Source organism: Rhizobium sp. BR 314 (assembly GCF_047445805.1).
GTDB lineage: Bacteria > Pseudomonadota > Alphaproteobacteria > Rhizobiales > Rhizobiaceae > Rhizobium > Rhizobium lusitanum_B.
The window spans coordinates 1-47566 of record NZ_JARWLA010000045.1 but is presented as its reverse complement, the minus strand read 5'-3'; the positions used below and the strand labels follow the sequence as shown (position 1 = coordinate 47566).

The following is a 47566-nucleotide window of genomic DNA, read 5'->3' as shown; positions in this document are numbered from 1 at the left end:
CATTCTTCTCGCCATAGGCCGCGCCGGTCTTCGTGCCGACCTCCAGCGCCATCAGCTTCTCGGCAGCAAAGCCGATCATCTCCCGCAGCAAATCGGCATCAGCGCTCTTCTCAACGAGTGAGCGCAGGTTCATCATGTCGTCGGTCATCGGTGGTGTCCCTCAGGTTGGCTCTAAGCAACCCGACCCTACCGGAAATCACCGATGGCTATGAAATCAAGCTACACCACTCCATGGGACACGATCTTAGCCTCCTGGCATTTCCCCAATTTCCACAGACCCGCCCACAAGATATTGTGGTTAACAATCCCTATCAAACCAGCCCTTGACGAAATCGGGTCTTTCAAAGTTAATGGACGACGTTGCGGCGGCGACTGAACCAGGCGGGTTAGCGAGGGCTGGTTCTCAATTCGAAATCGGATTTTGGTTCAAGGCGATGCACTTTCATCGGTGGCCGCCGTGAGTGTTTTTGTGCCGGTATCGATGCTGCCAAAAAAGACATGCGGGGACTGGCGGCAATAAGCTGTTAATACTATATTTAGTGTTTGCAGCCACCATCACCACAAGATACAGGAGCGCATCTCCGGATGACATCTCCTGTCAGAAAGCGGATCGGAAGCTGGCTGCGCGCTGAAATCGCCATGCCGGAATGAGAATTTCTGCGCCCTGTTTTCACGCAGGCGCATCAACGAATAAGGATCGGGACCATGCGCATCGAACGCCGTTTTACGAAGGCCGGCCAGTCACCCTATGCGGACATAGAATTCCGTAAGGCGACGAGCGAGATCAAGAACCCAGACGGTTCGATCGTATTCCGCCTCGAAAACATCGACGTTCCCGCGCAGTTCTCGCAGGTCGCAGCCGACATTCTCGCGCAGAAGTACTTCCGCAAGGCCGGCGTGCCTGCCAAGCTCAAGAGAGTTGAAGAAAACGACGTTCCCTCCTTCCTGTGGCGCTCCGTTCCCGACGATGCTGCCCTGAAGGATCTGCCCAAGGAAAAGCAGAGCGGCTCGGAAACCGATGCCCGCCAGGTTTTCGATCGCCTCGCCGGCACTTGGACCTACTGGGGCTGGAAGGGCGGCTATTTCTCCTCCGAGGAAGATGCGTCCGCCTTCTGCGACGAGCTCGCTTACATGCTCGCTACCCAGCGCGTCGCCCCGAACTCGCCGCAGTGGTTCAACACCGGTATGCACTGGGCCTACGGCATCGATGGCCCCGGCCAGGGCCATTATTACGTTGACCCATTCACCGGCAAGCTTACCAAGTCCAAGTCGGCCTATGAGCATCCGCAACCGCATGCCTGCTTCATCCAGTCGGTAGAGGACGACCTCGTCAATGAAGGCGGCATCATGGACCTCTGGGTTCGCGAAGCTCGCCTGTTCAAATACGGCTCGGGCACCGGATCGAATTTCTCGATGCTCCGCGCTGAAGGCGAAAAGCTTTCCGGCGGCGGTCGCTCCTCCGGCCTGATGAGCTTCCTCAAGATCGGCGACCGCGCCGCCGGCGCCATCAAGTCGGGCGGCACCACCCGCCGCGCCGCCAAGATGGTGGTCGTTGATATCGACCATCCTGACATCGAGGACTACATCAACTGGAAGGTCAAGGAAGAGCAGAAGGTTGCGGCCCTCGTCACCGGCTCGAAGATCGTCGCCAAGCATCTGAAGGCGATCATGAAGGCGACCGTCAATTGCGAAGGCGATAATGACGATTGCTTCGACCCGGCCAAGAACCCTGCCCTGAAGCGCGAAATCCGCGCCGCCAAGAAGGAGCAGGTTCCGGAAAACTACGTTCAGCGCGTCATCCAGTTCGCTCGCCAGGGCTACAAGGATCTCGAATTCAAGACCTACGACACGGACTGGGATTCGGAAGCCTACCTCACCGTATCCGGCCAGAATTCCAACAACTCCGTTTCCATCAAGGACGACTTCCTGCGCGCCGTCGAGAACGATGGCGACTGGGACCTGACCGCCCGCAAGGACGGCAAGGTCATCAAGACGCTGAAGGCCCGTGACCTGTGGGAATCCATTTCCTACGCCGCCTGGGCATCGGCCGATCCGGGCCTGCACTTCAACACGACGATGAACGACTGGCATACCAGCCCGGCTGCCGGCGCGATCCGCGCCTCCAACCCGTGCTCGGAATACATGTTCCTCGACGACACGGCCTGCAACCTCGCCTCGCTGAACCTGATGACCTTCAAGGACGCAGCGACGAAGCGCATCAATATTGCCGACTACGAACACGCCGTCCGCCTCTGGACCGTTGTTCTCGAAGTCTCCGTGATGATGGCACAGTTCCCCTCGCGCCGTATCGCTGAACTCTCCTATGAATACCGCACGCTCGGCCTCGGCTACGCCAATATCGGCGGCCTGCTGATGTCCTCGGGCATCCCCTATGACAGCGACGAAGCCCGCGCCATTGCCGGCTCGCTGACCGCGATCATGACCGGCATCGCTTATGCGACCTCGGCGGAAATGGCTTCCGAACTCGGAACCTTCCCGATGTTCGAACCGAACCGCGAGAGCATGCTGCGAGTCATCCGCAACCATCGCCGCGCCGCTTACGGTGAGATCTCAGGCTATGAAGGCCTTTCGGTCGACCCGGTGGCGCTCATCCATTCCGACAATCCGGACCAGGATCTCGTCGCTCATGCCAAGGCGGCCTGGGACAAGGCGCTGAAACTCGGCGAAAAGCACGGCTACCGCAACGCACAGGCAACCGTGATCGCACCGACCGGCACGATCGGCCTCGTGATGGATTGCGACACGACCGGCATCGAGCCGGACTTCGCTCTGGTGAAGTTCAAGAAGCTCGCCGGCGGCGGCTACTTCAAGATTATCAACCGAGCCGTTCCGGAAGCGCTGCGCACGCTCGGGTATTCCGAAAGCCAGATCGCCGAGATCGAAGCTTACGCCGTCGGCCATGGCAATCTGAACCAGGCTCCGGCCATCAACCCTGCCTCGTTGAAGGCCAAGGGCTTCACCTCCGAGAAGGTCGATGCCGTCAACGCCGCACTCAAGAGCGCCTTCGACATCAAGTTCGTCTTCAACCAGTGGACGCTCGGCGCAGACTTCCTGAAGGGCACGCTGAAGGTTTCCGACGAGCAGATGGCCGATATGAGCTTCAACCTGCTCGACCATCTCGGCTTCTCGAAGAAGGACATCGAGGCCGCCAATATCCACGTTTGCGGTGCGATGACGCTGGAAGGCGCGCCGTTCCTAAAGAACGAACATCTCGCCGTCTTCGATTGTGCCAATCCCTGCGGCAAGATCGGCAAGCGCTACCTCTCGGTCGAAAGCCACATCCGCATGATGGCGGCTGCCCAGCCGTTCATCTCGGGCGCCATCTCCAAGACGATCAACATGCCGAACGAGGCGACCGTCGAGGATTGCAAGAACGCCTACATGCTGTCGTGGAAGCTCGGCCTCAAGGCCAACGCGCTTTATCGCGACGGCTCCAAGCTCAGCCAGCCGCTGAATGCTTCGCTGATCGAGGACGAAAGCGACGAGGACGCGCTGGAGGAATTCCTGCAGGCTCCGGCTGCTGCACAGGCCGTCACCATCACTGAGAAGATTGTCGAGCGCGTGATCGAAAAGGTTATCCGCACGCAGGAGAAACTGCCGGGCCGCCGCAAGGGTTACACCCAGAAGGCCAAGATCGGCGGACACACGATCTTCCTGCGCACCGGCGAATATGACGACGGCCGTCTCGGCGAAATCTTCCTTGACATGAACAAGGAAGGCTCGGCCCTGCGCGCCTTCATCAACAACTTCGCGATCTCCGTCTCGCTCGGCCTGCAATATGGCGTGCCGCTCGAAGAATATGTCGACGCCTTCACCTTCACCAAGTTCGAGCCGGCCGGCATCGTCACGGGCAATGACGCCATCAAGAACGCGACGTCGATCCTCGACTATGTGTTCCGTGAACTGGCGATCTCCTATCTCGGCCGTCACGACCTCGCTCATGTCGACACTTCGGATTTCAACAATACGGCGCTCGGCCGGGGCGTTTCCGAAGGCAAGGCAGATGTCGTCTCCAAGGGCCTGACCCGCGGCTACAAGCCGACGCTGGTGCCGACATCCGGCGAACGTCCGGCAGCCGAAGTCAAGGGTTCGGCAACGGCAGCCCCGGCACGCGCGGCATCACTTGCGACCGTCACCGCCTTTGCCGGAAACACGGTCCGCAAGCTGGAGCCGACCAGCGCCGCCTCGACCTCAGAAGTCGTCGCCTTCAAGCGCGATTATGAGGAGCGCGCAAAGGAACTGGCGGAAGAGATCGCCGAGGAGCAGGCAAGCGAAGCCGCCGAATCCACCGGCCTCTTTACCGACAAGGCCGCAAGCGACGCCGCAGCGGCCAAGACGGATGCCAAGAAACTGGAATCGGAACGCCGCGCCCGCTCCATCATGCAGGGCTACACCGGCAACATGTGCACCGAGTGCCAGAACTTCACGATGGTACGCAACGGCACCTGCGAGAAGTGCGACACTTGCGGCGCCACGAGCGGCTGCAGCTGAATACGGAAGTTCTCAGCCCGATTAAAAACTCTAAATCCCAGGCGTTTCGACGCCTGGGATTTATCTTTTAGAGCAAACGGTGAAACATATCCTGTTCGATAGATAGATGCTCTGATGTATGCCAAAGCGCGTATGACCTGGACGGTGTCGGTCCACGCATTGTGCCCTCGGTTGATTGGTAAAAGAAGCTGATAATATCCGACCTGGGTTTATGTTCATGGCTCACCGAACGACCGCAGCCAGCATTATCCCCAAGCCTGAAAAATAAACTTATTGCGCGATAAATTTATTGACGGTTATCGTCTTGCGCGCGCAGTGTTTTCCCAGGGCTGAGGGAAAATTCAATGAATTTCAAATATATACTGGTTGCCACGATGGCAGCCGGATTATCGTCGTGCACGACAAACTACGCGTATGAACCGATCATTCCCAATCCACCGAACATGGAGATGACGCAAGCGCGATGTCAAATGATGGCCAGCAGTGTCGACCAGGGATATTTTGCCTAAGGGAGCACAAGCTATGTGGCAGGCGCGGCAATCGGAAATGCGCTCGGCAATGCCATCCGCGAAGATCAGTTCATGCGGCAATGCATGACCATGAGCGGCTGGCGACGCGTTCCCGGCCCGGGACAGGGCAAGGTCACCAAAGCTCACTCGGCAACTCCCAAATGGACGCCGCCAAAGCCAAGACCAGCCGCGCTGGGTGGCAAGTTTCCATCTGCACCCAAATAATCAGGAGATGCCGTTGTACTTTCCGCCATCGACGGCACATGAGGCGGCATGAGGTGCAACGACTGCTCCGAATTGCCAGTGGGGCCACTCAATCGGAAATGCCCGATTTCAGCCATGAAACCGGCGGGAAATGATCCATTTTCATTGAAATTGTTGCCGCAGCAACATTCAGCCTGCTTCGCCCGCTAAGCCGTTGTGTAGGGCGCGGCTCATCAATGCATTCTATCGCTAAACCCGGCCGGCAGGCGCTGACGATTGGATTCCATTCGCGTGAGGCACCGTCTTGAAAATCGGCAGTGATATTGCAAGCGTTCAGTATCTGCGGGCCATCGCCGCGATCTCCGTTCTTTGCTTCCATGTCAGCGAGACCTATGGCCTGGAATTCAAGGTCGGCGCCGCAGGTGTCGATGTATTCTTCGTCATCAGCGGCTTCATCATGTGGATCACGACGGCTGGCAAACCGATCGGCCCACGAACATTCATGTGGCGGCGGCTGGCAAGAATAGTGCCGCTCTACTGGATTGCGACCGCGGCGACCTTTTCCGCGGCCGCGTTGAAACCGCAATTCTTCTTCAACACGGATGCAAGCGTCGACAATCTGATCGCCTCGCTGTTTTTCTTGCCCGTCATCAAGGACGAAGTGCTGCATCCCGTCGTCGAACAGGGCTGGACCCTGTCCTATGAGATGTTCTTCTACCTCATCTTCTCCATCTCATTGCTTTTGCCGGAATTCCGGCGACTTTGGTTCCTGATCACCGCACTGGTTGCCGCCTCCATCTCACATTACCTGCTGCCCGCCGGCTATATCGGTGTGTTCACGCAGCCGGTCATTCTGGAATTTTCGGCAGGCGTCATTGTCGGCTACCTGTGGAAGCAGGGGGTTCGGCTGTCTTTGGGTGCCTCCATCGGCCTGATGGTCGTCGGTATCCTGTTGCTGACAAGCGACCCTCTGTCTCATCTCGACCGCGCAGTCCGCTGGGGCGTGCCGGCCGCGCTGCTATTGTCGGGCGCTGTTTTCGCGGAGCGCGAGCGAGCCGCTCCCAAATTGCCATTCCTGCATTTTCTGGGAGATGCGTCCTATTCCATCTACGTTTGGCACGTGCTTACGGGCATCCTGACGACCGCGTTGCTTCTGCGTGTCGGGGTGCCGCATGCAGCGCAACCTGCCCTTATTGCGGCGGGATCTCTGGCATTTGCCATCATCTGCTATCTGTTCATAGAGCGCCCGATCCTTCGCAGGATGCGGCCTGTTCGACCGCAGCCGGCATAGCGGGGTCAAAGTCGAGGCGATCATGAGAGGATCCGACCGGTATCTCCACTCCCACGCAACACCTTCTCCTGGGGTGTTCCGGCCGTCTCCGGGCACTAGGCAAATGACAGAACGCTATGGTCACACACATTCGTGTAGCGCTAGCGTCCAGAGTGAATTTCGGCCGGCAACGTTCTATCCAGAAAGCGCCGGAGCCTCGTCAGGGTCGCAGGCTGTTCGGAAAAAGTGGTCAGGAACAGCTTGTTCTGAAAAATCAGAAACGGAGCGAGCCGACGATTGGCGATCTGCATATATTTGTAAAAGCCTTCCGTCACCGTCGGCCAATGGACTCCGAGGAAATCGTCAAGCAGGACGACGCCACCCGAGACGAGAAGCTCCTGTGCTATCTCCATATCATTGATGACGTGTGCGACCGTGTGCCCGCCATCGACCGACATCAATCGCACGTTTTTCACACCTAGCCGCTCGCGCGCCGTGGCGGGGGTCAGTGACATGCTGTCCGTTGAGATCGTCGTAACCCTCGAAGCAAAATCCGGAAAGAGTTCCAGCAGATGGCGATTGAATGTGGCGAGCGATCCCTTGCCGCTATGATCGATGTTCTTCTGCTGGTCCTCGAAAAGATCGATGGCAACACAACGTTCGCTGGCCCGCGACGCAGCGGAAAGCAGGAAGAACAGTTTGCCATGGTGGACGCCGATCTCCAGGATATCACCTTCCACCTTATCGGCCTCGTGCAATTCCCGAACGAACTTGAGAATATGTGGAATTCTGTCGCCGACCCAACCTTGAATGGCGCTCCATGACCGATTGTGCGCTTCGTCCAGGACGTCGACTTCATTTGCGCTTGCGACCATTTGCATGCGTACTCCCTCCCCGCGCATAGTCCAAAGCTCGATGCAGACGACCTCATCGAAGCGTCGCCGTCGTCTTTCCCAACGCGTCTCGCTCCCATGGAACATGGCATCCATGCGCACACTATCCCCAGCGCCAGAGGGCTGCGCCAGCCGGAAACTGCCCGCATTATACGGATTGAGACGTGCGAGAAGCATCTCCAGCGGGAGTCCAATCCGCGACGATCATTCGCGTCTGGGATCGAGACCTGCCGATCTTACGGCTTCCCGCCTCCAAAAACCTGCGACAGACCCGGAAACCCGTGGCATAAGGCCCCAACAATTTCTACCTAGGCCTCCCGTAACCATGATTCGTATCGAGAATATCAGCAAGCAGAACAGCCACCGCATCCTCTTCATTGAGGCATCTGCGGCGCTCAACAGAGGCGAAAGCGTCGGGCTCGTTGGCCCGAACGGAGCGGGCAAGACAACGCTCTTCCGCATGATCACCGGCCAGGAACTGCCCGACGAAGGCCAGGTCTCCGTCGATAAAGGCATTTCCATCGGCTACTTCAATCAGGATGTCGGCGAGATGGAGGGCCGCAGCGCCGTCGCGGAAGTGATGGAAGGCGCTGGCCCCGTCAGCGCCGTTGCCGCAGAACTGCGCGAGCTGGAAGCCGCCATGATCGACCCGGATCAGGCCGACAGGATGGATGAGATCATCGAGCGTTACGGCGAAGTTCAAGCGCGCTACGAGGAGCTTGACGGCTACGCGCTCGAGGGGCGCGCCCGCGAAGTGCTGGCGGGCCTGAGCTTCAGCCAGGAGATGATGGACGGCGATGTCGGCGCGCTCTCGGGCGGCTGGAAGATGCGCGTGGCGCTGGCCCGCATCCTGCTGATGCGCCCCGATGTCATGCTGCTCGACGAGCCGAGCAACCATCTCGACCTCGAGAGCCTGATCTGGCTGGAAGCCTTCCTGAAGGGTTATGAAGGCGCGCTTCTGATGACCTCGCACGACCGCGAGTTCATGAACCGCATCGTCACCAAGATCATCGAGATCGACGCCGGCAACCTGACCAGCTATTCGGGCGATTATGAGTTCTACGAGCAGCAGCGCGCGCAGAACGAAAAGCAGCAGCAGGCGCAGTTCGAACGCCAGCAGGCCATGCTTGCCAAGGAAATCAAGTTCATCGAGCGCTTCAAGGCGCGCGCATCGCATGCTTCTCAGGTGCAGAGCCGCGTGAAGAAGCTGGAAAAGATCGATCGCGTTGAGCCGCCGAAGCGCCGACAGACGGTTGCCTTCGAATTCCAACCGGCACCGCGTTCCGGCGAAGACGTGGCCGTGCTGAAGAACGTTCATAAGAAATACGGCAGCCGCAGCATTTATGAAGGTCTGGACTTCATGGTGCGCCGTCGCGAGCGCTGGTGCATCATGGGCATCAACGGCGCCGGCAAGTCCACCCTGCTCAAGCTGGTGGCAGGTACGGCAGAGCCGGATGAAGGTAGCGTCAACCTCGGTGCCAGCGTGAAACTGGGATATTTCGCCCAGCATGCCATGGACCTGCTCGACGGAGAGCGCACTGTGTTTCAGCAGCTCGAACACGATTTCCCGCAGGCAGGCCAGGGTTCTCTCCGCGCACTCGCCGGCTGCTTCGGCTTTTCCGGTGACGATGTGGAAAAGAAGTGCCGCGTGCTGTCGGGTGGCGAGAAGGCGCGGCTCGTCATGGCGATCATGCTTTTCGACCCGCCGAACCTGCTGGTGCTGGACGAGCCGACCAACCACCTCGATCTCGACACCAAGGAAATGCTCATCCAGGCGCTGTCGCAATATGAGGGCACGATGCTGTTCGTCTCGCACGACCGGCATTTTCTGGCGGCGCTCTCCAACCGCGTTCTGGAGCTGACGCCCGAGGGTATCCACCAATATCCCGGCGGCTACACGGAGTATGTCGAGCGCACCGGCTACGAGGCCCCCGGCCTGAAGAGCTAATAGCCGATTGGGCAACGCTACTGCGTGTCGACCGAAGCTGCGGCGCCGGCATTGATGACGGCAACGGGCGCCGCCCTGCCCCGCACGCGGATTTCGATGCGGCGTCGTGACTCGACGGCGCCGCGCTGGCCGGAGGTGATGGTGTCGCCCGGCAGGATCAGCTGAGCGGCCGACATCGGCAGGATCGTGGCGTCCTTGAGCTTGGGATTGGCCTTGAGCACGTTGGCGACGGCGATGGCACGAGCAAGGCCAAGCCCGACGTTATCGGCCGGCTGAAGTGCCGATACCGGAAGTTTGCCTGATATCGCGCTGATCAGCGTATCATCGAGATTGGATTTTTCGCGCGATACCGGCTGCTCGTCCGTGTGGCCGATCACTTCGACGATATTGGCGCCATAAAGGTTCAGATTGCTGGCAATCTCATCCGTAATGGTGCCGTCGAGCAATTGCGCAAAGGTGCCGGTGAGTTCGGCGCTTCCGGATTGGAAATAGTTCTTCTTGGCATCGTCGAGATTGATGATGGGCGGCCAGTCGTGCATGCCGTTGCCGCCGCCATTGCCGGCCAGGAGCTTGCTGATCTCATCGGGCGCTGACGCCAGCGCGACGTCATGCCCCTTTAAAACCGCGGCCACCTTGGCAAGAGACTTCAGATCGTCCGGTGTCGCGCCCTGGTCTGCCATGTTGTCCAGTGTCTCTTTCGCCAGCACCAGCTCCCGCCATTGCTTATCCACGACGGCCTTGTCCTCGGCAGAGAGATCGCCGGAAACGACCTTGGATTGGAGAAGCACGAGCTCAGCGGCCTGTTCCGCCCGCTTCTTTTCGAGCACGGCAACCTGTTGTTCAGCTTTTTCAAGCTTCCGCTCGACTTCGTAGCGCTTGCTGCGCTCCGCAGAGATCAAGGCGGCCGCGACGAGCAGCAGGCAGAAGACGAGGAGCAGCATGGATTCGGCCATCGTCAGGCCAAGGATCAGGCCGCGATTGTAGCCCTTATGCTCCAGTTTCGGCGTGCTGTCCGAGCCTCCTGCTACCATAGATGCCACCAGCGTTTTCGCGGCACCGCTTCCCCTGTCGGAGCGACACCGCGATCATCGCCGGCGGCTCGCGACGGCGTCTGTCCCATCGCTTCCGCCATACGTCCGAGCGCCATCTCAATATTTCGCAAAGGCTGCAACTGCGCCTCAGACATCTCCTTGATCGCAGTGATCGCCGGCGCCAGTTCGGCCCGCACGACGTCCTCCGGCGAACGGATTTCCTCCAGCTTCTTGCCGACATTTTCGACGGCCGCACCGAAGGTGCCGATGATCTCTGAAAGCCGCGATGTCGTCGTCGTCAGCTGGGCGGCCGCGTCGTTGATGGGTGTCACCGCCTGCTTTGCCAGCATTTCGAGGATCTTGTTGATCTCCTGGCCGTTGCGCTCGGCCTGGCGCGCGATTTCTTCGAACCCCTCCGACAGCATCTGGTTGCTGACGCGACGGTAGTGCGAGAATTCGCGTGAAGAAGAATCGAGTTCGGTCCGCACGCGCCGCGTCATCTCCGCAAGCTCGTGGCGTACGCTGCGCTCGATGTCGATCGGGTCGCGCCGCATCTGGTTGAAGAGGATGCGCAGCGTCACGCCGGCAATAGTCGAGGTGACGGCGATGCCGAAATTGCGGACGATGGTCTCGATCGAGGTTTCGCCGGCAAAGAGATAGAGCGATACACCGAGGCTCGACAGGGTGAAGAGGAAGCCCATGTAGTAGAGATTGTCGCCTGCCTGCTCATTGTGCAGCCGGAACCCGGCGAAGGCGAGCGACACGATGAAGTAGATCGCCATCAGCACGAGCGGAATGCCCGTCACGATGGGTAGCGACCACTCCATGAGCTTCGACGACCAGATGAAGATCATGCCGCCGATGGTGATGGTGGCGAAGAGCACCATCGGCCCATAGTCGCGGATAAGGTATCTCGCCTCGCTGTCGGCCATCAGCGTATCCCCTCCAACCGCACGAAGCCGTCGAAATAACCGTTGTTGTTCTTGATCCACTGCGCCCAGAAGTTCGCCAGATCCTCCATGCTGAACTTCATGTTCGGCCTTTGAAAGGCGAGGATCTTGACCGTGACACCATCCAGTGATGTGCGGAAACGGTCGTTTGCCGGGCTGCGCTGGTACTTCTGATAGGAGGCGCCGTCGCGATAATTCGAGAAGGCGGCGGTGTGCTCGATCATGTCGGAGGCGATGTAGAGGCGCTTCGGTAGCCCATGCGGAGCGCTGGCGAAGACTTCCAGATTGATCTTCTGGATGGCAGCCATGATCGGCGACAGCCGGCCGGATTCGCCCTCGGTCAACTTGCCGGCGATATCGGCGAGCGGCTTCTGGAACCCCTTCTCCCATCGCGCCTGCGCCAGACGCGGGTTGCTGGTCCATTCGTTAACGCTCGCGCCGCTGCCCGGATTGCAGCCGTGGAAGGTCTGGATCAGCTCGCCTTCCTTCTCGGTCAGCGCATAGATATCGATGGCGCCGCCGATCGGCACCTCCGTCACGATCTTCTGGAACTGGTTGCGCATGTCGAGCGCCGTCGTGTCGGCGATCGGGTCGGTCACATCGAGCAGGATGGCCGTTTCCGCCTTCGGGCCGTCCACAGGGCAAAGCGATGCCTGATCGATGGCGACATTGCCGTTCGCCTTGTAGCGCAGCCAGCCATAGGCGCCGACGATCCCGAGCGACAGGACGGCGAGGCAAACCGTTGCGATGATGAGACCGGCGGATCCGCCGCGCCGGCTACGCCGCTTGCGTCGCGCCAAGGATGCTCTCCGGGAAAAGATTATCGAGCTGATGGTACTTCTCGATGGCGCGCTCGAATTCGTCGCCGATCCGCTTGATCTGCTCCGACAATTCCGTCTGGGCACCCTGGATGCGCGAGCCCAAAACCTTGTCGTCCCACTCCTCTTCGGTGCGGATCACAGGCGTCAAACGTTCCATCCTATAGGCCGAATTGAAATAGGATGGTTCTGGCTCGGTGCGTGCGGCCCGGTCGGCGTCGCGGTAGGAAGTGAGCAGCACATTGGCGGCGCGCTCGAGGTGGTTTTGATGCTCGGCAAAAAGGCCTGCAGTCCTCGCTCGATGGGCGATGATGGCCGATGTCTCCTGCCGGCGCAGCGAGAGGTCGCGGATGATCTCTTCGATCTTGCCGTTGTGGTCGTCGCGGATCTCGCGAAGATCTTCGATCAGGTCGAGCTTGCGATCGATATAATTGTCTCTCGCCACATCGAGACGCTTCTGCACGCCGGCAAAGCCCGGATAGGGATCGGTGAGGTAGCAGCCGTCAATGAAGGCGACGAGCGAGAACATCAGGCCGATGGCAAAAAGCATCCAGGAGTTCAGCTCCGTCAGCCCGAGCGGTGCGGCCTTCAAGCGCTGGATCACTTCGGCACCGGCTCCGCTCAAAATCGTTGCCGAGACCTCGCGGTAGTGCGCGAGCGCGATATTGATGCCCAGCGCAACGGCAACATAGGCGACGAGCCCGAGAAGGCCGAGCAGCTTCAGCGCATACGACCGATGCACCAGGAAACGGACGCAAAAGAAGGAAAATATCAGCGCCATGCCAATATTCAGGAAGGCGAAGGCAGCAGCCTCCGTCACCCCGCCGACCAGGCCCTGCTCGCTGCCTTTGGCGAGGAAGCTGCCGTTCATCACCATTTCGATGAGGACGAGGAAGACGATAAGCGAGACCTTGAAACCCCAGGCCGCTCTACTGGAAACCTTCGCGGCGCGCTGCAGCTTGTGCGTAGCCTTAAAGCCTACCATCTCATCCTCGGCGGTTTTCAGCTTGCGGCGCAGGCCGTGAAGCTCATCCACGCCGCTTGCCACTTCCGCTTTGAAATCCGAGACGCTGGAGGCATTCGCCTGGCGGATGAGACCAAACTGCCCTTCGAAATCGAGGTTGCGCAGCCGGCTGTCGAAGGTCTGAAACTGGTCTTCGAGAACCTGGTAGGAACTCTTCTTTTCCGCCTCCACCCAGGCGACTATGCGCTGTTCCGTTTCGTCGAAGGATTGCGCGTCCGGAGCCGGCCGGTTCTGCCGTCCTGCAGCAGCACCCTTCTCTTTAAGGTCGAGAGTGGAGCCGAGCTTCTCGATATCGACGACCGGAAAGACGTCCGTCGAGGCGCGGAAGTCATGGCTGGTCTCCCGAACGCTGTCCCAGAGACGGTTGAGGGCTTCAAAACGCAATGATCTTCCCCGGTGATTTCATCAACTTAGAAAGGATGAGCGACAAACCGATACCGCACCGGTTGTTCTCGGTCCAGAGCGATATCGCCGAGGTTAGGATGTGATTGTGGTAAAGAATAGCCCGAGCGCCCGACGATCGGAAAACATCTGCTCGAATGTCGGCTGTCACGACACATGCCGCATGTCGTTGCGAAACGGCGTTCTAGTTTGCGCTATCTCTCCAGAAGCCTGCTCGATGAAGCCCCTCTCGGTAGATGTCGCGCTGCCATTGCTCCTTGAACGGTACCACGGACACCCAGCGATCGACGTCGAAATCCGGTGTGGTTTTGTGCACACGCCGAACGAAGAACCCGGCCCTTTCCTCCTCTCCGAGCATCGCCCAGCTTGCGGCAGAGATCCGGTCCGCCAGACGAGCGTCGGCCATTCGGTCGATGTAGTCCAAAGCAGCTTCAAAACGGCCAAGCGTGTAGCTCGCCACGGACGCCGTCCAGAGATAGGTGTCGGGGCTTACCGGATTGAGCGCGATGGCACTTTCGATTTTCTCCAGCGCCAGGTCCGGCCGTGACGAATGAAGCAGCACCTCGGCATGGTCGGCAATGATGCCGGCATGGCCGGGATTGAGGGCCTCGGCCAGCTTCAGAGCCTCTATGCTCTCGTCATTTGCTCGCTGAAAGCTCTTCGTCAGGCCAAGCTCGCGATAGCCGTCGGCGATATCGTGCCGAGCGGCGATCGCCCGCATCGCATAGTTCTCGGCTTCATCCAGCAGTGCCTTGTCACCACCTGATGTCAGCACCCATTCCTTGGAAAAGGTTCGAGCTACCGAGCTCAAGCCCGGCGCGAAATCGCCACCTCCCCGTAGCGCCGCAACCAGCTCAGATCGCGCCCTCTGCAGGTTCGGGACCGAGAGGCGCTCCAGATAGCGCTTGCCGGCAAGGTAGCGTTGATAGGCCATCGGGCTTTTATCGAAATGAGATCGCACCATTTCCCGGCGTTCGATCTGCCCCGCAACGGAAAGGACGATGTGACGCGTGATCGCCTCCCTTTCCCGCTTCTGCGAGAATTGCCCGACATCAATGCGCTCGGCCCAAAGAACTTCATCCGTGCCGGCATCGACCAGTTGCAAAAACAGCCGAGGCTCATCGGCCCCGCTGCTCGGGCGCATATCCAGAATGTAGGAGGCGTCCCCTTCGTTGAAGGTTGCGGCCGCATTCTGTTCGACCCTGCTGACCTGGACAGAGGTGCAACGATCTCCCATGTCCAGGCTTTCCAATGCGTACAAGCCGACGGTGATACCCTGCAGCAAGGATGAAGAATCGTGGCCTGCGACCGGCCTGTCCCAGGAGGAAAGAAGCAAAAGCGGAATCTGCAGTTTCCGGGGCGCAGACGCAACCTCCTGCGCTGGCCGGATAGCGCTCCTGCCATTCGGTTTCAGTATTTTGTCCTGCCGACCCAACCATGACGTCAAAAGTGCGTTTCGCCTTTCGAAAACCTGCCGAAAATGCTCGACCTCACCCGCCGCGTCGAATATCCGCAACAGAATTCGATGCATATCCGGATCTTCCGGATTGCTGCCGAGAAGCAAGGTCGCCACGTCTTTCACCAGAGCGATCTCGTCCCTGCTGTTTGCCTGCTCCGCCGCAACCTTCAGCGCTTCCTTCAACCTCAAGCTCTGCCGGTGCTTCTGCGCGTCCCGCCACTGGGAAAAAGTCGCGCTCTGGCAATCGACCCCTTTCAGAAACTCGGCCTTCTGCGCCTCCGCCAGCAACTTCAGCTTCGCAAGCGCCGATCCGGCATCGACGCTCTTGGTAAGCGAGCAATCGACCAACGAAGGCGGTGACACGAGTTCGACGGTGCTTTCACTGAAGTGGAGAAACGATCTGCCCAGTGCGGCTTGGCGACCCCTTATCCGCGAAACGAGTTTGCGCAGGTTGACTTGCGCGCCGCCATTGTCATCACGCCCCCACAAAAGCCAGGCAATCGTGCTGCGCGGCGCATGCAGATTGGGGGCCATCATCAGATAGGCCAGGATCAGCAGGCCCTTCTCAGGAAAGGCAAGTTCTCGCCCGTCACCATCCAGAAGCTTCAAACCACCAAAGACATGCAGTGAAAACATGATCTTGTTCGCGACCCGCATCAACCGATGTCGGCGGAACAAACCGAGGCCGACTTTCGCTTACCGCATTGATTTCATTCCAGTACGAACGAGCATGGCTCAATCTTCATACGATTGCAATGTGCAAGAAAGCTCGGCGATTTTCAAAGTCGCTCGCAGCGCGGTCGAAAAACCTCTCGCCAAATTGTCGCCATGGCATATTTTGCAGCGCATGCGATCTGACCCGGAGCATCATTCCATGACGCCTTTCCCCTTCAAGAACATCTGCATCTACGGCGCCGGCGCACTTGGCGGTGCAATTGCGGCAAAGCTTGCTTCATCGCTTGAGCAGGCACAGGTTTCCGTCGTTGCGCGCGGGGCACATCTGGCGGCAATCCGCTCGAGCGGCATCCATCTTTGGGAAGCGGAGGCGGAACAACCGCTCGTGGCGCGGATGACGGCGACGGACGATGCAGGCGAATTGCCGCCGCAGGATCTGGTCATCACCGGGCTCAAGGGGCACCAGCTTGCAGCAGCCGTACCCGGAATTGCCACGCTCCTGCATGCCCGCACCCGCGTCGTGATGATCCTCAACGGTGTACCCTGGTGGTATTTCCACAGGGACCGAAAGAGCGGCCATGCCGAATATCAGATGGAGGAGCTGGATCCGAACGGCGATCTCTGGCGGCTGATCGGCCCGGAACGGGTGATCGGCTGCGTCGCCTATCAGGGCTCGGAAGTCATCGGCCCTGGCGAGATCAAGCTTGCCAACAACGGCTATTTCATCCTGGGCGAACCATCCGGCGAGACGACGACGGATATCGAAGCGATCGCGGCATTGCTGCATAAGGCCAAGGTCAAGATCTCGGTGTCCGCGAACATTCGCGACGATATCTGGAGCAAGCTGATGGGCAACGCGTCGTTCAATCCGATCAGCGCACTGACCAGAGCCTTGATGTCGGAGATCATGAACGATCCTGCGCTCGCATCCATGGTCGGCCAGGTCATGAGTGAGGTTAAGGCAGTTGCCGAGGCTTTGGGGGCGCATGTGGCAATGTCGGTCGAGGAGCGGCTGGATCGCTCGCGGCAGATTGGGCCGGTACGCACCTCGATGCTGCAAGATCTACTGGCCGGCAAGGCGCTGGAAATCACGCCGCTCGTCGGCGTTGTCGTTTCTCTTGGCAGGCTGACAGGCGTGGCGACACCCGTTTCCGCAACGATCCTCGCCTTGGTGACGCAGCTCGACCGCACGAACCAGCAGGCGGTCGGCTAGCCCCACCTCCCGTCCTTATCGGTACAGCAAGCGCCGATACGCACGCAGTTCCCGGCCGCTCCGCTCTTTATATCGCACTTACTTTCTCGCCTTCCGCGGGGAATGGATTTCCTATGCCACCAGGAATTACGCTTGCGTGGACATATGGAGACCATTGCCATGATTGAGACGCACGCAACCAACCTGGCCGAATCCGTTCGGATCCTGGTTCATAGCAGCGACGAGAAACACCATCGCAGAGCCGCATCGGCGAAGGTCGCAAAGATCCAACCAAAGCGACAGTTTCCTGATCGCGAGATTCGCGAGAAGCGCACATTCTGGGCGATGCTCGCCTTCGGACTGCTGCTCGGCGGTCTCGAGCTCTTCATCGTGCTGCACTATCTCTGAGCGTCGAGAACATGGGCAGGCAAGGCTTGCAGAAGCGTATCGGCGGCGCGATTACCGCCCTCGTTACGCCTTTTCGTGACGGTGCACTCGACACCGTCGATCTCATGGCACATGTGGAATGGCAGTTGCTGAGCGGCATAGATGGGCTGCTGGCCTGCTCGCTGACCGGCGAAGGGCCGACGCTGACCGATGCAGAGCGAATGCGGATCATTGAAATCTGCGTCGAACTTTCCGAAGGCAAGACGCCGGTCATCGTTGCAACCGGCACGAATGACACGGCAACGACGATCGAAGAGACGCTACAGGCGCAGCAGCTCGGTGCCGACGCCGCCTTCGTGACCGTGCCCTATTACTCGAAGCCGACGCAGAAGGGTGTTCTTCATCACTTCGAGCAAATAGCCGCGCAGACCGACATGGCGCTCATCATCCATAGTCAGCCATCGCACACGGCAATCGATCTCGCTCCCGCAACAGTCGAACGACTTGCCGAAATTCCCGGCATTGTCGGGATCGCGGATGGAAGCGGCGAAATCTCGCGCATAGACCTCTGGCGCGCCTTTCTGCCGCAACAGGTCGGCCTCTACACGTCAAGCGACGCAGGCGCGCTCGGCTTCACAGCGGCGGGCGGGAATGGCTGCTTTTCCACTGCAGCCAATGTCGCTCCTCGTCTCTTTCATTCGATGCAACACTCTGCCGCCTGCGGCAACCTCGACGTAGCACATTCGATCGACAGGCGCTTGCGACCGCTCTTCAAAGCGCTCGCGCGCGAGAGCGAGCCCGCCACCGTAAAGCACGCCCTCGCCGCCATGAGAGACATGGAACCGGACGTGCGTCTGCCGCTGGTCGGCATCGCGCCCGAGACTGCAACGGAGATCCAGACCGTCATTGCTCCTTTTCAGGTCGACGGCAGCGGTCGGCTAGCTTCCCGTCAAGCTTTCCGGCTCGGCTTGTAAAAATCGGATCTATCCCTATGAGATTTTTATATTTTCTCGATTTCTGACAAATGGAAATCCTAGCAACTCACCTATAGATTCAACAGCGTAGCACCGGAAGACGTCTCTCGGACCGCGGTGCTGGTGACACTGGAAAGGAACTATGATGTCACGCCATACGCATGCCGGCCTATCCGCCGATCCCCTCCAACGTCCTCGCGCCATCACTTTTGCCAGGGGTGAGCGGCACCTCTCTTCGGACACGCTGTTGCATGGCCTTGCCGCCATCGCCCCACGTCTCGGACTTGTCTTTCTCATCGCCGGCGCTCTGCAGCTCGTGCTGCATCTGGCCGGACGTTGAGCAGAATTAAAGAGATCCAAGAGGAAAAACACGATGGCAAACGCCCTGCACAGTCAACGCCGCACATTTCATAATCGCCTTGCCCCTACTCCGGCCCGCTTCATGATCGGCCGTGACCGTCGCGGCAGCTGGATCGTCCAGGACCGAGAGGGACTGGTCGGCGGTCTCTTCCGCAACGAGGCAGCCGCCCTGCGCTTCGCTGCGGAAGAATGCAACCACAACCCGGCCGACATCTGCCATGCGCCCGAAGGCGCAGTCCTCGATCTGGATGGCTTCGCCCCCACCTCGTCAAATCTGCACTGAATCGCCCTTGGCAGGTTTCGACACCAGAGCGTGATGTCGTCCGAGAACTGCCTACACTTTCGGCATCACGCTTTATCCGACCGAACGCTTCCTTAACCCGCTTTCGAGTAAGCTTTCGGGCGAGATACGCAAAGAACAGAAGCACAATGTCGAAGCCTGCCTTCCGCTACAGCCACTACGATCTCAAGGAACAGCGCGCTGGAACGGTGATCGAAATCACGCTCTCGGCAATCGCCAATGTCAGGCTGATGAACGGCTCGAACTTCGAGCGTTTCACCGAAACCCTCAAGCACCAATTCCTCGGCGGCGTCGCCAAGAAGTCACCGATCCGGCTGTCCATTCCGGAATCGGGCCATTGGCATCTGGTCGTCGATATGGAGGGGCACAAGAGCCTGGCGGAATCGAGCGTGAAGATGGTCAATCAGACATCTGCGCCGCGCATGCAGAAAGCACCACAGGACGTCACCGCCGAGTGACGTAGAGATCAGCGCTCGCCGCGCTCCTTGCGCAGTTTCGCCCACCAATCCAACCGCTTGCGGATATCGCGCTCGAAGCCACGTTCCGGCGGATCATAAAAGGTCTGGCGACCCATCTTTTCCGGGAAATAGTTCTGGCCTGAAAACGCATCCGGCTCGTCGTGATCGTAGCGATAGCCGTCACCATATCCCTCGGTGCGCATCAGCTTCGTCGGCGCATTGAGGATGTGCTTGGGCGGTAGGAGCGAACCATTCTGCTTGGCGGCCTGCGTCGCTGCCTTGAACGCGGTGTAGACCGCATTGGACTTCGGTGCGGTGGCGAGATAGACGCAGGCTTGCGCCAGCGCCAGTTCTCCCTCGGGCGAGCCCAGATAATCATAGGCATCCTTGGCTGCGTTGCAGATCACAAGCGCCTGCGGATCGGCGAGCCCGATATCCTCCACCGCCATACGCACCAGCCGGCGTCCGAGATAAAGCGGGTCCTCACCGGCATCGAACATGCGAGCGAGATAATAGAGCGCGGCGTCCGGGTCGGAACCGCGAACCGACTTATGCAGCGCCGAAATCAGATTGTAGTGCCCGTCCTGCGCCTTGTCGTAGACCGGAGCGCGGCGTTGCACGATCTTGACCAGCATGTCGGGATCGAAACGCTCATCCCTGCGTGCGGCACGCCAGACTTCTTCCGCAAGCGTCAGCACCGAACGGCCATCACCATCGGCCATGCGGATCAGGCTTGCACGGGCATCGTCCGTCAGCGGCAGCGGCTTTGCCTCTACCGCCTCTGCGCGGCGCAACAACTCCTCCAGACTTTCCTCATCATGCGAGCGGAACGTCAGGACACGAGCGCGGGAGAGAAGAGCGGCGTTGAGCTCGAAAGACGGATTTTCCGTCGTCGCTCCCACCAGAATGACGGTGCCGTCTTCCATCACAGGCAGAAAGCTATCCTGCTGAGCGCGATTGAAACGATGGATCTCGTCGACGAAGAGCAGGGTCTGGCGGCCGTCCATGCGGCGCAGCCGCGCCGCTTCGAACACCTTCTTCAAGTCGGCGACGCCGGAAAAGATCGCCGAAATCTGCTCGAAGGCGAGACCCGCCTCGCCCGACAGCAGCCGAGCGACCGTGGTCTTTCCCGTGCCGGGAGGTCCCCAGAAGATCATCGACCCGAGCGAGCCCGCCTCTATCATCCGGCGCAGAACACCATCCTCGCCAGTCAGATGTTCCTGGCCGGTGACTTCAGCCAGGGTTTGCGGCCGCAAGCGATCGGCCAGAGGCCGCTTGTTGGCGACCTCCTCCGGTATTCGCGGTGCAAACAGGTCGTTGCTCATCGGAAGAACTGCCGGATGCGCTGGCCGTCACGTTCGATCTCGACGCGCCAGAAGCTCGGCTTCGAAGTGACCGTCTTCTCAAGAACATCCGTCGTGTTGATGGCGACGCCATTGATGGAAATGACGATGTCGCGCGCCGCAAACCCGAGGCGATCAGCCGGCGAGTTCGGCTTCAAGCTCTCGATTACCACACCGCTCGAATCGGGCGGCATATGGAGATCATCGGCGACGCGCGGCGAGAGATTGGCAACGGTCGCGCCGGCGAAGGGATTGTTGCCCTCGATCACCCTTTCGTCGCGTGGGGTCGATTCCGGCGCCGCCGCAAGCGTCATGGTGGCCTGATGTTCCTTGCCGCTATCAAGCACCGTCAATGTAACGGTGGCGCCGAGCCCTGCCGTTGTCAGACGGTAGCCGAGTGCATCCGGATGTTCGACCGGAATATTATTGAGCGCGGTGATGACCTCGCCCGGCTTCAGGCCGGCCTTGGCTGCCGGACCGCCGTCGACGACCTTGGTCACCAATGCGCCACGAACCTTGTCCAGGCCAAGCGCCTCGGCGACATCCGATGTCACCGGCTCGAACGAGGCCCCGATATAGGGGCGCTCAAAGGCTTTGTCACCGCGATCGGCAGCGGCGAGGAAAACTTTGACCAGATTGGCGGGAATAGCGAAGCCGATGCCGTTCGAGCCGCCGCCCTGCGAGAAGATGGCCGTGTTGAGGGCGATCAGCTCGCCACCCATGTTGACCAGCGCGCCGCCGGAATTGCCAGGGTTGATCGACGCATCGGTCTGGATGAAGAAACCGACCTCGTTCTTCACCTGGTTTCGCGCGAGAGCCGAAACGATGCCGCTCGTCACAGTCTGCCCGACGCCGAATGGGTTACCGATCGCAAGCACCAGATCGCCGACCTCGACCGCATCGGAATTGGCAAGCGGCAGAATCGGGAAGCTCTCGTTCTTCGACTGGATCTTCAGAACGGCCAGATCGACGCGATCGTCCTTCAAGACGACCTTACAGGGAAACTCCCGGCCATCGGAAAGCGCAATCTTGATATCGTCCGCGCCGTCGATGACGTGGTTGTTGGTAATGACGGTGCCATTGGCTTCGACGATGACGCCCGATCCCAGCGACGACTGTTTCTCAGTGCGATTCGGCATGCGCTGGCCGAAAAACTGCTCGAAGAAGGGATCACCGGCGAAAGGCGACTGACGCTGCACCACGCGCTCGGCATAGACGTTCACCACGGCACCGGACGTCTGCTTGACCAGCGGCGCAAAGGAAAGCTGCATCTGTACCTGGCTCTGCGGCAGCGTTTTCGCCGTCTGCGCCTCGGCGGAAAGCGGCATCGCCATGATGAGGGCAATCATCGAAACGGCAGTGCGCTTCAGGAGGACTTGCATGGAAACTTCCTTCTTTAATGCTCTTGAAACAACGTTGTAGCGCCCGACGCTAGAAAGAAAAGAGGGCGGAAGCATGAAGCATAAATGGACGTTTGCAGCGATAAAAAACAGGCTCGCTGAACAAAAACATGCTGTCATGCATTTCGCGTTGGGAATCGTCAAAAGGGAAGCAGATATGCAATTGAACAATCTTGCCGCCACCGCCCTCCTGATCACTCTCGGCATGGCCGGCACCTCACAGGCCGCCAGCTTTGATTGCGAGGCGCAGAACCTGAAACCCGACGAAAAGACGATATGCGACGTCAGGGCGCTCAACGATGCCGACGTGAAGATGGTGACGACGTTCGACCTGCTCTCCGGCCTTCTCGCCATGGGCTCGCGCGGCACACTGCAGGATCAGCAGACGGAATGGTTGAAGAAGCGGCAGTCCTGCGGCGCTGACGTGGGTTGTCTCAAATCTTCCTACGAGGAACGCCTGAAGCAGCTGAATGAGGCCTATAAGCAGATCAACCGACCGCTGTAAGGGTTTGGTTTGCCATGGCTTGAAGACCTTCACCGGAGATATCCCCTCTCCCCGCCTGCGGGGAGAGGGCTAGGGTGAGGGGCGAGTGCGCCTAGGCCAATTCTGCCGTCGCGGCAAATCTCCAAGAGGCCCCTCATCCGTCCTCTCACGGCCGAGCTCCGCTCGATCGTTCGAGTCCACCTTCTCCCCGCTTCGCAGGGCGAAGGGGCTTAGTTATTTGCCACCAAGATCTCTGACTGCGCCGCGGTCGGCACTCGTGGCGAAGGCCGCATAGGCCTTGAGCGCCGTGGTCACGTTACGCTTGCGCGGTTCGGCCGGATGCCAGCCCGTGGCATTCTGTGCTTCGCGACGCGCGGCAAGTTCCTTGTCATCGACACGCAGGCTGATGGTGCGGTTCGGGATGTCGATGTCGATCATGTCGCCTTCGCGGACCAAGCCGATCGTGCCGCCGTTTGCAGCTTCCGGCGAAGCGTGGCCGATCGACAGACCTGAAGTGCCGCCTGAGAAGCGACCGTCGGTGATGAGCGCGCAAGCCTTGCCGAGGCCCTTAGACTTCAGATAGCTCGTCGGATAGAGCATTTCCTGCATGCCGGGGCCGCCCTTCGGGCCTTCATAGCGGATGACGACGACGTCGCCAGCCACAACCTCGTTGCCGAGGATGCCCTTGACGGCAGCGTCCTGGCTTTCGAAAACCTTGGCCGGACCGGAGAACTTCAGGATCGATTCATCGACGCCTGCCGTCTTTACGATGCAACCGTCGAGCGCCAGATTGCCCTTGAGGACGGCGAGGCCGCCATCCTTGGAGAAGGGATGCTGGGCATCGCGGATGACGCCATTTTCACGATCGAGATCAAGCTCTTCCCAGCGTGCGCTCTGGCTGAAGGCAACCTGTGTCGGAACACCGCCGGGAGCGGCGCTGAAGAGTTCCAGAGCTGCCTTGTTGTCAGTAACGGCGATATCCCATTGCGCCAGCGCTTCGCCCAGCGTCGGGGCGTGGACGGTCGGCAGATCGGCATTCAATAGTCCGGCACGGTTCAGCTCACCGAGGATCGCCATGATGCCGCCGGCGCGATGCACGTCTTCCATATGAACGTCGGCCTTGGCAGGCGCCACCTTCGAAAGGCAGGGGACGCGCCGCGACAGGCGATCGATGTCATCCATGGTGAAATCGACTTCGCCCTCATGGGCGGCCGCGAGAATATGCAACACGGTATTGGTCGAGCCGCCCATGGCGATATCGAGCGCCATGGCATTCTCGAACGCACCCTTGCTGGCGATCGTCCGCGGCAGAGCCGTCACATCGTCCTGTTCGTAATAGCGTCTTGCCAAAGCGACGATCCGGCGGCCAGCCTCCAGGAAGAGTTCCTTGCGGTCCGAGTGAGTGGCAAGCGTCGAGCCGTTGCCCGGCAGCGACATACCGAGGGCTTCGGTCAGGCAGTTCATCGAATTGGCCGTGAACATGCCCGAGCAGGAGCCGCAGGTCGGACAGGCGGAGCGCTCGATGACCTGAACGTCTTCATCGCTGATCTTGTCGTCGGCAGCGGCAACCATGGCGTCGACGAGGTCGAGCGCGACCTTCTTGCCATGCAGCACGACCTTGCCGGCCTCCATCGGCCCGCCGGATACGAAGATCGTCGGGATGTTGAGGCGCAGCGAGGCCATCAGCATGCCGGGAGTGATCTTGTCGCAATTCGAAATGCAGACCATGGCGTCGGCGCAATGGGCGTTGACCATGTATTCGACGCTATCGGCGATGAGTTCGCGCGACGGCAGCGAATAGAGCATGCCGTCGTGGCCCATGGCGATGCCGTCGTCGACGGCGATAGTGTTGAATTCCTTGGCGACGCCGCCGGCCGCTTCGATTTCGCGCGCAACGAGCTGGCCGAGATCCTTGAGGTGGACGTGACCGGGCACGAACTGCGTAAAGGAGTTGACTACCGCAATAATGGGCTTGCCGAAATCGCTGTCCTTCATGCCCGTCGCGCGCCAAAGGCCGCGCGCACCGGCCATGTTGCGGCCGTGGGTGGTGGTTCTGGAACGATAAGCTGGCATGGTGTCTTCCTCGTCATCCTGGAATTTGTGCGGCGTCGGCAGGAGCCCAAGGTTTCGGGCCGAAGGGGACGCCGGCAACTCCGCTTTTTGGAATTGTCCTAATCCAATCGTGCAATACTGTCACTATCAACTCGAGCGAATCCGGTACGCCGCCGGGCAAGGGCTTCGTCCTATCAAACAAATCGCTCGACTAGACTTGGGACGGAAACGGCCCGATCACAAGCGCACACAAAAAGTTGCTTTCACTTCCAAAGAAATGCCAGCCTAAGAGTGTAACAAAATCCGTGCCTGCCGCGTATCGCTGATATCGAAGCCGCTACCGCATAGAGGAATTGTTCCATGGCCTTCTATCGTCCGCCGAAAATCACCTCAGCCGAGATCACCCCCCGCTCCGTCTACCTGAAGCGCCGCGAGTTCCTGACGGCCGCGGCGGCCGGTATCGGCATGGCAGCGATTGGCGATAAGGCGGCGATGGCTGAAGCGCTGACGGCGACCAAGAGCAATTATACGGTCAATGAGAAACTGACTCCGATCAAGGATGTCACTACCTACAACAACTTCTATGAATTCGGCCTCGACAAGGCCGACCCGGCCAACCTCTCCGGCAAGTTCAAGCCGCGGCCATGGACGATCAAGGTCGACGGCATGGTCAACAAGCCCGGCACGTTCGACATCGATGCGCTGATCAAGGAGTTTCCGCCGGAAGAGCGCGTCTATCGCATGCGCTGCGTCGAAGCCTGGTCGATGGTCATTCCCTGGGACGGCTTCCAGCTTTCGGCTCTGCTCGACAAGGTGGAGCCGCAGGGCAGTGCCAAATACGTGGCTTTCGAGACCGTGGTACGGCCGGAGGAGATGCCGGGCCAATCCGGCTTGCTGCAATCGCTCGACTGGCCCTATGTCGAGGGCTTGCGGCTGGATGAGGCACGCAACCCGCTGACTCTGCTGGCCGTCGGCCTCTATGGCGAAACCCTGCCAAACCAGAATGGCGCGCCGATCCGGCTCGTCGTGCCGTGGAAATACGGTTTCAAAGGCATCAAGTCGATCGTTCGTATTACCCTCACCGACAAGCAGCCGTTGAACACATGGCAGGTGACCAACAGCCAGGAATACGGCTTCTATGCCAACGTCAATCCGGCCGTCGATCATCCACGCTGGAGCCAGGCGACCGAGCGTCGCATCGGCGAAGGCGGGTTCTTCAGCTCCAACCGCCACCCCACCCTGCCCTTCAACGGCTATGCCGATCAAGTGGCCAGCCTCTATAGCGGCATGGACCTCAGGGTGAATTTCTGATGACCCTCTCCTTCGCTCTCCCCAAGCGTTGGCAATCTGCCTCCGTCTGGGCGCTCTACGTCGTCGGACTTTTGCCGGCCGCCTGGGAATTCTATCTCGGCGCGACGGACCAGCTCGGCGCCGATGCGGTGAAAACCTTCGAGCTTTTTCTTGGATTATGGGCGATCCGTTTCCTGCTGTTGACGCTTGCAGTTACGCCGCTTCGCGACCTCTTCGGCTGGAACTATCTGCGCTATCGCCGCGCGCTCGGCCTGCTCTGTTTCTACTACGCGCTGATGCATCTGACCGTCTATATGGTCCTCGATCAGGCGCTGGACGTGAAGGCGGTCATCGACGATGTGCTGAAGCGGCCCTTCATCATGTTCGGCATGGCGGGGCTCGTCATGCTGCTGGCGCTTGCCGTGACCTCGAACAACTTCTCGATCCGGCAACTCGGCAAGACATGGATCTGGCTGCACCGTCTGGTCTATATCATCGCCGCCTGTGGCGCCCTGCACTTCGCCCTGTCGACCAAGGTACTGTCGCTCGAGCAGTTCATCTATATCGGCCTGCTGATCGCGATGATCCTCTACCGGTCTTATCGGCCGATCATGATGGAGAGGCGGCGAGCTGCCCGCAGGCCAGTTGCAGCCTCAAGTTCCAGAGCGGCCTAAAGGCGACCGCCCTGATCTTTTCAAACCTTCAGGTCAGTCAGCCGCGCTGGCGATTTTCGGCTGCCCCTTCTCCTGCACCTCGGCTGTCACCGTCAAGCCGGCGATCAGCTTCGTGCCGTCGGGCACCTTGTCGAGCGCGATGCGCACCGGCACGCGCTGAGCCAACCGCACCCAGCTGAAGGTCGGCGTGATGTTGGCGAGCAGGCTGCCGGAGGTTCGTTCGCGATCCTCAATGCCGTAAGCGATGCTTTCGACGTGGCCGGTCAGTTTCTCGGCCTGCCCCATCAGATGAATGGCAACCTCATCGCCGACGTGGATGCGCGGCAGCTTGGTTTCTTCAAAATAGCCTTCGACTCGGAGGGAATCGGTATCGATCAGCGCGACCTTGGCGGTGCCGGCCGCGACGTAATCACCCGGACGCAGGCTGAGGTTCGAGATCGTGCCGTTGACCGTGGCGCGAACCTCTGAACGATTGAGGTTCAACTGGGCAAGCTCACGATTGGCCGTTGCCTGGCGCAGAGAGGCTTCAGCCTGCTCCTCGGCGGTCTGCGCCTGTTCCTTCTTCTGCATGGAGGCAGCGTCGCCAAGGCGTCCTTGCCGGTCGTTCTCACGGTGAGCCTGTTCGAGGGCGGCCTTGCTGCTTGCAAGTGCCGCATCCGCCTGCTCGAGCGCAATGGCGAAGCGATCGCGATCGACGCGAAAGAGAACTTCGCCCTTCTTGACGGTCTGGTTGTCCTTGACGAGGACGTCGCTGACGAGGCCAGAGACATCAGGTGCAATGCCGACGACATCGGCCCTGAGGCGTGCGTCGCGTGTCCAGGGCTCATCCATGTAATGCCCCCAGAGCTGACGACCAACATAGACGGCAGCGACGACGAAGATAAGAGTGACGGCCACACGGCCGATGAGTTTGAACGCGTTCATGTGAAGTACCAACGAGAGACAGAGGAAATGGCGCCGAGCAAAAGGACGTAAAGCGCGAGATCGAAAAGACCGCGATGCCAGACCAGAGTGTAGGCTCCGAGCCATGCGAGCAGGCGTCGAAGGATGATGACGGCAAACAGCGTCACGAGCATGAGAACGAGAAGGCGTGGGATGTAGACGCCATAAAGATCGAATTCTGCGGGCATGGTATTACTCGGCGGCAATGGGAAGTGGTTGAGCGGTGTCGGATACGGGCGGTCGCCAGCTCGCCGGCGGCTCGGCATGAGGGAAAAGTGCGCGGCGAAGGCCAACGAGAGCATCGAGGCTCGCGCGGCCGGCGTGCCGCTTTTCCTGCGCCACCGCCTCCAGGCTGCGGTCGATCGAGACGCGCAATTCGTCGGACGGGTCGATGGCGCTCTTGGCCTTCAGCCGTGAGCGATAGAAATCCGAAACGCCGATCAGGACTTCGCTTACGGATGCGGCAGCCGCTGATTTCAACTGGCCACGCTCCTTCTGCAGCATCAGAACGTTGAAGCCGAGGCGGACGTCGGCATAGCCGTCGACTTTCTTCAGCTCGCGGTCCTCAATGCTTGCGAGGCGCGGCACGAGCTGGCCCAGGCGATCGAGGATGCGGCCGGACAGGCGTTCATGATCGGCGCGGCGAATACCGGCGGCGGTGTCGGCAAGATCGGTCCAGCCGGCCCGCACCAGCCGCCGGGCGGCAAGTTCGGCGCCGAACGGACGCGTCAGCAGGGTCCAGACCAAGGCGAAACCGACGCCCGCCAGAGCTGCGACCGCACTATTGGCGAAAGCGCCAAAGTCAGCGGTATAGCGATCCTGCAGCGCGATGAAGGTCGCACCGTTCACCGCTAGCAGCATGGCGAGCATGTTGGTCTGCGGCCGCGGGATCAGCAGGCCCATCAACAGGAAGGGCGGAGCGAAGACCAGCACCAGCATCTCGAAGCCGGAGATCGATGGCAATATGCCGAAGATGTAGATGCTAGCGATGACAAGGCTCACTGCGCACCAGACGAACATCGAGGTGATGAATGGCGCCGGCCGATCGAGCGCGGCGAAAAACGAGCAGGCGACGGCGGCCATGGTGACGAAACCGGCGCCATCCTGCCATCCGGAATAGATCCAGAAGAGGCAGGCAACGGCGATGCCGACGACGACCGCGCTGGCCGAGAAGGCCAACAGCGCATAGTCATAGTGTCTGATGTGACCCACGACATTGCGGTGCCGGAAAGCGGGTCGCCATGTGCCGACCTGCTGCCCAGACGCGATCTGGTCGCGCAGCGTCAGGCAATCCTGCCAGAGATCGACGATCTCCTTCAGGCGATCCAGCGCGCTCGACCGGACAAGATCGTCCCAGCCGAGATCAATGTCGTTCTGCTGCAATTCCTCGATCTTTTTCGACAGGGTATTGGCGGTATCGTCAGCCTTGCCGCGACCGCCCTGCCCGAGCCAATCGGCAACATCGTTCAGGACTGCAACCAGTTCCTGCGGCAAAGGCTTTTCGCCGGCCTTCAGCGCATGCAGACGATCGGCGAGAGACGAGAAGAGCGGCAGCAGCATTAAGAGACGGCCGCGCAGCTCGCGGGAATGCCTGACGATGTCACGGCTGCCCGCATCATATTTGAGCTGGCTGATGACGAGATCGAGACCCGTGACATCGGAAGCCAGCTTCTGGCGCTTCAGCGGCGTAGCGGGAGACGCGCCCTCGCCGCGCAGGATTTCATCGGCCCAGGTGCCGGCATCATCCAGCCAGGAACCGATACGCTGACCGAGGGTCGTGCCGACGCTGCTCGGAAAGACGATGGCGCTGACGATGCTGGCGCTGACGATACCGATGATGATCTCCTCGGAACGGGAAAGCGCGACATCGAATACCGTTTCAGGCGCGCCGACGGTCGGAAGCGCAATCAACGGCAGCGAATAACCGGCGAGCATGAAGACATAGCTGCGCGAGGTACGATCCAGCATGGAGATGAAAAGCAACGTGCCGGTCCAGAGAGCGACGACGACGGAGAGCAGCTCCGGCGCATTGACGAAGAGCGGCACGAGGATCACCGATGCGGTAGCACCAATCAGCGTGCCGAGCGCACGATAAAGTCCCTTGGAGCTGGTCGCGCCGGCGAGTGGGTTGGCGACGACATAAACGGCAGCCATCGCCCAATAAGGGCGCGGCAGATCCAGCGACAGCGCGATGAACAGCGCCATGATCGCCGCGATGAAGGCCTTGATCGAAAACAGCCAATCGCGCCAGGACGGAATGCTCATTGGACCTTCTCCGGCTCCTGTTCTGCGGCGACGGCCTTCCACGTCTCGAATTCTTCGAAGGCCTTCAGAACGCGGACGGCAGCTTCAAGATCAGCCGGATCGACTTTGCCAAGGATATTTCCACGCAATTCGTCGAGGGCGTCTTCCATGCGAGCGGCCAGCACCTCGCCTTCCGGCGTCAGCCACAGGCCCTTCGCACGCCGATCCGTCGGATCATCCTTGCGAATGACCAGATCCATGCTTTCGAGCTGATCGAGCAGCCGGACCAGAGACGGGCCTTCGATACCGACATAGTTGGCAAGAGCCACCTGCCGCACACCGCCTCCCAATCGGCCAATCCAAAGCAGCGGCGCAGCCGCGGCCTCCGATATGCCATAGGAGCTCAGCGCGAGATCAACGACACGACGCCATTGGCGGCCAGTCGTCAGCAGATTGGCGGTGAAGATGCGTTGCAGGGCGATTAACTGTTTCATAGGAATTTATTAGCACTAAACTAATTAGCATTCAAATTATTATGATACGAAGCGCCATCTGAAACGGGAAAGGCAGCTATGCGCAAAATGATTGGCGGCAAGCCAAATTTGGCGCGATCACAGGTGCTCTGCGGCCGCGCGCCCGTCGGCGGCAGAGCCTCCCGTCATTCGACGGCGCCGAAGTAGGAGCAGATCATCCTGACCAGTTCCTGTTTCAACTCAGGCGAATGCAACGTATCTCTTCGCGCGCCGTTGTGGATCACGCCCTCAACGACACCGGATAGAAGCTGCGCGAGGACATCGTCCGATGCGCTCGAAACGTCTCCGCGATTGACCGCGACGAAACGCTTGTAATGGCGCTGATACTCCTCGAGGAACGCTTCATGCGCGGATCTCGACCCCTCCGTTCCCGGGACCTCATCCAGAAGCACCCTGTGCAGTTGTGGGTTCACGCCGTGAGCATCGATCATGCCCTGAACGAGAGTCTCGACATTATATCGTAACGGCATGCCAACCACCGTCGCCCGCCGCAGAACGGCTAGGACATCAGCGAAATGCCTCCTCCTTATGCCTTCGACCAAAGAAAGCTTGTCCGGAAAATACTGATAGAGCGAACCAATGCTGATCCCGGCGACAACAGCAACGGTGTTCGTCGTAAATCCTGCCCATCCGCGAGCGGCCAAAACGCGAGCACCCGATTCGATGATCGCCTCCACCGTTGCCCTCGACCGCGCTTGGCTCGGCTCTTTGCGCATCAGCGAACGCGGCTTTCTAATGCGAGTAGACATGCATCCCCCACTTCCGGAAAATATGAACAGATTACTCGCATTTCTCCGGCCAAAGAAAGGGCAAAGGTCCATGAGTGAAATGTCTGTGCTGCGAACGCTTTTCCGTTATCAAGCCTGGGCGAATGAGGAATTGCTCGACGCCATCGACCGCCTCGATCCTGAACAGCATGGCAAGGAGCGTCTCGCCTGCATGCGTCTAATGAATCACTCGCTGATCGTCGCCCGGATATTCGCCGCACATCTTGCTGGGCGCGAGCACGGATACCAAGATGACAATTCACCTGAACCACCCACCCTGCCCGACCTTCTTGCAACGCTTACGGCATCAGACCAATTGTATCTGCGATATATCGAAACGATCAGCGCGCCACTTCTTTCAGAAGCTCTGCCGTTCACGTTCACCGATGGAGACCGGGGCTGCATGACGCGTGAGGAGATGCTTCTCCATGTCGCCACGCATGGAGGTTACCACAGAGGCGAGATCGGCCGCATCCTGGCGCAGCTTTCCGTGACGCCACCCTGGGACACGCTTGCGGTTCATCTTCACCGCACCGATCCGTCACGTCGGCTCGCGGCGGCTGCGGAATGACGCGCAGCCGACTTCAGGCGAAGCGTCACCGCTTCGACAGCGCCCAATCCAGCGCGAAAGCTGCCGCGATACCGATTGCATATGCCAGAATGTTCCAGGGCGAGAATACTCGCCCCAGCAACAAGGCTCCGGCCGTGGTCAATCGAAATGCATCCAACGCGGGCGTGTGCCAAAGCCTGGAAAATTCGATAAGCGCGGCGACGATCATCGCCGCTGAGGTGGTCGTGATACGGCGCGCGCCGGGCAAGGCCGTGACCAGCAGCCAGTAGACCATGGCTCCCCACAATATCGAACCACCATTTTTGACGATCTCGAACGGCAAATGAACGGCATATCCGAACCGCCTGAGCACGAGGCCAAAAGCGATGGTCAGCAGGCACGCCAGAAACGGTGATATTCTTCTGCGTATCATGTCCCGCCTCACACCTAGAGCGTCGTGCTCCCTTTCGGAAGCACAAAGACGCTCTATCTCTTTGAATCTACGCATCAAGCTTTCCGAAAATCGATGCCGATTTTCGGACCGATGCTGTAGTACCACCCTCTACAGACAATCGGCGTATCACCCCAGCGTGCAATGCTGCCTCTCTCGCAACAGCGGGAACGAGCCACCGCTTCTACGCTGCAAACAAAAAAGGCCGGACGATCACTCATCCGGCCTTCATATCTTATCCGAAGCTGGCCTTACGCGGCGGCAGCTTCTTCCTCAGCGGCAACGCGAGCCTTGTCGGCTGCGCCCTTGGCAGAGGTATCGCGATCGACGAACTCGACAACTGCGAGAGCGGCATTGTCGCCCTGGCGGAAACCGGCCTTCATGATGCGCAGGTAGCCGCCGTTGCGGGTAGCGTAGCGCGTTGCAATCGCGTCGAACAGCTTGGCGACGACAACAGCGTCGCGGATCTGCGAGATGGCTTGACGACGAGCGTGCAGGTCGCCGCGCTTGCCGAGGGTAACCAGCTTCTCGACGATCGGACGAATTTCCTTCGCCTTCGGGAGTGTGGTGACGATCTGCTCATGGGTGATGAGCGAAGCTGCCATGTTGGCGAACATCGCCTTACGGTGGCTAGCGGTTCTATTCAGCTTGCGGCCGGCTTTACCGTGGCGCATTGCTATTCTCCTTCACTTGCAGGCACTTACTCGCCTGCCGTTTGAAACGAGCGCATGTCCCGCTCGGCCGAGCGAAAAGGTACATGCGCAATTCAAAATCCTAAGGCCAGCTTTAAGCGCTCCTTGGAGCGCTTGCGGCCTTAGTATTGGTCTTCGTAGCGCTTTGCGAGATCTTCGATGTTCTCGGGCGGCCATGCCGGCACTTCCATGCCGAGGTGCAGGCCCATGGAAGCGAGAACTTCCTTGATTTCGTTCAGCGACTTGCGACCAAAATTCGGCGTGCGGAGCATTTCTGCTTCGGTCTTCTGAATGAGGTCGCCGATGTAGACGATGTTGTCGTTCTTCAGGCAGTTTGCCGAACGAACTGACAGTTCGAGCTCGTCCACCTTCTTGAGGAGCGCCGGGTTGAAAGCCAGTTCGGTAACTGCTTCCTCTTCGGTTTCCTTCTGCGGCTCGTCGAAGTTGACGAACACGCCAAGCTGATCCTGAAGGATGCGGGCCGCGAAAGCGACTGCATCTTCACCGCTGATCGAACCGTCGGTTTCGATCGACATGCTCAGCTTGTCGTAGTCGAGAACCTGTCCTTCGCGGGTATTTTCAACCTTGTAGGACACCTTCTTGACCGGCGAATAAAGGCTGTCGACCGGGATGAGACCGATCGGAGCATCTTCCGCACGATTACGCTCGGCCGGGACATAGCCCTTGCCGTTATTGACGGTGAATTCCATGCGGATTTCGGCACCCTCGTCGAGCGTGCAGATGACATGCTCGGGGTTGAGGATTTCGATATCGCCGACCGTCTGGATGTCGCCAGCCGTTACAACGCCTGGGCCCTGCTTGCGCACGACCATGCGCTTGCTGTCATCGCCGTCCATCTTGATGGCGATTTCCTTGATGTTCAGCACGATGTCCGTCACGTCTTCCCGGACGCCCGGGATAGAGGAGAACTCATGCAGCACGCCGTCGATCTGCACGGCCGTTACAGCGGCACCGCGCAGAGAAGACAGCAGAACGCGGCGCAGCGCGTTGCCGAGGGTAAGACCGAAGCCACGCTCCAGCGGTTCGGCCACGAGCGTTGCCTTGGTGCGGCCGCTCGAGGTGAACTCGACCTTGTTGGGCTTGATCAGTTCCTGCCAGTTTTTCTGAATCATATTTTTGCCTTCCGTTCGTTGTCACCATCCAATCGTGACAACCGAGCTTGAGTAACACCAAGCCGGGCGCATCTACCCCGGCCGGTGTCGTGAGTGGCGATGATCAGACGCGACGCTTCTTGCGCGGGCGGCAACCATTGTGCGGGATCGGGGTCACATCGCGGATCGACGTGATCATGAAACCAGCAGCCTGGAGCGCGCGCAGAGCGGATTCACGACCGGAGCCCGGACCGCAAACTTCAACTTCCAACGACTTCATGCCGTGCTCCTGTGCCTTCTTGGCGCAGTCTTCAGCGGCGATCTGGGCAGCGAACGGGGTCGACTTGCGCGAACCCTTGAAGCCCTTGGCACCAGCGGACGACCAGGCAATGGCGTTGCCCTGTGCGTCGGTGATGGTGATCATCGTGTTGTTGAAGGTCGAGTTGACGTGTGCGACGCCCGACGTGATATTTTTACGCTCGCGACGACGAACGCGTACGGCTTCCTTGGCCATGTTAGTCCTTTCTTGGATCTCTGCACCGCCGTAATGCCAGCGGCTACACCGAAACGACACTCATTGAGCGCCGCTTCAAACTCAAAAGAGGCCGGCGGACCGCCAGCCTCCCACCTCCGGCTTCCCGGAAATTACTTCTTCTTACCAGCGATCGCCTTTGCCGGACCCTTGCGGGTACGAGCATTGGTGTGGGTGCGCTGACCGCGAACCGGCAGGCCGCGACGATGACGCAGGCCACGGTAAGACCCCAAGTCCATCAGACGCTTGATGTTCATCGCGGTTTCGCGACGCAGATCACCTTCGACCTGATAGTCACGGTCGATGGTTTCGCGGATCTGCAGAACCTCAGCATCCGTCAACTGGTTGACGCGACGCTCGGCCGGGATACCGACCTTCTCGCAGATTTCCTGTGCAAACTTCGGTCCGATCCCGTGAATGTAACGAAGCGCAATAACTACGCGCTTTGCAGTCGGGATGTTGACGCCAGCGATACGAGCCACGCCTGTTCTCCTTGCATTCCTTTTGCCTTAGCAAAGGGTCTTGTTATGCAGCCCGGGAGCTGCTTGTTCGATGTGAGTCCGTAACATGTCAAAACGACCGTGCCGGACCTCCCCGTTGGAAATCCGCGCCGATCGCATAGCATGTCGCGAGTTGGCGCGGTGTTTAGCGGAATCAGTGCAAAAAAGCAACCGCTCCAGCCAGTTTATTTTAGGCTACTCAAAGCTTAGCCAGGATAGCTTCGATACTATCAGTCACATGCTCGATATCGGCCATGCCGTCGATGCTCTGCAACTTGCCCTTGGCATAATAGTATCCGATCAGCGGCGAGGTCTCCTTGTAGTAGACTTGGAGGCGCGTCGCCATCGTCTCGGCATTGTCGTCAGGCCGACGCTTGAAATGCGTCGAACCGCATTTGTCGCAGACACCCGCCGTTGCCGGAACCTTGTCAGTGTCGTGATAGACGCTGCCGCAGTTCGAGCAGGAATAACGGCCGGAGACGCGGCGAATCAGCTCGGCGTCATCAACCTTCAGCTCGATGACGACGGAAAGCTCCAACCCCTTTGCGTCGAGCATCTGCTCGGTGGCATCAGCCTGTACCAAAGTACGCGGAAAGCCGTCCAGGATGAAACCCCTGGCGCAATCCGGCTGATCAATGCGCTCAGAAACGATCGCATTGACGATCTCGTCGGAGACGAGCTTGCCAGCATCCATGACGGCCTTGGCGCGCTTGCCAACTTCCGTACCAGCCTGAACGGCCGCACGCAGCATATCACCTGTGGAGAGCTGAGGAATGCCGTGCTTCTCCACGATACGCTGGGCCTGGGTCCCCTTACCTGCACCCGGTGGCCCTAAAAGTATGAGTCTCATCGCCCCCTCTTTCCTCCACGCAACTTCGATTTCTTGATCAGGCCTTCATATTGCTGTGCGATCAGGTGACCCTGAATCTGCGCCACCGTATCCAGCGTTACGCTAACCACGATCAGAAGCGAAGTGCCACCCAGAGACAAGGGAATACCGGTCTGAGACACGAGAATTTCGGGCAGGATGCAGACGAAGACGAGATAGATCGCGCCGATGACCGTAATGCGGGTCAGCACATAATCAATATATTCGGCGGTGCGCTCACCCGGACGGATGCCTGGAATGAAGCCGCCATGCTTCTTCAGATTGTCGGCCGTGTCCTTCGGATTGAAGACCAGCGCAGTGTAGAAGAAGGCGAAGAAAGCAATCAGCGCCGCGTAGAACACCATGTAGACGGGTTGGCCATGACCCAACGCCGCGACGATCGAGGTGACCCAGGTCGGAAGCGCGGTGTTGTTGCCGAGACCGGCGACCGTTGCCGGCAGCAGGAGCAGCGACGATGCGAAGATCGCCGGGATAACGCCCGAGGTGTTGAGCTTCAGCGGCAGGTGCGACGTGTCGCCCTGGAACATGCGGGTGCCTACCTGACGCTTCGGATACTGGATCAGAAGGCGACGTTGGGCGCGCTCTACGAAGACGATGAGAGCGATGACCAGAACGGCGACCACCAGAACGGCAAGAATCAGACCCGTCGACAGAGCACCGGTACGGCCGAGTTCGAGCGTGCCGGCAAGAGCGGTCGGAAGACCGGCGGCAATGCCGGCGAAGATGATCAACGAGATACCGTTGCCGATACCGCGCGAGGTCACCTGCTCGCCGAGCCACATCAGGAACATCGTGCCGCCGAGCAGCGTAATGACGGTGGAAATGCGGAAGAACCAGCCCGGATCGACCACAACGCCGTTGCCATGCTCAAGGCCGATCGCAATGCCGTAGGCCTGCAACGCGCCGAGCAAAACGGTGCCGTAGCGGGTGTACTGATTGATGATCTTACGGCCCTGCTCGCCTTCCTTCTTCAGGTTTTCGAGCGACGGGACGACCGACGTCATCAGCTGAACGATGATCGAGGCCGAAATATAAGGCATGATACCGAGCGCGAAAATTGCCATGCGCTGTACAGCGCCGCCCGAGAACATGTTGAAGAGGCCGAGAATGCCGCCCGACTGGTTATGGAAAGCCTGGGCGTAGGCAGCAGGATTCAAACCTGGAAGCGGAATATGTGTACCGAGCCGATAAACGAGGAGAGCGCCGAGCGTAAACCACAGGCGCTTCTTGAGATCCTCGGCCTTGGCAAAGGTCGAAAAATTGAGATTGGACGCCAATTGTTCCGCTGCAGAAGCCATGCAAATCTCCGCATTACCAATTCCGGCATAATCGGCCGGGGCCGGAATCAGTAAATAAATTGTTCAAAAGCCGGGCTTTGGACGGATTGCGATGCAATCGGACGCCTCACCCTTGGTTCCCGTTATAGACCGGAAAGACACTGCCGCATCGTTCAGGTTCGTGAGGCTCACATATGGGAGCAAAATCGCCCGAAGTGAAGCACCTCGGGCGATTATTGATCATATTATTCTGCGACAGATGCGAGCAGCTTGACGGAACCGCCGGCCTTCTCGATCTTTTCAACAGCAGACTTGGAAGCGCCTGCAACTTCAAGCGTTACCTTCGCCTTCAGTTCGCCGTCCGAGAGAACTCGAACGCCGTCCTTGACGCGGCGAATCACGCCAGCAGCCTTGAGGGCAGCAGCATCGATGGTGTTCTTGGCATCGAGCTTGCCGGCATCGACGGCAGCCTGGATGCGCTCCAGCGATACGACAACGTAGTCAGCAGCGAAGATGTTGGTGAAGCCGCGCTTCGGCAGGCGACGGTAGATGGGCATCTGACCGCCTTCAAAGCCGTTGATCGCAACGCCCGAACGGGACTTCTGACCCTTTACACCACGGCCACCGGTCTTACCGGAGCCGGAGCCGATGCCGCGGCCGAGGCGCTTGCGGCTGTGGGTCGAGCCTTCGTTATCCTTGATCTCATTCAGTTTCATAGCGAATTACCTCCGGCTCACTTCTCGTCGACGATGCGAACGAGATGCTGGACAGCACGGATCATGCCACGAACAGCCGGGGTATCTTCCAGCGTGCGGCGACGGTGCATCTTGTTCAGTCCGAGACCGATCAGCGTCTTCTGCTGAACATCCGGACGGCGGATCGGGCTGCCAACCTGCTCGACCGTAACGGTCGCCTTAGCTTCAGCCTTCTTGGTCGTCTTGGCCATAGGTCAAACTCCCTTATTCTTCGGAGGCGTTGCCCGAAGCGGCGCGACGAGCCTGCAGGGTAGCATACTTGATGCCACGCTGAGCTGCGATGTCCTTCGGGTGAACCTGGTGCTTCAGGGCGTCGAACGTGGCGCGAACCATGTTGTATGGGTTCGACGAACCGGTCGACTTGGCAACGACGTCATGAACGCCGAGCGTTTCGAAAACGGCGCGCATCGGACCGCCGGCGATGATACCGGTACCGACCTTTGCCGAGCGCAGCAGAACCTTGCCGGCGCCATGACGGCCGTGGACGTCGTGATGCAGCGTACGGCCGTCACGCAGCGGTACGAAGATCATGTCGCGCTTGGCGCTTTCGGTTGCCTTGCGGATCGCTTCCGGCACTTCGCGTGCCTTGCCGTGACCAAAGCCGACGCGGCCCTTCTGATCGCCGACGACGACGAGAGCGGCGAAACCGAAACGGCGACCACCCTTCACAACCTTGGCGACGCGGTTAATCGCGACCAGCTTGTCGACGAATTCGCTATCGCGCTCTTCACGGCTCTGGCGGTCTTCCCGCGGAGCCCTCTTTTCCTGTGCCATTGTCCTCTTCCTTTTTCTTTTCCGGGTGCAACGGGCAAACAAAACGAAGACCGCATCAACCTCCGAAGGGAGATTTGCGGTCCGGTGAAATCCGGCCGGCGCCTGTTGGCTACCGGCCGGAAACTTGATCAGAAGGTCAGGCCGCCTTCGCGAGCCGCTTCGGCGAGAGCCTTGATGCGGCCGTGATAGATGAAGGCGCCGCGATCGAACACGACTTCCTTCACGCCTGCCTTGGATGCGCGCTCAGCAACGAGCTTGCCAACCAGAGCTGCGGCAGCGGTATCGGCACCGGTCTTCAGAGAACCGCGCAGATCCTTGTCGAGCGTGGAGGCAGCCGCGAGGGTCTTGCCAGCCACGTCATCGATGACCTGGGCGTAGATGTTCTTCGACGAGCGATGAACCGACAGGCGCGGACGGCCGTTGGCCACCGACTTGATTTGACGGCGCACGCGGTTGGCGCGACGCGCAAGTGCTTCTTTCCTGCTAGCCATTTCGCGTGATCCTTACTTCTTCTTGCCTTCTTTGCGGATGATCCGCTCTTCGGCATACTTAACACCCTTGCCCTTGTAAGGCTCGGGACCGCGGTATTCGCGGATTTCAGCTGCAACCTGGCCGACCTGCTGCTTGTTGATGCCGGTGACGACGATTTCCGTCGGCTTCGGCACAGCGATCGTGATGCCCTGCGGCGGCTCATAAACCACGTCGTGGCTGAAGCCGAGCGCCAGCTGCAGGTTCTTGCCCTGCATGGTCGCACGATAGCCGACGCCGTTGATTTCGAGCTTACGCTCGTAGCCGTCCTTAACACCCTTCAGGATGTTCTCGATCATCGTGCGGGACATGCCCCACTTTGAACGAGCGCCCTTGGAGTCGTTAAGCGGCGTTACGACAATTGCATTGTTTTCCAGCTTGAGACCGATTTCGTCGTTAGCGACGAAAAACAGCTCGCCCTTGGGGCCCTTGGCAGTCACTTTTTGGCCATCAACCGTGGCCGTGATCCCTGCAGGCACCTGAACGGGCTTTTTACCGATACGAGACATTTTTCAAACCTGTCTGTTTCGAAGGAGATCTCTATTCGATCTTAGAAGACCGAGCAGAGAACCTCGCCACCAACATTCTGTTCACGAGCCTGGTGATCAGCCATCACACCCTTCGGAGTCGAAAGGATAGTAATGCCGAGACCGTTCGCGACCTGCGGAATGGACTTAACCGAGACATAAACTCGGCGGCCCGGCTTAGACACGCGGCCGATCTCACGGATCACCGACGAGCCTTCGTAGTACTTCAGCTCGATGTTGAGCTCAGACTTGCCGTTGCCGAAATCGACGACGGAGTAGCCACGGATGTAGCCTTCAGCCTGCAGAACATCGAGAACGCGCGCACGGAGCTTGGACGCAGGCGTCGAAACCGACGACTTGCGGCGCGAAGCACCATTGCGGATGCGGGTGAGCATATCGCCCAAAGGATCAGTCATGGTCATCTAATCTGCTCCTTACCAGCTCGACTTGACAATGCCCGGCACCTTGCCGAGGTTGCCCAGTTCACGCAGCGCGATACGCGACATGCGCAGCTTGCGGTAATAGGCGCGCGGACGGCCCGATACTTCGCAACGGTTGCGAATGCGGGTCTTCGATCCATCGCGCGGGAGCGATGCCAGCTTCAGGGTAGCCTTGAACCGGTCTTCGATCGAAAGAGACTGGTTCATGATGATTGCCTTCAGGGCAGCGCGCTTCGCAGCCTGGTTAGCAACCGTACTGCGGCGGCGCTTGTTCTTTTCAACTGCGCTTGTCTTCGCCATATCAGGTTTCCTTTTCTACGCTCGTCGTTACGGTTACTGACGGAACGGGAAGTTGAACTCTTTCAGAAGAGCCCGTGCTTCGTCGTCCGTGTTTGCCGTCGTGCAAACGATGATGTCCATGCCCCACATCTGATCAACCTTATCGTAGTTGATCTCAGGGAACACAATGTGCTCCTTGATGCCCATGGCGAAATTGCCACGACCGTCAAAGCTCTTCGGGTTCAGGCCGCGGAAGTCGCGAACGCGCGGAAGCGCGATGTTGACCAGGCGATCCAGGAACTCGTACATGCGGGCGCCGCGCAGGGTGACCTTCGCGCCGATCGGCATGTTTTCGCGGACCTTGAAGCCAGCGATGGAGTTGCGTGCGCGCGTGATGACCGGCTTCTGACCAGCGATCGCCGCGAGATCGGCAGCAGCAACAGTCGGCTTCTTCGAATCAGCCGTTGCTTCGCCGACGCCCATGTTGATCACGATCTTGTCCAGCTTCGGAATCTGCATCTCGTTGGCGTAGGAGAACTTCTCCAGCATGGCCGCACGGATGCGAGCGACGTATTCCTTCTTGAGCCGCGGCTCGTACTTTGCCTCAGCCATCGATCACTTCTCCAGAGGTCTTGGCCACACGGACCTTCTTACCATCCACAACCTTGAAACCGACGCGGGTCGGCTTGCCGTCCTTGTCGACGACAGCAATGTTGGACAGGTGAAGCGGGGCTTCCTTGCTGATGATGCCGGCTTCCTGGCTCTGCGTCTGGCGCTGATGGCGCTTTACGACGTTGACGCCACGAACGACCGCACGGTCTTCCTTCGGCAGCACTTGAATAACTTCGCCGGTGCGGCCCTTGTCCTTACCGGTCAATACGACGACCTTGTCGCCTTTACGGATCTTCTGCATCGCTCCGCTCCTTACAGTACTTCTGGAGCCAGCGAGATGATCTTCATGTGGTTCTTGGCGCGAAGTTCGCGCGGAACCGGTCCGAAGATACGGGTGCCGATCGGCTCTTTCTTGTTGTCGATGAGGACTGCTGCGTTGGTATCGAAGCGGATGACGCTGCCATCCGGACGACGGATGTCCTTGGCGGTACGAACGACAACCGCCTTCATCACATCACCCTTCTTCACACGGCCGCGCGGAATAGCTTCCTTGATCGAAACGACGATGACGTCGCCGATAGAAGCGTACTTGCGCTTCGAGCCGCCCAGCACCTTGATGCACATGACACGACGTGCGCCGGAATTATCCGCCACGTCGAGGTTTGTTTGCATCTGAATCATGTCAGGTCGCCTTCTTGTTGTTACCGGAATGGTTGGGTCAACCGACCCCCTACCCCGGCTTATGAACTAGTGTCTTGTCTGATTTTAAAGCTTCGGGAACCGCATGCGGTCGCCGTCGCCGGTCATCAATAAAGCAAAAGAACGCCCGTACGCGAGCGTCCTGCTTCCAAGCTCGTGCTTCATACAGATATTTCGCCCAAGCGCAAGGGCCTGAGCGAAATTCTGTTACTTGGACTGGGCGGAAATGACCGTCCAGCTCTTGTCCTTGGAAATCGGCGCGCATTCCTCGATGGAAACGACGTCGCCGACCTTGTACTGATTGTTCTCGTCGTGAGCCTTGTACTTCTTGGAACGACGAACAGTCTTCTGGAGCAGCGGGTGAGCGAATCGACGCTCAACGCGAACTACTACAGTCTTCTCGTTCTTGTCGCTGACCACGACGCCCTGCAGAATGCGCTTCGGCATGTTATTTTTCCTTTAGGCCTTTGCTTCTGCCGCCTTCTGGCGGGCAATGGTTTTTACGCGAGCGATGTCCTTACGGACTTCGTTGATGCGCGAGGACTTTTCAAGCTGGCCGGTCGCCTTCTGAAAGCGCAGGTTGAACTGCTCCTTCTTCAGCTTGGCAAGCTCGTCCTTGAGTTGGTCGGCGCTCAGGGCGCGAACATCTGCGGCTTTCATGAGCTTCTTCCTTACTCTGCAATGCGCTGAACGAAGCGCGTCTTGACCGAGAGCTTGGCAGCGCCGAGGCGAAGAGCCTCACGAGCGATTTCTTCGCTCACACCGTCGATCTCGAACATCATGCGGCCGGGCTTGACCTTGCATGCCCAGTATTCCACGGAACCCTTACCTTTACCCATACGGACTTCGGTAGGCTTTGCGGTTACCGGAACATCCGGGAACACGCGGATCCACACACGGCCGGCACGCTTCATGTGGCGCGTGATCGCGCGACGAGCTGCTTCGATCTCACGAGCGTTAACGCGGTTAGGCTCCTGCGACTTCAAACCGAATTCGCCGAACGCCAGGTCAGAACCACCCTTGGCAACGCCCTTGATGCGGCCCTTAAATTGCTTGCGGTACTTCGTACGCTTTGGCTGCAACATTTTCTTATTCTCCGAACTTATCTGCCACGTACGCTATCAAGCGTTGTCGCGGCGACGGTCTCTATCGCGATCGCGGCTAGCCGGACCCTGGGCGTCGCCCTCGAGCGCACGGCGTTCGGAGGCCATCGGATCGTGCTCAAGGATTTCGCCCTTGAAGATCCAAACCTTGATGCCGCAGATGCCGAAAGCGGTTTCTGCTTCAGCCGTACCGTAATCGATGTCGGCGCGCAGCGTATGCAGCGGCACACGGCCTTCGCGGTACCATTCCGTACGAGCGATTTCCGCACCGCCAAGACGGCCGGCGCAGGTGATCTTGATGCCTTCGGCGCCAAGACGCATCGCGGACTGAACGGCGCGCTTCATGGCGCGACGGAAAGCAACGCGGCGCTCGAGCTGCTGAGCGATCGACTGGGCAACCAGCGTCGCGTCGATTTCCGGCTTGCGAACTTCAACGATGTTGAGGTGCGTTTCGGAATTCGTCATGTCCGACAGCTTCTTGCGGAGCTTATCGATGTCTGCACCCTTTTTGCCGATGATCAGACCCGGGCGAGCCGAGTGGATCGTGACGCGGCACTTCTTGTGCGGACGTTCGATGACGACCTTCGAGATACCAGCCTGCTTCAGTTCGTTCATGACGAACTTACGCATCTTAAGATCTTCGTGAAGAAGCTGACCGTACTCGGCATTGTCCGCAAACCAGCGGCTATCCCAAGTGCGGTTGATGCCAAGACGAAAACCGATTGGATTGATTTTCTGACCCATTATGCGGCCTCCTCTTGAGCTTCAACTTCACGAACGACGATCGTCAAGTGGGCGAACGGACGCTCGATACGAGACGCACGGCCACGGCCACGAGCGTGGAAACGCTTCATGACGATCGACTTGCCAACGTAAGCTTCCGCTACGACCAGCGAGTCAACGTCGAGATCGTGGTTGTTTTCTGCGTTGGCGATCGCAGATTCGAGCGTCTTCTTCACAGCGCCAGCAATGCGCTTGCGCGAGAATTCCAGCTCTGCGAGCGCGCGGTCAACCTTCTTGCCGCGGATCTGTGCCGCAACCAGGTTGAGCTTCTGCGGGCTGACACGGAGCGTGCGCGCAACTGCCTGCGCCTCATTGTCCTTCAGCCGGCGTTCGGTTTTTGCCTTGCCCATTGTTACTTCCTCTTCGCCTTCTTGTCCGCACCGTGACCATAATAGGTACGGGTCGGGGCGAACTCGCCGAACTTGTGTCCGACCATGTCTTCATTGACGCTGACCGGAATATGCTTGCTGCCGTTGTAAACACCAAAGGTGAGACCAACGAACTGCGGCATGATGGTGGAGCGACGGCTCCACATCTTGATTACTTCGTTACGTCCGCCTTCACGCACCTTCTCAGCCTTCTTGAGAAGATAGCCGTCAACAAACGGACCTTTCCATACTGAACGAGCCACTTGAGACTTCCTCTCTTACTTCTTGCGCTGATGGCGCGAGCGCATGATCATCTTGTCGGTCGACTTGTTCGACCGCGTACGCTTGCCCTTGGTCGGCTTGCCCCATGGGGTCACCGGATGGCGACCACCAGAGGTGCGGCCTTCACCACCGCCGTGCGGATGGTCGACCGGGTTCATGACGACGCCGCGGTTATGCGGCTTCTTGCCACGCCAACGCGAACGACCGGCCTTACCGTCGTTGATGTTGGCATGATCCGGGTTCGAAACCGCACCGATCGTTGCAAGGCAGGTGCCGTGTACGAGGCGCTGTTCGCCGGAGTTGAGGCGAAGGATCGCCATACCCTGGTCGCGACCAACGAGCTGCGCGTAGGAACCGGCGGAGCGAGCGATCTGACCGCCCTTGCCCGGCTTCATTTCCACGTTATGGATGATGGAGCCGACCGGGATGAATTGCAGCGGCATGGTGTTGCCGGGCTTTACGTCGACAGCCTTTTCCGAAGCAATGACCTTGTCGCCGGAAGCGAGGCGCTGCGGAGCGAGGATGTAGGCCAATTCGCCGTCCGCGTACTTCACCAGAGCGATGTAAGCGGTACGGTTCGGGTCGTATTCGATACGCTCGACGGTTGCTTCAACGTCGAACTTGCGACGCTTGAAGTCGACCAGACGATAGCTGCGCTTATGACCGCCACCCTGGAAACGCACGGTGATGCGACCGGTGTTGTTACGGCCGCCCTTGGAGGTCAGGCCTTCCGTCAGCGTCTTGACCGGCTTGCCCTTGTAGAGCGAGGAGCGATCGACGATGACCAGCTGACGCTGGCTCGGGGTCGTCGGATTGAATGTTTTCAATGCCATTTTCTTATTCCTCAGAGACCGGTGGAGACGTCGATCGACTGGCCTTCGGCGAGTGTCACGATAGCCTTCTTCACGTCCTTCTGCTTGCCGACGAGACCTTTGAACCGCTTGGTCTTGCCCAGGCGCAGCAGGGTGTTAACGGCCGTAACCTTGACGCCGAACAGCGCTTCGACGGCAGCCTTGATTTCAGGCTTCGTCGCGGTCTTGGCAACGTTGAAAACAACCTGGTTGTTGTCCGAAAGCAGGGTGGACTTTTCGGTGATCGCAGGAGAAACGATCACATCGTAATGGCGAAGATCCGTCACTTGAATCGCTCCTCTAGAGCTTCAACTGCGGCCTTGGACAGGACGAGCTTGCCACGGCGCAGGATGTCGTAAACGTTGATGCCCTGAACCGGCAGAACATCGATGTTCGGGATGTTCTGGGCTGCGAGCTTGAAGTTGTTGTCCAATTCGGCACCGCCGATGAACAGCGCGTTGGTCAGGCCAAGCGTCTCGAAAGTGCTGGCCAGAGCCTTGGTCTTCGCATCAGCTGCAATCAGGCTGTCGATGACGATAACGTCTTCAGACTTCAGCTTGGCAGACAGAGCGTGACGCAGGCCGAGGGCGCGAACCTTCTTCGGCAGATCGTGCTCGTGGCTGCGCGTAACCGGGCCGTGAGCCTTACCACCGCCGCGGAACTGCGGAGCGCGAGCCGAATGGTGACGAGCGCGGCCCGTACCCTTCTGCTTGTACATCTTGGCGCCGGTGCGGGCTACGTCCGCGCGGCCCTTTGCCTGATGCGTGCCCTGCTGCTTCTTGGCAAGCTGCCAGCGAATGACGCGGGCGAGAATGTCTTCACGCGGCTCCAGGCCGAAAATCGCGTCAGAAAGGGAAACCTTCCCAGCGTCTTTGCCCTCGAGGGTCTTGACGTTCAATTCCATTGGTTTGGCTCCCTTACTTCGCTGCCGACTTGACGGCATCGCGCACGATGATCCAGGCGCCCTTGGAGCCGGGAACCGCACCCTTGACGAGGATCAGACCGCGATCTTCATCGGTCGAAACCACTTCAAGGTTCTGCGTCGTCACGCGCGTCTGGCCCATGTGACCAGCCATCTTCTTGTTCTTGAACACCTTGCCGGGGTCCTGGCGCGAGCCGGTCGAACCGTGCGAGCGGTGCGAAACCGACACACCGTGCGTAGCACGCAGACCGCCGAAGCCGTGACGCTTCATAGCGCCGGCAAAACCCTTACCGATCGTCGTGCCGGTCACGTCGACGAGCTGACCCGCCGTGAAGTGAGCAGCCTTAAGCTCGGTGCCGACTTCAAGCAGGTTGTCGTCCGTAACACGGAATTCAACGAGCTTGGCCTTCGGCTCAACGCTTGCGACGGCGAAATGACCGCGCAGGGCCTTCGTCGTGTTCTTAACTTTAGCCTGGCCGGCACCCAGCTGAACTGCGGTGTAGCCATTCTTTTCAACTGTGCGCTGGGCTACGACCTGGCAGCCATCCAAACGCAATACGGTTACCGGGACATGCTCGCCGGCGTCGTTATAGACCCGGGTCATTCCCACCTTCTGTGCAATCACACCTGAACGCATCGGTTCAATCCTTCTCACTCAGCTCGAGAACCAGGTCTCAGAGCTTGATCTCAACATCGACACCGGCGGCGAGATCGAGCTTCATCAGCGCGTCTACCGTCTGCGGGGTCGGGTCAACGATGTCGAGGAGGCGCTTATGCGTGCGCATCTCGAACTGCTCGCGGCTCTTCTTGTCGATGTGTGGGGACCGGTTAACCGTGAACTTCTCGATACGGGTCGGAAGCGGAACGGGGCCCCGGACGCTAGCACCGGTGCGCTTCGCCGTCGACACGATCTCGCGCGTGGAAGCATCGAGAATCCGGTGATCGAACGCCTTCAGGCGAATGCGGATATTTTGGCCGTTCATTCGACGTTATCCTTGTGTTTTGTTATCTCGCGTGCCGTTCAAAAAACAGGCACGGATTGTTCTTTTTCCTAAGGCGGACCACCGGTTTCAAAGATCGAGAGGGACGCCGGCTGCGGCATCCCCATCCACTCTGCTAGACCTTTCGGTCCACCTTATTGTTAATTTCACTGCCCGCTTCGTCATCCGAAGCAGAGCGCAAATCACGCTCGCGCGCCATTTGCAACATTTCCATGTCATAAGCAAGCGGCTACTGCCGCTTGCATCATAATATTGTCATCAAATCGGCCACTCCGGTGGAGTGACCGGCTTCGAATTACTCGACGATGGATGCAACGATGCCAGCGCCGACGGTACGGCCGCCTTCGCGGATAGCGAAGCGAAGCTTTTCTTCCATCGCGATCGGAACGATCAGCTCAACGGCAACCGTGACGTTGTCGCCTGGCATAACCATTTCCGTGCCTTCCGGAAGCGTCACGATGCCCGTCACGTCCGTCGTGCGGAAGTAGAACTGCGGACGGTAGTTCGTGAAGAACGGCGTATGACGGCCGCCTTCTTCCTTCG

At 59.3% G+C, this 47566-nt stretch carries 56 protein-coding genes and 2 pseudogenes; 14 read left to right on the top strand and 44 right to left on the bottom strand.

Annotated features, from left to right (window positions below; translation table 11 throughout):
• Positions 1-148: pseudogene (locus QD461_RS32635) on the bottom strand (IS256 family transposase); the annotation flags it as partial.
• Between the two features lie 557 nt (positions 149-705).
• Here QD461_RS32635 and QD461_RS32630 point away from each other — a divergent pair.
• The 3 genes from QD461_RS32630 (at position 706) to QD461_RS32620 (ending at position 6516) form a co-directional block, all read left to right on the top strand.
• Complete coding sequence (locus QD461_RS32630) at positions 706-4512, top strand: vitamin B12-dependent ribonucleotide reductase (protein WP_414091189.1); 3807 nt, start codon at positions 706-708, stop codon at positions 4510-4512.
• Positions 4513-5036: 524 nt separating this feature from the next.
• Positions 5037-5246, top strand: a complete 210-nt coding sequence (locus tag QD461_RS32625) for a hypothetical protein (RefSeq protein WP_414091188.1) — start codon at positions 5037-5039, stop codon at positions 5244-5246.
• Between the two features lie 283 nt (positions 5247-5529).
• A complete protein-coding gene (locus QD461_RS32620; RefSeq protein WP_414091187.1) occupies positions 5530-6516 on the top strand; it encodes an acyltransferase family protein in 987 nt (328 codons plus the stop codon).
• 140 nt (positions 6517-6656) lie between these two features.
• Here QD461_RS32620 and QD461_RS32615 read toward each other — a convergent pair whose 3' ends face one another.
• Complete coding sequence (locus QD461_RS32615; RefSeq protein WP_414091186.1) at positions 6657-7565, bottom strand: class I SAM-dependent methyltransferase; 909 nt, start codon at positions 7563-7565, stop codon at positions 6657-6659.
• Between the two features lie 148 nt (positions 7566-7713).
• Between QD461_RS32615 and QD461_RS32610 the strand changes: the two genes are divergently transcribed.
• Positions 7714-9336 (top strand): ABC-F family ATP-binding cassette domain-containing protein, encoded by a 1623-nt coding sequence (locus QD461_RS32610; protein ID WP_184701999.1) that lies wholly within the window; start codon positions 7714-7716, stop codon positions 9334-9336.
• Between the two features lie 17 nt (positions 9337-9353).
• Here QD461_RS32610 and QD461_RS32605 read toward each other — a convergent pair whose 3' ends face one another.
• The 5 genes from QD461_RS32605 to QD461_RS32585 form a co-directional block, all read right to left on the bottom strand.
• The gene (locus tag QD461_RS32605) at positions 9354-10367 is read right to left on the bottom strand and encodes a hypothetical protein (protein ID WP_414091190.1); all 1014 of its coding nucleotides are present in this window, start codon (positions 10365-10367) and stop codon (positions 9354-9356) included.
• Positions 10361-11299 carry a hypothetical protein gene (locus tag QD461_RS32600; RefSeq protein WP_414091185.1) on the bottom strand — a complete coding sequence of 313 codons (939 nt, stop codon included), beginning with the start codon at positions 11297-11299 and terminating at the stop codon, positions 10361-10363. The genes QD461_RS32605 and QD461_RS32600 overlap by 7 nt, the downstream gene beginning before the upstream one ends.
• Entirely contained in the window at positions 11299-12117 is an 819-nt protein-coding gene (locus QD461_RS32595) for a hypothetical protein (protein ID WP_414091184.1), read from the bottom strand. The genes QD461_RS32600 and QD461_RS32595 overlap by 1 nt, the downstream gene beginning before the upstream one ends.
• Positions 12095-13543 carry a hypothetical protein gene (locus QD461_RS32590; RefSeq protein ID WP_414091183.1) on the bottom strand — a complete coding sequence of 483 codons (1449 nt, stop codon included), beginning with the start codon at positions 13541-13543 and terminating at the stop codon, positions 12095-12097. The genes QD461_RS32595 and QD461_RS32590 overlap by 23 nt, the downstream gene beginning before the upstream one ends.
• Before the next feature lie 202 nt (positions 13544-13745).
• A complete protein-coding gene (locus tag QD461_RS32585) occupies positions 13746-15656 on the bottom strand; it encodes a hypothetical protein (protein ID WP_414091182.1) in 1911 nt (636 codons plus the stop codon).
• Positions 15657-15894: 238 nt separating this feature from the next.
• Here QD461_RS32585 and QD461_RS32580 point away from each other — a divergent pair, with 238 nt between their 5' ends.
• The 6 genes from QD461_RS32580 (at position 15895) to QD461_RS32555 (ending at position 19367) form a co-directional block, all read left to right on the top strand.
• The gene (locus QD461_RS32580; protein WP_414091181.1) at positions 15895-16908 is read left to right on the top strand and encodes a ketopantoate reductase family protein; all 1014 of its coding nucleotides are present in this window, start codon (positions 15895-15897) and stop codon (positions 16906-16908) included.
• 159 nt (positions 16909-17067) lie between these two features.
• Positions 17068-17295 carry a hypothetical protein gene (locus tag QD461_RS32575; RefSeq protein WP_414091180.1) on the top strand — a complete coding sequence of 76 codons (228 nt, stop codon included), beginning with the start codon at positions 17068-17070 and terminating at the stop codon, positions 17293-17295.
• 11 nt (positions 17296-17306) lie between these two features.
• The gene (gene dapA, locus QD461_RS32570) at positions 17307-18248 is read left to right on the top strand and encodes a 4-hydroxy-tetrahydrodipicolinate synthase (RefSeq protein ID WP_414091179.1); all 942 of its coding nucleotides are present in this window, start codon (positions 17307-17309) and stop codon (positions 18246-18248) included.
• A 142-nt stretch (positions 18249-18390) separates the two neighbouring features.
• Positions 18391-18588 (top strand): hypothetical protein, encoded by a 198-nt coding sequence (locus QD461_RS32565; RefSeq protein ID WP_414091178.1) that lies wholly within the window; start codon positions 18391-18393, stop codon positions 18586-18588.
• A gap of 33 nt (positions 18589-18621) precedes the next feature.
• Positions 18622-18891, top strand: a complete 270-nt coding sequence (locus QD461_RS32560; protein WP_414091177.1) for a hypothetical protein — start codon at positions 18622-18624, stop codon at positions 18889-18891.
• 146 nt (positions 18892-19037) lie between these two features.
• Positions 19038-19367, top strand: a complete 330-nt coding sequence (locus QD461_RS32555) for a DUF1883 domain-containing protein (protein WP_184701979.1) — start codon at positions 19038-19040, stop codon at positions 19365-19367.
• 8 nt (positions 19368-19375) lie between these two features.
• Here QD461_RS32555 and QD461_RS32550 read toward each other — a convergent pair whose 3' ends face one another.
• Together QD461_RS32550 and QD461_RS32545 are read right to left on the bottom strand one after the other, a co-directional pair.
• On the bottom strand, positions 19376-20692 hold the full coding sequence (locus QD461_RS32550; RefSeq protein WP_184701977.1) for a replication-associated recombination protein A: 1317 nt from the start codon (positions 20690-20692) through the stop codon (positions 19376-19378).
• The gene (locus tag QD461_RS32545; RefSeq protein WP_414091176.1) at positions 20689-22092 is read right to left on the bottom strand and encodes a DegQ family serine endoprotease; all 1404 of its coding nucleotides are present in this window, start codon (positions 22090-22092) and stop codon (positions 20689-20691) included. The genes QD461_RS32550 and QD461_RS32545 overlap by 4 nt, the downstream gene beginning before the upstream one ends.
• A gap of 175 nt (positions 22093-22267) precedes the next feature.
• On the opposite strand from QD461_RS32545, the gene QD461_RS32540 reads away from it, so the two are divergent.
• The gene (locus tag QD461_RS32540) at positions 22268-22615 is read left to right on the top strand and encodes a lysozyme inhibitor LprI family protein (RefSeq protein WP_414091175.1); all 348 of its coding nucleotides are present in this window, start codon (positions 22268-22270) and stop codon (positions 22613-22615) included.
• A 213-nt stretch (positions 22616-22828) separates the two neighbouring features.
• Here the strand turns inward: QD461_RS32540 and ilvD are convergent, their stop codons facing one another.
• On the bottom strand, positions 22829-24667 hold the full coding sequence (ilvD, locus tag QD461_RS32535) for a dihydroxy-acid dehydratase (RefSeq protein ID WP_414091174.1): 1839 nt from the start codon (positions 24665-24667) through the stop codon (positions 22829-22831).
• Positions 24668-25006: 339 nt separating this feature from the next.
• Here ilvD and msrP point away from each other — a divergent pair, with 339 nt between their 5' ends.
• Both msrP and msrQ read left to right on the top strand, forming a co-directional pair.
• Entirely contained in the window at positions 25007-25957 is a 951-nt protein-coding gene (gene msrP / locus QD461_RS32530) for a protein-methionine-sulfoxide reductase catalytic subunit MsrP (RefSeq protein ID WP_414091173.1), read from the top strand.
• On the top strand, positions 25957-26610 hold the full coding sequence (msrQ, locus tag QD461_RS32525; RefSeq protein WP_414091172.1) for a protein-methionine-sulfoxide reductase heme-binding subunit MsrQ: 654 nt from the start codon (positions 25957-25959) through the stop codon (positions 26608-26610). Before msrP ends, msrQ begins: the two co-directional genes overlap by 1 nt.
• 33 nt (positions 26611-26643) lie before the next feature.
• Here msrQ and QD461_RS32520 read toward each other — a convergent pair whose 3' ends face one another.
• The 5 genes from QD461_RS32520 to QD461_RS32500 all read right to left on the bottom strand — a co-directional run bounded on the left by QD461_RS32520 (position 26644) and on the right by QD461_RS32500 (position 31006).
• A complete protein-coding gene (locus QD461_RS32520) occupies positions 26644-27534 on the bottom strand; it encodes an efflux RND transporter periplasmic adaptor subunit (protein WP_414091171.1) in 891 nt (296 codons plus the stop codon).
• Positions 27531-27740 carry a DUF1656 domain-containing protein gene (locus tag QD461_RS32515; protein WP_414091170.1) on the bottom strand — a complete coding sequence of 70 codons (210 nt, stop codon included), beginning with the start codon at positions 27738-27740 and terminating at the stop codon, positions 27531-27533. Before QD461_RS32515 ends, QD461_RS32520 begins: the two co-directional genes overlap by 4 nt.
• A gap of 4 nt (positions 27741-27744) precedes the next feature.
• A complete protein-coding gene (locus QD461_RS32510; protein ID WP_414091169.1) occupies positions 27745-29817 on the bottom strand; it encodes an FUSC family protein in 2073 nt (690 codons plus the stop codon).
• Positions 29814-30290, bottom strand: coding sequence for a MarR family winged helix-turn-helix transcriptional regulator (locus QD461_RS32505; RefSeq protein ID WP_414091168.1), 477 nt, complete (start codon positions 30288-30290; stop codon positions 29814-29816). The genes QD461_RS32510 and QD461_RS32505 overlap by 4 nt, the downstream gene beginning before the upstream one ends.
• 164 nt (positions 30291-30454) lie before the next feature.
• Positions 30455-31006, bottom strand: coding sequence for a TetR/AcrR family transcriptional regulator (locus QD461_RS32500; protein ID WP_414091167.1), 552 nt, complete (start codon positions 31004-31006; stop codon positions 30455-30457).
• Between QD461_RS32500 and QD461_RS32495 the strand changes: the two genes are divergently transcribed.
• A complete protein-coding gene (locus QD461_RS32495; protein WP_414091166.1) occupies positions 30993-31667 on the top strand; it encodes a DinB family protein in 675 nt (224 codons plus the stop codon). The genes QD461_RS32500 and QD461_RS32495 overlap by 14 nt on opposite strands.
• Before the next feature lie 25 nt (positions 31668-31692).
• On the opposite strand, the gene QD461_RS32490 is transcribed toward QD461_RS32495, so the two are convergent.
• The 29 genes and pseudogenes from QD461_RS32490 to tuf form a co-directional block, all read right to left on the bottom strand.
• Positions 31693-32079, bottom strand: a complete 387-nt coding sequence (locus tag QD461_RS32490; protein WP_414091165.1) for a DUF2809 domain-containing protein — start codon at positions 32077-32079, stop codon at positions 31693-31695.
• Positions 32080-32348: 269 nt separating this feature from the next.
• Positions 32349-32771 (bottom strand): 50S ribosomal protein L17, encoded by a 423-nt coding sequence (rplQ, locus tag QD461_RS32485; protein WP_007690793.1) that lies wholly within the window; start codon positions 32769-32771, stop codon positions 32349-32351.
• A 140-nt stretch (positions 32772-32911) separates the two neighbouring features.
• Positions 32912-33922: a DNA-directed RNA polymerase subunit alpha gene (locus QD461_RS32480; protein WP_037152076.1), complete on the bottom strand. Its 1011-nt coding sequence runs from the start codon at positions 33920-33922 to the stop codon at positions 32912-32914.
• Between the two features lie 103 nt (positions 33923-34025).
• Entirely contained in the window at positions 34026-34415 is a 390-nt protein-coding gene (rpsK, locus tag QD461_RS32475; RefSeq protein WP_004118426.1) for a 30S ribosomal protein S11, read from the bottom strand.
• A gap of 131 nt (positions 34416-34546) precedes the next feature.
• A complete protein-coding gene (gene rpsM / locus QD461_RS32470; RefSeq protein WP_004118424.1) occupies positions 34547-34915 on the bottom strand; it encodes a 30S ribosomal protein S13 in 369 nt (122 codons plus the stop codon).
• Between the two features lie 217 nt (positions 34916-35132).
• On the bottom strand, positions 35133-35783 hold the full coding sequence (locus QD461_RS32465; RefSeq protein WP_414091164.1) for an adenylate kinase: 651 nt from the start codon (positions 35781-35783) through the stop codon (positions 35133-35135).
• On the bottom strand, positions 35780-37120 hold the full coding sequence (gene secY / locus QD461_RS32460) for a preprotein translocase subunit SecY (RefSeq protein ID WP_184701952.1): 1341 nt from the start codon (positions 37118-37120) through the stop codon (positions 35780-35782). Before secY ends, QD461_RS32465 begins: the two co-directional genes overlap by 4 nt.
• A 224-nt stretch (positions 37121-37344) precedes the next feature.
• Entirely contained in the window at positions 37345-37815 is a 471-nt protein-coding gene (gene rplO, locus QD461_RS32455; RefSeq protein WP_092844941.1) for a 50S ribosomal protein L15, read from the bottom strand.
• Between the two features lie 17 nt (positions 37816-37832).
• Positions 37833-38045, bottom strand: a complete 213-nt coding sequence (rpmD, locus tag QD461_RS32450) for a 50S ribosomal protein L30 (RefSeq protein ID WP_004118415.1) — start codon at positions 38043-38045, stop codon at positions 37833-37835.
• A gap of 13 nt (positions 38046-38058) precedes the next feature.
• Positions 38059-38628 carry a 30S ribosomal protein S5 gene (gene rpsE, locus QD461_RS32445; protein WP_004118414.1) on the bottom strand — a complete coding sequence of 190 codons (570 nt, stop codon included), beginning with the start codon at positions 38626-38628 and terminating at the stop codon, positions 38059-38061.
• Between the two features lie 128 nt (positions 38629-38756).
• Complete coding sequence (gene rplR, locus QD461_RS32440; protein ID WP_004118412.1) at positions 38757-39119, bottom strand: 50S ribosomal protein L18; 363 nt, start codon at positions 39117-39119, stop codon at positions 38757-38759.
• A gap of 12 nt (positions 39120-39131) precedes the next feature.
• Positions 39132-39665 carry a 50S ribosomal protein L6 gene (rplF, locus tag QD461_RS32435; protein ID WP_184701950.1) on the bottom strand — a complete coding sequence of 178 codons (534 nt, stop codon included), beginning with the start codon at positions 39663-39665 and terminating at the stop codon, positions 39132-39134.
• A gap of 41 nt (positions 39666-39706) precedes the next feature.
• Complete coding sequence (gene rpsH / locus QD461_RS32430; RefSeq protein WP_104822788.1) at positions 39707-40105, bottom strand: 30S ribosomal protein S8; 399 nt, start codon at positions 40103-40105, stop codon at positions 39707-39709.
• 12 nt (positions 40106-40117) lie between these two features.
• Positions 40118-40423 (bottom strand): 30S ribosomal protein S14, encoded by a 306-nt coding sequence (rpsN, locus tag QD461_RS32425; protein WP_414091163.1) that lies wholly within the window; start codon positions 40421-40423, stop codon positions 40118-40120.
• A 33-nt stretch (positions 40424-40456) separates the two neighbouring features.
• Positions 40457-41014 (bottom strand): 50S ribosomal protein L5, encoded by a 558-nt coding sequence (gene rplE, locus QD461_RS32420; protein WP_184701948.1) that lies wholly within the window; start codon positions 41012-41014, stop codon positions 40457-40459.
• Positions 41007-41315 carry a 50S ribosomal protein L24 gene (gene rplX / locus QD461_RS32415; protein WP_184701946.1) on the bottom strand — a complete coding sequence of 103 codons (309 nt, stop codon included), beginning with the start codon at positions 41313-41315 and terminating at the stop codon, positions 41007-41009. Before rplX ends, rplE begins: the two co-directional genes overlap by 8 nt.
• 11 nt (positions 41316-41326) lie before the next feature.
• Complete coding sequence (gene rplN, locus QD461_RS32410; protein WP_003573790.1) at positions 41327-41695, bottom strand: 50S ribosomal protein L14; 369 nt, start codon at positions 41693-41695, stop codon at positions 41327-41329.
• 225 nt (positions 41696-41920) lie between these two features.
• Positions 41921-42160, bottom strand: coding sequence for a 30S ribosomal protein S17 (gene rpsQ, locus QD461_RS32405; RefSeq protein WP_184701944.1), 240 nt, complete (start codon positions 42158-42160; stop codon positions 41921-41923).
• 12 nt (positions 42161-42172) lie between these two features.
• The gene (rpmC, locus tag QD461_RS32400; RefSeq protein ID WP_007690763.1) at positions 42173-42373 is read right to left on the bottom strand and encodes a 50S ribosomal protein L29; all 201 of its coding nucleotides are present in this window, start codon (positions 42371-42373) and stop codon (positions 42173-42175) included.
• An 11-nt stretch (positions 42374-42384) separates the two neighbouring features.
• Entirely contained in the window at positions 42385-42798 is a 414-nt protein-coding gene (rplP, locus tag QD461_RS32395; RefSeq protein WP_184701942.1) for a 50S ribosomal protein L16, read from the bottom strand.
• A 36-nt stretch (positions 42799-42834) separates the two neighbouring features.
• Positions 42835-43560, bottom strand: coding sequence for a 30S ribosomal protein S3 (gene rpsC / locus QD461_RS32390; RefSeq protein ID WP_004118393.1), 726 nt, complete (start codon positions 43558-43560; stop codon positions 42835-42837).
• The gene (gene rplV, locus QD461_RS32385; RefSeq protein ID WP_184701940.1) at positions 43560-43949 is read right to left on the bottom strand and encodes a 50S ribosomal protein L22; all 390 of its coding nucleotides are present in this window, start codon (positions 43947-43949) and stop codon (positions 43560-43562) included. The genes rpsC and rplV overlap by 1 nt, the downstream gene beginning before the upstream one ends.
• A gap of 2 nt (positions 43950-43951) precedes the next feature.
• A complete protein-coding gene (gene rpsS / locus QD461_RS32380) occupies positions 43952-44230 on the bottom strand; it encodes a 30S ribosomal protein S19 (protein ID WP_037199970.1) in 279 nt (92 codons plus the stop codon).
• Between the two features lie 15 nt (positions 44231-44245).
• A complete protein-coding gene (rplB, locus tag QD461_RS32375; RefSeq protein WP_414091162.1) occupies positions 44246-45082 on the bottom strand; it encodes a 50S ribosomal protein L2 in 837 nt (278 codons plus the stop codon).
• Positions 45083-45093: 11 nt separating this feature from the next.
• Entirely contained in the window at positions 45094-45387 is a 294-nt protein-coding gene (locus tag QD461_RS32370; protein WP_007690755.1) for a 50S ribosomal protein L23, read from the bottom strand.
• A complete protein-coding gene (rplD, locus tag QD461_RS32365; protein ID WP_184701936.1) occupies positions 45384-46004 on the bottom strand; it encodes a 50S ribosomal protein L4 in 621 nt (206 codons plus the stop codon). Before rplD ends, QD461_RS32370 begins: the two co-directional genes overlap by 4 nt.
• A gap of 13 nt (positions 46005-46017) precedes the next feature.
• Entirely contained in the window at positions 46018-46659 is a 642-nt protein-coding gene (rplC, locus tag QD461_RS32360) for a 50S ribosomal protein L3 (RefSeq protein WP_004118384.1), read from the bottom strand.
• Between the two features lie 37 nt (positions 46660-46696).
• Positions 46697-47005 (bottom strand): 30S ribosomal protein S10, encoded by a 309-nt coding sequence (rpsJ, locus tag QD461_RS32355; protein ID WP_003547547.1) that lies wholly within the window; start codon positions 47003-47005, stop codon positions 46697-46699.
• A 313-nt stretch (positions 47006-47318) separates the two neighbouring features.
• Positions 47319-47566 (bottom strand): annotated as a pseudogene (tuf, locus tag QD461_RS32350) (elongation factor Tu); the annotation flags it as partial.

What these genes read in the sequence shown, in the direction of transcription:
- QD461_RS32630 (WP_414091189.1), top strand. Translation starts at nt 706, where the DNA reads ATGCGCATCGAACGCCGTTTTACGAAGGCCGGCCAGTCACCCTATGCG.
- QD461_RS32615 (WP_414091186.1), bottom strand. Translation starts at nt 7,565, where the DNA reads ATGCTTCTCGCACGTCTCAATCCGTATAATGCGGGCAGTTTCCGGCTG.
- QD461_RS32610 (WP_184701999.1), top strand. Translation starts at nt 7,714, where the DNA reads ATGATTCGTATCGAGAATATCAGCAAGCAGAACAGCCACCGCATCCTC.
- QD461_RS32605 (WP_414091190.1), bottom strand. Translation starts at nt 10,367, where the DNA reads ATGGTAGCAGGAGGCTCGGACAGCACGCCGAAACTGGAGCATAAGGGC.
- QD461_RS32600 (WP_414091185.1), bottom strand. Translation starts at nt 11,299, where the DNA reads ATGGCCGACAGCGAGGCGAGATACCTTATCCGCGACTATGGGCCGATG.
- QD461_RS32585 (WP_414091182.1), bottom strand. Translation starts at nt 15,656, where the DNA reads ATGTTTTCACTGCATGTCTTTGGTGGTTTGAAGCTTCTGGATGGTGAC.
- QD461_RS32580 (WP_414091181.1), top strand. Translation starts at nt 15,895, where the DNA reads ATGACGCCTTTCCCCTTCAAGAACATCTGCATCTACGGCGCCGGCGCA.
- QD461_RS32575 (WP_414091180.1), top strand. Translation starts at nt 17,068, where the DNA reads ATGATTGAGACGCACGCAACCAACCTGGCCGAATCCGTTCGGATCCTG.
- dapA (WP_414091179.1), top strand. Translation starts at nt 17,307, where the DNA reads ATGGGCAGGCAAGGCTTGCAGAAGCGTATCGGCGGCGCGATTACCGCC.
- QD461_RS32565 (WP_414091178.1), top strand. Translation starts at nt 18,391, where the DNA reads ATGATGTCACGCCATACGCATGCCGGCCTATCCGCCGATCCCCTCCAA.
- QD461_RS32560 (WP_414091177.1), top strand. Translation starts at nt 18,622, where the DNA reads ATGGCAAACGCCCTGCACAGTCAACGCCGCACATTTCATAATCGCCTT.
- QD461_RS32555 (WP_184701979.1), top strand. Translation starts at nt 19,038, where the DNA reads ATGTCGAAGCCTGCCTTCCGCTACAGCCACTACGATCTCAAGGAACAG.
- QD461_RS32550 (WP_184701977.1), bottom strand. Translation starts at nt 20,692, where the DNA reads ATGAGCAACGACCTGTTTGCACCGCGAATACCGGAGGAGGTCGCCAAC.
- QD461_RS32545 (WP_414091176.1), bottom strand. Translation starts at nt 22,092, where the DNA reads ATGCAAGTCCTCCTGAAGCGCACTGCCGTTTCGATGATTGCCCTCATC.
- QD461_RS32540 (WP_414091175.1), top strand. Translation starts at nt 22,268, where the DNA reads ATGCAATTGAACAATCTTGCCGCCACCGCCCTCCTGATCACTCTCGGC.
- ilvD (WP_414091174.1), bottom strand. Translation starts at nt 24,667, where the DNA reads ATGCCAGCTTATCGTTCCAGAACCACCACCCACGGCCGCAACATGGCC.
- msrP (WP_414091173.1), top strand. Translation starts at nt 25,007, where the DNA reads ATGGCCTTCTATCGTCCGCCGAAAATCACCTCAGCCGAGATCACCCCC.
- msrQ (WP_414091172.1), top strand. Translation starts at nt 25,957, where the DNA reads ATGACCCTCTCCTTCGCTCTCCCCAAGCGTTGGCAATCTGCCTCCGTC.
- QD461_RS32520 (WP_414091171.1), bottom strand. Translation starts at nt 27,534, where the DNA reads ATGAACGCGTTCAAACTCATCGGCCGTGTGGCCGTCACTCTTATCTTC.
- QD461_RS32515 (WP_414091170.1), bottom strand. Translation starts at nt 27,740, where the DNA reads ATGCCCGCAGAATTCGATCTTTATGGCGTCTACATCCCACGCCTTCTC.
- QD461_RS32510 (WP_414091169.1), bottom strand. Translation starts at nt 29,817, where the DNA reads ATGAGCATTCCGTCCTGGCGCGATTGGCTGTTTTCGATCAAGGCCTTC.
- QD461_RS32505 (WP_414091168.1), bottom strand. Translation starts at nt 30,290, where the DNA reads ATGAAACAGTTAATCGCCCTGCAACGCATCTTCACCGCCAATCTGCTG.
- QD461_RS32495 (WP_414091166.1), top strand. Translation starts at nt 30,993, where the DNA reads ATGATCGCCTCCACCGTTGCCCTCGACCGCGCTTGGCTCGGCTCTTTG.
- QD461_RS32490 (WP_414091165.1), bottom strand. Translation starts at nt 32,079, where the DNA reads ATGATACGCAGAAGAATATCACCGTTTCTGGCGTGCCTGCTGACCATC.
- rplQ (WP_007690793.1), bottom strand. Translation starts at nt 32,771, where the DNA reads ATGCGCCACGGTAAAGCCGGCCGCAAGCTGAATAGAACCGCTAGCCAC.
- QD461_RS32480 (WP_037152076.1), bottom strand. Translation starts at nt 33,922, where the DNA reads ATGATTCAGAAAAACTGGCAGGAACTGATCAAGCCCAACAAGGTCGAG.
- rpsK (WP_004118426.1), bottom strand. Translation starts at nt 34,415, where the DNA reads ATGGCCAAGGAAGCCGTACGCGTTCGTCGTCGCGAGCGTAAAAATATC.
- QD461_RS32465 (WP_414091164.1), bottom strand. Translation starts at nt 35,783, where the DNA reads ATGAGACTCATACTTTTAGGGCCACCGGGTGCAGGTAAGGGGACCCAG.
- secY (WP_184701952.1), bottom strand. Translation starts at nt 37,120, where the DNA reads ATGGCTTCTGCAGCGGAACAATTGGCGTCCAATCTCAATTTTTCGACC.
- rplO (WP_092844941.1), bottom strand. Translation starts at nt 37,815, where the DNA reads ATGAAACTGAATGAGATCAAGGATAACGAAGGCTCGACCCACAGCCGC.
- rpmD (WP_004118415.1), bottom strand. Translation starts at nt 38,045, where the DNA reads ATGGCCAAGACGACCAAGAAGGCTGAAGCTAAGGCGACCGTTACGGTC.
- rpsE (WP_004118414.1), bottom strand. Translation starts at nt 38,628, where the DNA reads ATGGCACAGGAAAAGAGGGCTCCGCGGGAAGACCGCCAGAGCCGTGAA.
- rplR (WP_004118412.1), bottom strand. Translation starts at nt 39,119, where the DNA reads ATGGCTAGCAGGAAAGAAGCACTTGCGCGTCGCGCCAACCGCGTGCGC.
- rplF (WP_184701950.1), bottom strand. Translation starts at nt 39,665, where the DNA reads ATGTCTCGTATCGGTAAAAAGCCCGTTCAGGTGCCTGCAGGGATCACG.
- rpsH (WP_104822788.1), bottom strand. Translation starts at nt 40,105, where the DNA reads ATGACCATGACTGATCCTTTGGGCGATATGCTCACCCGCATCCGCAAT.
- rpsN (WP_414091163.1), bottom strand. Translation starts at nt 40,423, where the DNA reads ATGGCGAAGACAAGCGCAGTTGAAAAGAACAAGCGCCGCCGCAGTACG.
- rplE (WP_184701948.1), bottom strand. Translation starts at nt 41,014, where the DNA reads ATGGCTGAGGCAAAGTACGAGCCGCGGCTCAAGAAGGAATACGTCGCT.
- rplX (WP_184701946.1), bottom strand. Translation starts at nt 41,315, where the DNA reads ATGCAGAAGATCCGTAAAGGCGACAAGGTCGTCGTATTGACCGGTAAG.
- rplN (WP_003573790.1), bottom strand. Translation starts at nt 41,695, where the DNA reads ATGATTCAGATGCAAACAAACCTCGACGTGGCGGATAATTCCGGCGCA.
- rpsQ (WP_184701944.1), bottom strand. Translation starts at nt 42,160, where the DNA reads ATGCCGAAGCGCATTCTGCAGGGCGTCGTGGTCAGCGACAAGAACGAG.
- rpmC (WP_007690763.1), bottom strand. Translation starts at nt 42,373, where the DNA reads ATGAAAGCCGCAGATGTTCGCGCCCTGAGCGCCGACCAACTCAAGGAC.
- rplP (WP_184701942.1), bottom strand. Translation starts at nt 42,798, where the DNA reads ATGTTGCAGCCAAAGCGTACGAAGTACCGCAAGCAATTTAAGGGCCGC.
- rpsC (WP_004118393.1), bottom strand. Translation starts at nt 43,560, where the DNA reads ATGGGTCAGAAAATCAATCCAATCGGTTTTCGTCTTGGCATCAACCGC.
- rplV (WP_184701940.1), bottom strand. Translation starts at nt 43,949, where the DNA reads ATGGGCAAGGCAAAAACCGAACGCCGGCTGAAGGACAATGAGGCGCAG.
- rplB (WP_414091162.1), bottom strand. Translation starts at nt 45,082, where the DNA reads ATGGCATTGAAAACATTCAATCCGACGACCCCGAGCCAGCGTCAGCTG.
- rplD (WP_184701936.1), bottom strand. Translation starts at nt 46,004, where the DNA reads ATGGAATTGAACGTCAAGACCCTCGAGGGCAAAGACGCTGGGAAGGTT.
- rplC (WP_004118384.1), bottom strand. Translation starts at nt 46,659, where the DNA reads ATGCGTTCAGGTGTGATTGCACAGAAGGTGGGAATGACCCGGGTCTAT.
- rpsJ (WP_003547547.1), bottom strand. Translation starts at nt 47,005, where the DNA reads ATGAACGGCCAAAATATCCGCATTCGCCTGAAGGCGTTCGATCACCGG.